We start from the raw sequence: 57,502 nt of genomic DNA on the forward strand, positions 1-57,502 counted from the left end.
TGACGATATAGAAGCCAAGAAAACCAAAGGCGTCGTCGTATTTGATCACCGAGATGGTGGCGATAGGCTCGTCGTCAAGCAAGCCGACGAGGAAACCCTTAGGGTCGGTGGAAAAATAGCAGTCGGCATCGTGGAACCCCGGATTCCAGCCTTCCTTTGCGGCCCACTCCATCGCGAGGTCCAACTCTTCGCGATTCATCGCCCTAATCCTATAGCTGTTATTGTTCATTGGTTACTCTACGGAACATGAAAACGTCTTTATAGCTTAGGCCTTATCAGAAAAGCGCACATGGCTAACTAACAGGATCGATGAAGATGCACTAACAGATGTACGCTTAGGCTCGAAACCGATTGTTGTCGCCATCTCACCTGCCCCTCCTCCATTCATCCCCTTTAGGGCACAGCCACTGTTGGCAAACTACCCAAACGTCACGTTTCGGCAACCCCGTTAACGGCCAACTAGGGGAAAGCTTAAAATAGCGGAGTTGAGCAACAGCCCTAAGACTGCTTTTAACTGAGCGATATACATACTAGCTCCCCTCCAAACCATTGCTGTTTTAACCCGCGCTGTTTTTCCAGCAGGGCTAAGTATGGGCGTAGGGGGTGGTGGCTAGGCAACGCAACGTTAAGTTGACGTAGGCGACGTTGGAATGGCAGTTGCTCAGCGGGTTGATGTAGGGGCGTGACATGCTGGATAAGCCACTCGATGTCGGGTAGCAGCAGATGTGTGGCGCCGCTGTCTAGGGCTAGGGTCACGCCCTTGGCATCGAAGTCGCCGGCGTAGAGATGGGGCCGATTGGTTTTGCGCCATGCTTCTTTCAGTGCGACAAAGCCACCACCGTAATGGCTGTCACCACGGTAAACGACCAGCGGGTTAGCGTAGCCGCTCAGCGCTGCTATCTCTGGCGAAAACGCGTAGAAGCTATCCAGGTTTTCCACTTGGACGAGCGCTCCAAACACCGACAGTTTCAAGCCGCTTACATCAACATCGCGTATGCTGCGCGGCTCTGGCGCAAGCCATGCAGAGGGCTGCGGCGGCAAGTTAATCAGCACGCGTTTTGCACGAGGGCCTTCGCGGCGGCTTTTATCCTCTTCAACGCCTTCAGCTGCTTGGGCGGCACTGCTTAAACCACTTAACGAGCGCCCTAGCGGTGCCAAACGGTCACTCTCCAACATGCTGTTGATTTGCGCCATGAGCTTAGCATCAAAACGCAGCGCTTGGCTGGAAAGCCGCATACCTAGGTCAATATCTTGCTGATGGCACCATGCCACTACATCTTCGACCCACTTGCCGCGAGACTTTTCTACCACGGGCTGGCGGTTAAGCTCTCGAACAACACTGTTAAGCCCGGCACGGGCGCGGCCTGATAACGTCATACCGCCACCGCCAATGCAACGTCATGAATCAGGCGCAGATCATTAAATGAGCTAGCCGGTGACTCGTCTTGGTGTAAGCGAAACGCCTGCTGCTCGCTACGTGGTAAGCCCTGGTATTCGGAGATCACCTGAAACAGCCAAATTTCATCCGGCCAGTCGAGGTGACTGTCATACAGATAAGCGAGGGCGCTGATTGGCTCGGCGGGAGGTTGATCTAACACTGCAAGATAAAAGCGTTCGACATCTTGTTTAAGTTTCTGTTGGCGCGCAGCGGCAAGGGTATCTTCCGGCGTGAGCGAAGGCACTGCCGACTCAAGAGTTTGCGTGGCATGGCGTGGGGTTGGCAATTCATGCAGCAGTTCGGCCAGCACGCGACTTTCTAGCGCGCGATCTAGCGCTGGTGCAGCGGCGGCATGTAACGGCGCAGCGTGGTTGAACAACGCTGGTACATCACTGCGTTTGGCGTAATTACTCGGCACAAAGCCTGGATGTTCGTGCATAAACGCCACCATACCGCTGATCAGACGGCTGCGTGCCTGCTGTTTGCGAAAGCGTGCCATTAGCTCAATTAGCCGCCGCTGCACTTCCCGCAGGCTGGTGTAATGGTGGCTTAAGCGCTGCTGTAGCTGGCTGATCAGTAGCTTACGCAGACTGCCATCGCTGCCTACTAACGCAATCAGCTCGTCGAAGTCGATCAGTGCCAAGCCATCCAACAACCTAACAATCTGCTTCTGGGCGCGATCGTTTTCGCGGATCTTATCGCTCAACTGGCTAACAAAGCCGAAATCGCTGTTGAGTCGCTGCCAGAGACTATCAATGGCATCGGCAAAGCGGCCGTTCAGATCGTCGACTTCCTGGCGCAGGCGCAGCAACTGCTGCTCCTGTCGCCAATGTTCGCCGCGGCTGCGGGCTTCGCGGTAGCTGTGCACCAACGAACGTACTAGCTCAAGGGTTTCGGCAACATCGGCATTTACATGGCGGCGGGTTTCGTCGGCAAGCATTTCAGCGATCAGTTCGCGCACCTTGGGAGCAAGCTTTACGCCGCTCTGCTCGTCGGGCCGCCATAACAGCCTAGCGGCCAACAGCTTGCGCAGCGCACTGTCGTTGAGTCCGTCTAACGGCACGTCATCACGAGTGTAGCCCTGCATCAGTCGTTCGGCATGTTTGCCCAATAGCGCCAGCCGTTCAGCGCCAGTTTTTAGCAGGCGGCTTTCCAGTTCGCTCACAGCAGCGCCTCCTGGGCACCCTCTTCCCGCTCCGCATCGATGGGCAAGTTTTCCTCATCGCGGATAAAGCGCACCACCTCGATCAGGTAATCAATTTTACCGGTGACTATAAACACCTGACGCTCAGCATGGGGCTGAAGTAAGTAGCCATGCTCTTTCAAGCGCTTAAATAGCTGCTTTACCTGGGCATCCAACTGGTCACTCTGGGAACCAAAGAAGCTGTCCGTGGCCAGCCTTTCCAGGCGCTCACGCAGGCTTTGGTTGTCTTCGCACTTAGCGCTGAACTCGGCGGGCTTAAGCACATCGCCAGGGGCTGCCAAGGTGTCGCGGCCTAGCGCCTCTTGAACCAGCTGCAGCCATTCCAGCAGCGGCAACAGGCTGTTGACCGTGTCACTCAGTTGGCGCGATAGCTGCTCCCGAGCGGCTTCATTAAGCTGTCGCCAGGCTAAAAAGTAGACACTGCCTTCATCATTGCTCGCCAGCCTGCGGTTGAGCGGGCGCAGGTAGTCATCAATCGCGTCGCGGGTCTCTTCATTTGCCAGGTGGCGAAAGGCGTTGTCGTCACTGATCGCGCAGACAAACTCACCAGCCAGCAAGCGTTCCAATAGCGGGCCATGTTCGATCATGCGGTCACCTCTTGCTGACGCTCCTTGATCCGCTGTGCAAGCGGGCTAAGGCGCGGCTCAATACGTTTTAGCAGGCGCTGGCTGGGCTGGTTAGAGTCCCGCTCAATCAGATAGCGATTAGCAAATAGCAGCAGCACATCCGATTCGGGGTTGGGGAAAGCACCGACAATATGGATACGGTTGCTGTCACAAGCGTCGAACAACTTTTCGACATTGTGATAGGCCAGCGTGCCAATTTCATCAATCGGCCAGTGGATAGCGATCTGTGCATCCCCTCGCAGCAGCCGCGTAAACGCCAGCAGAAACTTACATAAAATCAGGTAGGCCATGCCATGGCTGGAAGACTCCAACAGCTGGCGGTCGTTTTTGATTACCAGATCAGTGCCACCTTCGTTTAGGTGCAGCTCAAGGCGCAGCAGGCTTTCAAAGCTGTACTGCTGGTCGCTGCGCAGCAAATCGACCACATCGGCCAGTGCGTTAAGATATTCGTCGCTAGGCAGCATCTGGCCGGATTCCCGCCACGCTTTGTAGCGCTGGGCAAACAGCTTTAAAGGCTCCCAGAAGCCCAGTTCATCAATCGTCGATTGAATGCGCACTTCCGCTTTGCTGATGCCTTCTAAACGCAGGTCATCCGCCACTTCGTCGGAAAGCCGACGACTTTGCGCACTAATACGGCGGTTTAAGTCACGGAAGACAATAAAGAATTTATCCAGGTCATCGCTTAAATTGCGCCCTTCCTGAATCAACTGCTGCTGTTGATCTTCCAATAGTTTGAGCATGTCACGCAGCAGCGGCAACACCAGTCGTGGACTGTCGTTTGGCAGCTTCTCGCGTTCACTTTGCAGTGCATCGGCAAAGCCGCTGCTGGCATCTTTAATCAGTTGGCTTTCTACCTCCAGGCAGCCCCGGCGCAGCTGCTCAAGCTGCTGATGGCGGCTGGTTAACGCTTGGCGCGCACGCTCAATGCGCTCCTCCATATCACCCACGGCCTCCGCTAAGGGTGCACCCTCTGAAACGATGTCCAAACTTTCCAACTGGGTCAGTAAAGGCTTTAGGGCTTCTACACTGCCGTGGGCATTTGCGCGCTGAATTTTTAGTTCATTAACCGCTGCCTGATGCGCTTCACGTGCGCTATGGAAGTCATTTTTGAGGCGCGCTTTTTCGCGCTTCAACTGTTGATCAAGCTGAACAAGTTCGGCTTCCTGGGCCACCAGCTGAGGCTTGTGCTGGCCCCACTCCACACGCATAAAACGTTGGTACTCGGTGAGCTCTTCCTGGCGAGCAGCAATTTTACGAATACGTTCACTCTGCTGTTCTAAGCGTTTCTTCGTTTCCTGCAGCTGCGCGGGGTTCACACCCTGCTCGGCAAGCTCCTGGCTGAAGGCGGCTTCCAGCTCACTGCACTGGCGCTTGTGTTCGGCGTTGGCGTCGTTGAGCTGCTGTTTGTACTGGCGTAGCTGCGCATCCAGGCTATCCAGCTGGCTTTGCGCGTCGGCTTTTAACTCCAGCAACTGGCCTTGATGCGTCTCAGCAAGCTCGGCAAGCGCCTGGCGTTTCTCTTCGCGCAGTTCGGTCTGAGCCTGCTCTTGGCGAGTCAACGCTGCTTGGTGCTCGGCTCGGCGAGCCTGCTGACGCTTGGTATGGCGCTCTTGCTGCTGGCGGCGAGCCTCAAGGGCATACTCCACTTCCTGTTCAGCCCGCTGATACCCCATGCGCGCCTGATCTTGGGCCTCGTCGGCCTGCTGAACCCGTTCGTTGTGCTGCTTCAGGGCTTTTTCGGCAGCGGCACACTCGGCCTGGGCGCGCTGTTTAGCGCCATCCGCTTCTTCAATCGCCGCCAGCAAACTGACTTCGTCTTGAGCATAATCCGGCAATGCAATGGCGCTTAGATCCAGCGCTAACCCGAATAGGTCATCGCTGGCGCCTTCAGCAAGCTGCGGGGCGAGGTCGCGGCGTTCAAGCAGCTCTGGCGCAATGACCTTACCAAGCTGCTGCTCCCAACCGGGGCGGTGGTAACGCAAGAAGTGGCGCAGGCTACCCTGCTCGGGGTCGCGCTGTTGATAGAGTGCATAGCAGTGCTGTTCGGCCCGCTCACGCTGCTGACGACACTGCACTAACTGCTGCTCGGCGGCATCGCGTTCACGTTTGTGGCTTTCAAGCTCACGGCGCAGCGCTTCCAAGGTTGCAGAAGCGGCGCTGCGTTCCTGCTGTGTTTGGTCTAAACGCGCTTGGGCAAGCTCAGCTTCTTGGGCTTCTTCAGTAGTTTGGGTGGGCATTGCCAGCTGCGCTTTTAATTCGGCTAGCTGCTCAACACCCAGCTCTAACTGCGCTTGATACTCACCCTCTAGCCGTTGACGCTCTTGCTGATAGCGCTCGTTATGCTGCTGTTCGGCTTGCCACTGCTGCTCGCGACGCTGCGCTTTTTCCTCGACCAGGGCATCTATCAATTCCTGGTTTTCTTGAGTTTGACGGGCAAGTGCTTCGGAAAGCTCGCGCAACCGGCCATCTAAGCGCGCCTGGCTCTCTTTTACCGCATCTTGCATGACCTGCAGGTGCTGCTGAAGCTGATCACGCTGCTCACGCCACTGGGGCAAGGCGTTGATGTCTCGCTCCAGGCCGGTCATATCGGCATCGGCGTAGTGCTCAAACTGGGTTTGCAGATCATTCAGGCGGCGCTGAGTGTGCTGCAAATCGCTCGCGACTTCACTGTGGCGGTCGTTCAGCTCATCGCGCTGCTGGGTGTAGGCATTTTCACGCTGTTGGAATTCGCGCTGGTGGCGGTTTAACTCACCATCCAGGTCCGCAATACGCTTCTCTGCCTGCTGATAGTCGGCGCTTAGCTGGGGTTTCAACTGCCACAGCGTGGTCTCTAACTGAGCCAATTCGCGGTCGATGCCGCCAAGCTTAGTCAGCGCAGCCTGCAGCGGCTCCAGGCGCATGGACTGGCGCATCTGGGCAATCCACTCCCGCGCCTTGGCACTGCGAATACGGGTAACTGGCAGCTCGACGCCATCCTCTTCGAAAATTGCCGCCAGCATGGTTTTGAGGGTGTCCATCTTGCCCTCTTTTGCATGCACAGCAGAGACCAGTTTTTCGATATGACGGATACGTCGTTCAGGGTTAACCAGGCTAAACTGCGCCGCGATTTGGCGCAGCTTTAATCCATCGCGGCTATTACCGTGCAGCTGGGTAAAATCGTTTTGAATCACCGAGCGAAACTCGGAGGTGGCTCCCAACTTGGAAGAGACAGCAATCCCGCTGCGGCGCAGTCCGCTAGACCACTGAGGGTACTCCAGCGCCAAGGGGCCTTTTTCAGTTTCGATCAGATAGTCTTCTGGCCGGTAAGGGGCACCGACAAATCGGTACTCCACGCCACCTTCTTGCTTGCGCGTCAGCACGACTTGGCAAACATTGCCTGCTTCGCGGCGGTATTCGTAGACAAGATAGCTTTGACGAGTGGGCAAGTAGAAGGCATCAAACTTCATGCGGGTTTTCGGCACCACCTTATTGGGCAGCTCGCCATAAAACACCGGCACTAACCGCTGAAGCGTGGTTTTGCCTGACGCGTTGGTGCCGCAGATATTAGTGTGGCCATCCACATTGAGTTCAACCACCCCCGACAAGTGGCCGTGAATCATAATGATGCGTAGCAAATGCGCCATGCCGTGTCCTTGGTCGTCAAACGTCCGAAAACGCTATCTTGCCAGACCTGGAGCAAGGCGACATCTGTTCAGGTGTGAACTATTGATTTATCTATTGGCAATGCACATTTAGATCGGCTGCTGGCCCATCTGCATTTCGTCCTAGCTCTCTTTCATTCGCCCTTTTAGTCACTGTCTTAGTTACTATCTCAGCTACTCTCCCACGCCGCTCACTACAAAATCCCTAGCAACGCCTATGTGGTAATCAATGGCCTCACGGCAAGCCTCGGAACTGCCGCTTCCCAATGCATCTAGCAGCTTAAAATGACTGGTGGCAATGGTATCGGGGGCTTCGTGGGTTTTGGTAATCAGCGTAATACACAGGCGAAGTTCGTGGGTTAAGCCATCAAATGCCCGCAGCAGCCGCTCATTGCCCGCAAGATGAATCATTAAGCGATGAAACTGCAGATCCTCCTCAATGCGGCGTGTTCCATCATTGCTGGCTGCCGCGGCGCACAAGATCTCTACCTGCTGTTTTAGCGCGCGCTCTGCATCGCTGCTATAGCGCTCAGATAAGCGTTGGATAGCATGGCGTTCCAGGCATAGCCTCAGATCAAAAACATCCTCTAATTCAACGGCATTCAACGCCCTAACAAAAAAGCCGCGTCTTGGCTTTGAGATTAAAAGCCCACGACTTTCCAATAAGCGGGCGGCCTCGCGAACTGGCGCGCGGCTGACGCCTAAATCCCGGGAAAGCTGCACTTCTGAAAGCCGCTCACCGGGTAAAAAGTGTTGCTGGATAATCGCTTGCGTCAAATAGTCTGCCACTTGCTCAACAAGGTTTTGCTGTTGAATAAAGCCGCCGGGAGCCACTGGTGAAGAGGCCATAGAGTTTACTCTTATTAGATATTACGTACTTTTAGTATGACGTAAAAATACATTCTGTCGACGGCCGATTGACGACTGTCGACAGTTATACAAACCAATGCTATGTTCAAAAAGGCCTCATATAACGATCTATAACCAAAATCCATAACAACAACTGGGCTGTTTTGTATCACGCCTCGCTCGCCTAACAATAACGTAAATCCATTACGTGACAGGCTTTAGCCTAGTAACCGAGGAGCAGAAACAAAATGAGAACACCTTTGGCTTTGGCAATTTCCGCTGCAGCACTCGCTTTTTCGTCGGCCGCCCTAGCAGACGACCCGAAACAAGGGGGTACGGTTAACACTATTATTCAACCAGAACCGCCAGGCTTAGTGCTGGGAATGGTGCAAAACGCGCCTACGCGCACCGTGGCAGGCAATATCTATGAAGGGCTGCTGCGCTACACCACGGATCTGGAACCCATGCCACAGTTGGCTGAATCATGGGACATCAGCGACGATGGCCGCACCTATACTTTCCACCTAAGGGAAGATGTTACCTGGCACGACGGCGAACCCTTCACCGCTGACGACGTGGTATTTTCTGCCGATGTTTTCCACCGCGAACTGAACCCCAGTGCGCGGGCCGTTTTACAACATGTGGAAAGCATCGAAGCAACGGATGACCACACGGTGGTATTTACCTTAACCGATCCCTTCGGCCCATTCCTGATCTCCTTTGAGGCAGGCACCTTCACCATGGTGCCTGAACACCTGTATGCGGGCACCGACTTCCGCAACAACGAACATAACGACCATCCGATTGGCACAGGCCCTTTCAAGTTTGCTAATTGGGAACGCGGCACCGTGATCGAGCTGGTTAAAAACGATGACTACTACGAAGATGGGCTTCCCTATCTGGATGGCGTCAACTGGCACATCATTCCCGATGGCGGTTCCCGTGCCGTTGCCTTCGAGAACGGTACTATTGATGTACTACCCAGCGGTACCGTTGAGAACTTTGATATCCCGCGTTTATCCGCGATGGATAACGTCTGTATGACGGAAGAAGGCCACGAATATTTCAGCCCCTTCGCCATGCTATGGATGAACAACCGAGAAGGCCCCACCGCCGACAAACGCTTTCGCCAAGCGGTGATGTATGCCATGGATCGTGAGTTTGCCAAAGACGTGCTGTGGAATGGCTTAGGCAAAGTGCCGCTCTCGGCTTTTGGTTCCAACGCGCGCTTCCAACATGACGATTTAGAGCCCTACGATCACAATCCAGAGCGTGCCCGTGAACTGTTGGCCGAAATGGGTTACGACGGCGAAGAGATAACTATTCTGCCGCTTCCTTACGGTGAAACGTGGACCCGCTGGGCTGAGGCCGTACAACAGAACCTGCGTGAAGTGGGCATTAACGTAAGCACCCAAGCCACCGACGTGGGCGGCTGGAACCAGCGCCTCGGCGACTGGGATTACGATCTCGCCTTTACCTACCTATACCAGTACGGCGACCCGGCACTGGGCATTTCACGTACCTACCTTTCCGACAATATTGCCAAAGGCTCACCCTGGAATAACGTGGAAGGCTACGAAAACGAGCGTGTCGACGAGCTGTTCAACGAGGCCGCCACAGCTTTCCCCGACGAAGAGCGCGAAGCGCTTTACAGTGAAGTTCAGGAAATCCTGCACGAAGACGTGCCCGTTGGCTGGCTGATGGAACTGGGCTTCCCAACCCTGTACCGCTGTGATGTGCAGAACCTCGTCACCTCCGGCGTGGGTGTCAACGACGGCTTTAAAGATGCTTGGCTAGATCGCTAAATCCAAGCCACCCAGGTAGCGAGAGCTACCTGGGTTTTTTAGCTATGTCTTGAAGGTATTAGCCAGGAAACAACTTATGGTTTACGCGCGTCTCATTCTGATGCGGCTGTTTAAAGCCGTGATTGTGCTGTTTTTAATCGTTATTTTTAACTTCCTGCTGATTCAGATGGCCCCTGGTGACCCTGCGGCGATTTTAGCCGGCGAGGCGGGCGCGGCTGACCAGGAGTTCCTCAATCAGTTGCGCGAACGGTTTGGTCTTGATCAGCCAATGTATGTGCAACTGTGGCGCTACGTATCAGGCATTGCCATGCTCGACTTTGGCTACTCCTATCGGCTTGGTGTGCCCGTCTTTGATCTGATTATGGATCGTTTGCCCGCCACGCTGCTACTAACCGGCACGGCGTTTGTGCTCTCGCTGGCACTCGGCATTGTGGCAGGCTCCATGGCGGCGGCGCGGGTTAAAAAGCCCTCGGGCTCCCTGATAATGGCGCTGGCCTTGGTGTTTTATGCCACACCACTGTTTTGGGTAGCGCTGATGTCGGTAGTGGTGTTTTCCGTCTACCTCGGATGGCTACCTGCTTACGGTCTTTACACCGTTGGCGCAGACCTCACAGGCTTTGCACTTGTGCTGGATGTCGCCACCCATTTAATACTGCCTGCTACCACGCTGGCGCTATTTTTTATGGCAATTTATACCCGCATGACGCGCACCTCGATGCTCGATGCAGCCCAGCAGGACTTCGTTAAAACCGCCCGCGCGAAAGGGCTAAAACCTAGCGTTATTCAGCGCCGCCACATTCTTCGCAATGCCTTACTACCAATCATCACCCTAGCAGGCTTGCAGGCTGGGCAGATGGTTGGTGGCGCTATTTTGACGGAAACCGTGTTTGCCTGGCCGGGTATTGGGCGGCTGATGTTTGAAGCGCTACAGCAGCGTGACTACAACCTGCTGCTGGGGATTTTCTTCTTCTCGGCGGCATTAGTGATTGTCTTCAATATTATTACCGACTTGGTTTACCGCTTGGCTGATCCGCGCATCAAGGGGGCCTCATGAGCTTTTTCGCACGCTTTGCGCAAAACCGTGGCGCCCTGGTAGGGCTGATTATTCTGCTGCTCATTATCGTCATGGCGATTCTGGCGCCGCTGCTATTTCCCGAGTCTCCCTGGCGCATGGTTCAGCGGCCCTTTTTGCCGCCGCTTTCCCAGGATGGCTTTCTGCTCGGCACCGATACCATGGGGCGCAACGTCGCCGCAGGCTTAATGCATGGCGCCTGGGTGTCGCTGCTGATTGGTTTGGTATCCACTAGCGTTGCCCTGTTGATTGGCGTGCCACTGGGGGCGATTGCGGGATACTACGGAGGCCTGATTGACGACGTACTTATGCGCTTTACCGAGTTCTTTCAAACCATCCCCAACTTTGCCCTGGCAATTGTGCTGGTGGCGATTATGCAGCCCAGCATCACCTCCATTGTGCTGGCGATTGCGCTGGTCAGTTGGCCCCCTGTCGCCCGTTTGGTAAGGGCAGAGTTTATGTCGTTACGGCATCGTGAATACGTTGAAGCGGCTCGCTTAGTCGGCCAAACCAACAGCACCATTATCCTGCGTCAGATTCTGCCTAACACGCTGTCACCGATTATTGTGCTGGCCTCATTAATGGTCGCCACCGCTATTTTGCTGGAATCGGCGCTGTCGTTTTTAGGCTTGGGTGACCCCAATGTGATGTCCTGGGGCTACATGATTGGCGCGGCACGTACGGTTATTCGCCAAGCGTGGTGGCTGAGTTTCTTCCCTGGTGTGGCGATTCTACTCACCGTTCTGGCGTTGAACTTAGTCGGTGAAGGGCTAGACGATGCGCTTAACCCCAAACTTTCCCGCGAGCGCTAGGAGCCCTTCATGACGGTCACTATCGATTCTAAAAAACAGCACCCATCAGCTGAAACAGTGCTCAGCATTCGTGACTTAAGCGTGGCGCTCCCCAAAGGGGCCGACCGTGCCTTGGCGGTGGAAAACGTTAGCTACGACGTTAATCGCGGCGAAATCATGTGCGTAGTTGGGGAATCCGGCTCGGGGAAATCAATGGCCGCCAACACCGTGATGGGCTTGCTCCCTAAAGGCGTGCGCCCCGTTCAAGGTGAGGTCAACTTTCTCGGCCAGGACGTCATCACCCTAACCGAGAAACAGCATCGTGCCCTGCGCGGCCTTAAAATCGGCATGATTTTTCAGGAACCCATGACCGCACTTAATCCGTTAATGCGGGTGGGCGCCCAAATTGCCGAGGTGTTTGAGGCGCACGGCCAACTGACCCCGAAGCAGCGTCAGGAACGTGCCTTAGAGCTGTTGATTGAAGTGGGTATCCCACAGCCGGAAAAAGCCATCAGTGCCTACCCTTTTGAGCTATCCGGTGGCCAGCGACAGCGCGTCATGATCGCCATGGCATTAGCCCTTGAGCCAGTGCTGTTGATCGCCGACGAGCCCACCACCGCGCTGGATGTGACTACCCAGGCACAGATTCTTGAGCTGATTCGTGATTTACAGCGCCGTCGTGGTATGGCGGTGATGTTTATCACTCATGACTTCGGCGTCGTGGCTGAAATCGCCAACCGCGTCTGTGTCATGCGCCACGGTCAAATTGTCGAAATCGGCGCAGCCAAAGAGGTGCTGGAAAATCCGCAGAACGCTTATACAAAAGCACTGATTGCCGCCATTCCCAGCAATGCAGTGCCGCCCCACCGGGAGAATAGCCAGGTGGCTCCGCTGCTAGAGATCAAACAGCTTAATAAAGTTTTTCGATCGCGTGGAGGCTGGCTTAAGCCTGCCCGAGAAGTCCGTGCACTGGATAATATCTCGCTAACTCTGGCACGCGGCGAAACCATGGGGATAGTGGGTGAATCGGGATCGGGAAAATCCACTCTTGGCCGCTGTGTGGTGCGCCTTGAACATCCGGACAGCGGTGAACTGTTACTGGATGGCGTTAATCTTTCACAGCTCAAAGGCGACGCATTGCGTCGTGAACGCCACCGCGTGCAGATGATTTTTCAGGACCCCTACGCCTCACTTAATCCACGCACTCGGGTCGGCATGGCAATTGCACAAGGGCCGATGGCTAATGGCACACCCAAGGATGTGGCGCTCAAGCAGGCAGGTGAGCTACTTGAGCTAGTGGGCCTTGGCGCAAGCGCCGTAGAGCGCTACCCACATGAGTTTTCCGGCGGACAGCGTCAGCGCATTGGCATTGCCCGTGCGTTAGCGCTAAACCCTGAACTGATTGTGGCAGATGAAGCGGTCTCGGCACTGGATGTGTCTATTCAAGCCCAGGTGCTTGAACTGCTTGAAGAACTGAAGCAACGGCTGGCGCTTTCACTGCTGTTTATTACCCACGACTTACGCGTCGCCGCGCAAATTTGCGATCGCATCGTGGTGATGCAGCATGGCCGCATTGTTGAGCAAGGCAGCGCAGAGCAAATATTCCTTCAGCCAAAAGAGGCCTATACCCAGTCACTGCTTGACGCAATTCCTGGTCGCCAAGCGCCAGTGGCTGCTACCGCCTAATCGCTGAATTGTTAACCTCTTTATCAAGGAACACCCATGCAGATAACCCTGGAGGCGCTGCGCGCGCTTGTTGGTTCTGCCCATGTGCTCACCGGCGATGATGTCACTAGTCGCCGTGTTGACTGGATGACCGGCGCGCCCTGCCAAGCAGGTGCCATCGTGCGTCCGGCAGACACCGAACAGTTAGCGGCTGTCATGCAGGCATGCCATGCGCTTAAACAGCCCGTCGTGACCCACGGCGGCTTAACCGGTTTAGTCCATGGCGCCGAGGCGAGCCCAGCAGAGTTGGTCATTTCCCTGGAGCGCATGACCGCTATCGAAGAGATTGATCAGGTCGGCGGCACGATCACGGTGCAAGCTGGAGCCCCCCTTCAGCGGGTACAAGAAGCCGCTAACGAGGTTGGTTTGCAGTTCCCGCTGGATTTAGGCGCTCGTGGAAGCTGTACGATTGGCGGCAATATCGCGACCAATGCTGGCGGTGTCAGGGTGATTCGCTACGGCATGATGCGCCAGCAAGTACTGGGGCTTGAAGCAGTAATGGCCGACGGGCGTGTCGTCAGTTCCATGAATCGCATGCTAAAAAATAATGCAGGGTTTGATTTAAAGCAGCTGTTTATTGGCAGTGAAGGCACCCTGGGGATTGTTACCCGCGCCGTGTTGCGGCTTCAGCCGCCTACGCCTAGCGAGCAAACGGCACTGGTGGCTTGCCACTCATTTGACGCGTTAACCGGGCTATTAAGCCATATGGGCAAAGCGCTTGGAGGTGGCCTGGGGGCGTTTGAGGTAATGTGGCAAAACCACTATCGCCTGCTCACTGAAACGCTGGCGAGGCACACACCTCCGATTCCACCAGAGCACCCCTTTTATGTGATTATCGAGGCGCTCGGCAACGCTGAAAATCACCATGCAGAACAGTTCCGCGAAGCGCTTGAACAGGCATTTGAACACGACTTAATTGTCGATGCGGTGATTGCCCAATCAAGCACGCAACGCGATGGCCTCTGGGCGATACGAGAAGATATTGAAGGGCTAGTCAAGGGGCTGGCCCCCGTCCTGACCTTTGATGTCAGCCTCCCCATTGCCGATATGCAGCGCTATACCGATGCATTAGAGCAGCAGCTGGTACAACGCTGGCCAGATGGACGCCTAGTGGTATTTGGCCATCTTGGCGACGGCAACCTGCATATTTCTGTTAGCGTTGGCAGCGATGCGCCAGAAGAGCGCCACGCGGTAGAAACGCTGGTTTACGAGCCACTTAAAGCACTGGGAGGCTCTGTTTCAGCAGAGCATGGCATTGGGTTAGAAAAGCGCCCCTGGCTTAGCACCTGCCGCTCTCAGGCGGAAATTGAATTAATGCACACACTGAAGCAGGCGTTTGACCCACATCAGTTGCTTAATCGCGGTAAAATTTTGAGCTAAAAATTTTCACTATTAGGATATCGATATGCCCTCCTACCCCCATCATCTTACGGGTGAAGGTCCCCTTAATCCGTTTCCTGGGATTAAAGTTCTGGAGCGCCGCATTGGTCGCGAGATCCCTCATCGCTTGGGATCTAATGAAGGCTTAGATATGCCCCATCGTGCGCTACGTGAACATTTTGGCGATGCTGTCGCCGAGCATGTGTATTGTTACGGCGATGCGGAAGCTCTCGGCGTTCGCCAGCGGCTTAGCACCCAGCAGGGCATACCGCTCGATCATCTGCTGGTAGATGCCGGCGCCGATAGCCTAATCGCGTTAGCGCTACGCACCACCTGCACACCGGGCGACACCGTGGTTAGCACGGCAGGTACTTACCCAACCTTTGGTTACTTTGCCAAAGGCCAGGGTTGCCACTTAGTAGAGCCTAGTTATGTTGAAGCCCCAGGGCTACTTGCTCCTGACTTAGAAGCGCTAGCGGCGGCAGCACACCAGGAAAACGCTCAGCTAGTTTATTTAGCTAACCCCGACAACCCTAGTGGCCATCTGCATAGCGACAGTGCCATTCTCAAGCTGCGCGACGCGCTGCCGGACACCTGCTGGCTGCTGCTGGATGAGGCGTATGGCGATTTTCGTGATGATGCCAACAGTGACTTCGCCGCCAAGGCACTGCCGGGTGTCATTCGCTTACGCACGCTGTCAAAAGCCCACGGCTTAGCGGGCTTACGCATTGGCTATGCGATTGCTGACCCTGACGTGCTCGCTTTAATGATGAAGGTGCGCATTCACTACGCGGTATCCACCTTTACCCAGGCCGCTGCAGAAGTCGTGCTCGATCACCCAGCCGAAGTCCAGCACCATATTGCGGAAGTAAAAGCACGGCGAGAACAGCTAACGGCCCATTTCCAAGCACTGGGTGCCGACGTACTGCCGAGCGCGACCAACTTTATCGGCATTCGCTTACCAACTGCCGAACTGGCCGAGCGGGTAAACCGCGAGCTACTGGAAGCAGGCAGATTAATCGCCCGCCCCACTCACCCGGCACTTGGTCATGTCTTACGCATTACCGCCGTCGCGGATGCTTTGGAACCAGGGCAACTGGCGATTCTTGAGCAGGCCATTAAAGAAAATGCCTGACGGTTGTCAGGCACTCTTCAAACGTTAGCGAATAGCGAGTAACGAACCTAAGCGGGCGTTAACCAGTGCTTGAAGGCGGCCAGCTCGCCGCGCACTGCTTGGCGATACAGGCGCTGCAAACGCGCGGTCACGCTGTCGTCAGCAATCGGCGCGTCGACAGCTGGCGCGCCCGCCCTTGCCCCGATGCGGCGGCCATCCAGTTCACGCAGAGGAAGAATTTCCGCAGCTGTACCGGTTAAAAACGCTTCATCGGCGGTATATAGCTCATCGCGAGTGATGCGACGCTCGCGCACTTCAATGCCTAGCGCCTCGCGGGCCAACTGAATCACGCTATCGCGGGTGATACCCTGCAAGCAGGAGGTCACTTCAGGCGTATGCAGTACACCATCGCGCAATAAGAAAACATTAGCGGCGGACGCTTCGGCTACATAGCCTTCCGGATCGAGCATGATGGTTTCATCAAATCCTGCTTTCACGGCGGTATTCAGCGCCAGCATTGAATTCACATAATGACCGCTGGTCTTGGCACGGCACAGACTGATATTGACGTGGTGGCGCGCCCAAGAAGACGTCAGCGCACGTAACCCGCAGCGAGTTGCCTGCGGCGACAGATACGGCCCAAGGTCCCAAGCAGCAATCATCACATGGGTGCTTAACCCTTTGGCCCGTAGGCCAAGGCCTTCCCCGCCAAGAAACACCGTTGGCTTCAGATAAGCGTTAGTCAGCTGATTTTTGCGCAAGCACGCCTGCTGAGCCTCGATCAGCGTTTCTTCGCTAAAAGCGATCGGAATATCTAAGGAGTGGGCGCTCTCTGCTAAGCGGCGGGTATGCTCAGCGACCCGAAACAGTGCTGCTCCCTGCTCTCCTTCATAGGCGCGCACACCTTCAAAGCAGCCCATTCCATAGTGCAGCGTATGGGTAAACACATGAACCTTGGCCTCTCGCCAAGCCAGCCATTCACCATCCTGCCAAATCCAGCCATCACGATCATAAAGCGGTGTCATTGCGTAACTTGCTCCCACTGTTGGCGCCAGTCGTCGATTAGCGCTTGCTGGTGCGGTTGTAAGGCTTGATACCCCCAGGCAGCAATTTCATCGTTTTGCGGGTCGGGGACACTAATGGTGCTACCTGCCAGCGTTTGAATAACGCTATGTCCACATAACGGTACATAGCCTTCTGAGTAACCACCTTCATGGACGAAGACCAGCTTCCCCTGACAGCAGCGGGCGGCAAGTGCTTTTAGCTGTGCGGTCATTTCGGCAAACGCGGCACTGTTGAGCAGCATCTTGCCTAGCGGATCTTTGGCACAGGCATCATAGCCACAGGCCACCACGATTAAGTCTGGGTTAAAAGCTTCCAGGGCTGGCAACACCAGCGACTCCATCGCATAGCGATAAGCGCCCAAACCACAGCCCGGCGGCAGCGGCAGGTTAAGGTTTGTCCCTAGCCCTTCGCCTTCGCCTTGCTCGTCAAAACTACCGCTATCAAGCGGATAGTTCGCGGCTTGGTGAACGGAAACGGTAAACACCTCAGGCTCGGCATAAAACGCCGACTGCTGGCTATTACCGTGGTGCACGTCCCAATCAAGAATCGCTACCCGTTTCACTTGCCCCAAGGCTCGGGCACGCATCACCGCTACCGGGATATTGCCCAGCAAACAGAAACCACGCCCCTGGTCTGCCTCGGCGTGATGCCCCGGCGGGCGACAAAGCGCATAAGCGTTATCGACATGCCCAAGCGCCACGTCCTCTACCGCTGCGACGGCAAGCCCCGCGGAGTGCCTTGCTGCTGCCCAACTGCCAGGCATGAAAGGCGCGCAGTCGCCGCCATTGCCACCGCCACTTGCATCGGCTTCCGCCAGCATTTGCAGATAACCTGGGGTGTGAAAGCGCAGCAAATCTTGCTGCGCGACAGCAGGTGGTTTGACCACTCTCAGTTCATCTATCAGGCCGCTGACTTCAAGAATATTCTTCAGTCGTCGCTTGCTTTCGGGGCTTTCTGAAGCAGACTGCGGCTGCAGAAACTCACCGGGAGCAGAGAAAACGCCAATTGCCCCCTGGTCGTGCCAAAAGCAGCGTTCGTGCCAGTAAAACCCTGTCTTACTCATTGAGCTTCTCTCAACTTCTCTGATAACCACGCATAAAGGCGGCAAGGTTAGCGCTTAGCTGCTCAGTCGGATAGCCACCTTCCTGAATCACCACGGTGGGGTACGGCAAATCGCTCAACTGCTTACCTAGTGCGACAAAGGCTTCGGTTTCCACGCTTAACCCGGCAAGCGGATCATCCTTGTGGACATCCAGCCCCAAAGACACCACGACCGCCTCGGGCTGGTAACGGTTGAGCTGCTCAATCAGCATGGCCACCGCATTAAGATAGGTCTCGCCGTCACTGCCCAATGGCAGAGGCAAGTTGACGTTGGCGCCTTCACCCTCTTCGCACCCTATCTCGTCCACGCCCCCCCAGAAGAAGGGATAAAAAACACTTGGATCGACGTGTACAGAACCCGTCCAGACATCCCCGCGGGAGTAGAAAATATCCTGAGTACCGTTACCGTGATGCAAATCCACGTCAATGATCGCTACTTTGGCAAACTTCTCACGCAGCACGCTGGCAGCCAAGGCAGCGTTATTCAATAAACAGAAGCCACCCGCATTATCCGGCCCTGCATGATGACCCGGTGGCCGACACAAGGCGTAAGCGCGGGCGAGCGATGCGCCATTCATCACTTCCTCAGTGGCAGCCACGGCTGTCGCAGCCGAGGCTAATGCCCCTTGAAAGCTCGTTTCGCTTAATGGGCATGCCATATCGTGCAAATGCCAGCCTGCCTGGCCAACGGGGTGACTCGGGTAGTGGCTAGCACCACCACAAGGGTGAACGTTCGGGGCCACCAGCGCCGCTGCATTAGGCAGCGCTTGCCAACGCTCGTAAATCGTTTCCAAAAAGCGTAAATAGCGCGGTGTATGAATCTGCTCAAGACGTTTACGCAGCATCGGCGAGTCAGTTTCACTGGGTGCCGTCAGGCTCAAACCAGCTGCTGCCAGCCCATTGCTTAGCAGCTCAGCACGCACCGGCCCTTCTGGTGATGGCGCAGGCTGTCCACGCAGCAGAAAGGTCGACGGTGCATGGTAATCCTGGTCAGGGTGATAAAAGCACTTCATGTGTTGCACATCCGCCTTTTAAAGTAGTGAGGGAATCCAGGTTGAAAGCGCTGGAAATACCGCTAACAAAACAATAACGCCAATGAACGCTACATAAAACGGTAGTGATGCCACAATGGCCCGCTCATAAGGCACTTCGGCTATTCGGGCCGCCGTCATCAACGTCATCCCCACTGGGGGCGTCACATTGGAAACGTTAAGCACCACAATCATCAATATGGCGAAATGCAGCGGGTCAAAACCCAGCTGAATCATGGCTGGCACAAGCACTGGCGCAACCACTACAAGTGCCGGTAACACATCCATTACCGTGCCAATCACCAACAGTAGTAAGCACACCAGCATTAACTGCAGGAATGCAGCGTCACTGAAGGTGGTAATAAGTCCGGCAGCATCCCTGGCAATCCCTGAGCGCGTTACAAACCAGCCCAGTACCGCCGAGGTAGCCAGCAAGAAAAACACCACCCCAGAGAAACGTACCGTCACGACCAGCGCATCCCAAATTTTTCGCCAAGTGAGATTCCGATAAAACACGACGCCAATCACGATGGCATACACCGCCGCAAACCCAGAGGCTTCAGTGATGGTGGTTAAGCCCGACAGAATGCCACCCAAAATAATCAGCGGCACCACCATGGCGGGTAGCGCAACCACAAACGACATCAGCGCGACTTTAAACGGCGTGGGCGCCTGTTTGGGATAACCCCGTTTCCAAGCTAGGAAAAAACTCACTCCTAGCAGCGCCAAAGCCATCAGCAGCCCAGGTACAATGCCGCCCGCGAAAAGATCAATCACCGAAATATCACGCAACAGCGTGGCGTACACCACCATCACCACACTGGGCGGAATAATCGGCCCAATAATCGATGAACATGCCGTAACGGCGGCCGCGTACTCAGCGTCGTAGCCCTGCTTTTTCATTTCAGGAATCATGATTTTGCCGATTGCCACAGTGTCAGTGACAGCGGCACCGGTTAACCCGGCAAAAAACACCGATACCGAAATATTGACGTGGGAAAGTGCACCACGAACACGGCCAAACAACGAGTTATTAAACGCAATTAGTTTGTGGGTTAGCCCGCCCTGATTCATTAGCTCAGCGGTAAAAATAAAATAAGGCACCGCAATCAACAGAAACCCTGAAACCCCTGAAAACATGCGGTCAGCAATGATGCCGAGCATGCGCTCTCCACCCAGGGAGAAACCACCAGCCAGCCCGGACATAGCCATGACGACCGCCACGGGGGCCCCAATAAACAGCAACAGCACAAATACAATAATCGTAGGCGTCATGGTCGAGCCTCCTCTTCAGAGCTCTCAAGAAGGTCATCGATCACCTCATGCTCGCTTGTAAAGTGCTCAAGCAGTGCAAAGCCGTGAACGAGATGCAGCAACATAATCAGGCCGCTGATAGGAACAACAATGGCCGTCACTTTGCTAGGAATACGGATTTGATCCGACACCATGTAGACTTGCGTCGCGTTGGAGAAGTAGCCCCAGCCATACCAAGTAAGCATGAGTGCAAATAAGCCGAGGATAGCCAGACACATCACCGCCGCTATTTTCACCATGATTTTAGGCAGGCTACGCACTAGCAGCGTCATCGCCACATGCTCGCCATAGCGCAGTGAAATGGTCATTGAGAGAAAGCCTATCCATGGCAAAAAAAGCCGGGCCAGCGAATAGGTCCAGCTCAGCGTGCTGCCGGTAAACAGCTTGTAGAGAAAGGCGGTAAAAGAAATGCCCAGCATCGATAAAATACAGCCAACGCATAATACAATCGCCGCCTGATTGATGTGATCGCTTAGACGGCGTAACGGGGGTAAAACGCTCATCGTGATTCCTCACGCTGGGGCAACCTTGCTACCCCAGCGTTTGTCCGTCGCTAAACCTTACTGGCCGTAAATGCGCAGATCATCATCTGCCAATTGCTGACCAACCCGCTCAACTTCGTCTAGCAGCCCCTGCACGCGGGCTTCATCCATACCGAAGTCATCGACAATCCACTCTTTCCAAGCGGGTCGGGCAACCTCTGCCATGCGTTCCCGCTCAGCATCAGGCATCAGGTAGCACGCTTCGAAACGTTCGCAGGACTCTACCCAGCTGGCAGTGGCAAGCGCACCCGACATACCGTGGCTCAGTTGAATCGCTTCGCGGGCAGAGCTGATTAATGCCTGCTGATGCGTTTCCGGCAGCGACTGATACCAGGATTCACTGACGACCCAAGGGGCGCTGTTGTACACATGTCCTGTCAGGGTGGTGTAGTCCGTTACCGCATCAAAGTTGAACGTGGTATTCAGCACGGGAGCGTTAAACTGGCCATCCGCCAGCCCCGTTTCAAGGGCAGTAATCAGTTCGCCCCAAGGTAGCGGCGTGGCAGAAGCACCAAGTGAGCGCATAATAGCGACGTGAGCGGGGTTCTCTTCAGTACGGATATTGAGCCCTTCGAGATCTTCCATGGTCTCAATCAAACGTACGTTGTTAGTGAAGGCTACAAAACCACCGCCATCATCGAACGTTCCTAGGTAGCGCATATTGGCGTCTTCAACGGTGCCAGACATGAAGTCAGCAAACCATTCGCTGTCAAAGAAGCTCCACGCTTGGCGCCAGCTGGTAAACAAGAAAGGAGCCGTTACCGCTTGGTAGTCGCCATAAAACGACGACATTGCACCCGCTGACATAATGGTCGACTGCAGGGTACGACCACCCTGCACTTCTGAGCCATTTTCGACTTCTGAACCTAACTGACCGCCACCAAAAATAGAGACCTCAAGATCGCCATCGGTGCGCGCTTCCACAAGGTTTTTGAAATGCACCAGGGCAGGATAGATTTCGTTATTCTTCATATCCTCTGGAAGCTGGGTGGCGATGACCATTTCATAGGACTGTGCTTGGGCAGTGGCACAGGCAATAGCCAGTGGCAAAGCTGCCATAGCAGCGAATAAAAAAGATTGTGTAGGTTTCATAACTTACCTCGTTTTGGTTATTAGCTGGTTTGCGTTATGACTGACGTTTCCACTCGTAAGCGATTGTTTTATTATCGTTATTATCCATGCCGTAGACGGCAAATGTGACGATTCCCTGTAAGTTACTCGGCTCTCTGTTAGTTACTAGCTGTTAGTTACTGGTTAATGGCCTCCCACACTTCAATGGCCGCTGCTAAGTCTTCAAGCGATGCGCCAACTGACTTAAACAGCGTGATGGTCTCAGCAGAGCGCCGACCTGGCTTGGTTCCCGCAAGCACCTCAGCAAGCTCTGCCTTGATATCTTCAAAACGGAACGCGCCTTCATCGATTGCCTGAAGAATATCGCCGGCTTCGCCCTTAGCCCCGGCGTAGGTGTCCACAAACACGTCAGCTCGACGCAGGCACTCAGCATCGGTTTCGCGCATTTGGGGACGGAAAGCGCCGATAAGATCAACGTGCGTGCCCGGTGTTAACCACTCACCTTTAATTAAAGGCTCTGTGGAGAGCGTGACGCAGCTGACAATATCAGCCTGTACAACCGCGTCTTGCAGATCACTAACAACCTGGGTGTCAAACCGATCGGCATAGGCCTCGGCGATAGCAGAAGCCTTTTCTGGATTTCTGCCCCATACCAATACGCGTTTGATTGGTCGAATGCTGGCATGGGCTTCAATGACCATAGGGGCCAACTTACCAGTCCCCACCACCAGTAGCGTCTCCGCTGTCTCGTTGGCTAGTGCTTGTGCCGCCAAGGCAGAAGCAGCCGCTGTGCGCCGGCGCGTTAGTTCACTGCCATCAATGCACGCCAGTGGTTGACCGTGCTTACCTTCACTAAGCAAATACAGTCCTGAAATAGCAGGAATATTGTGCTGGGCGTTCTGAGGAAAGACGTTGACCATTTTGACGCCGATATAGCCTGCTGGCTCCCAGGCAGGCATCAACAGCATGGTGGCTTCACCGTCGGGACGATGCATCGCGTGATGATGGCGTGGCGGAGATTCAACGCCGTTCACAAAGGTGGTATGTAGCCGCTTAATCAAACCTTTCCAGGTAAGATAGCGTTCCACTTCCGCCGCAGACACAACCCGCATATCAGGCCTCCGGCAGCGCAGCAACAACCATGATTTCTACTTTCCATTCCGGCTTAGCAAGCTTGGCTTCAACCGCTGCACGTACGGGCGGGCGGCCAGGCACTACCCAGGCGTCCCAAGCAGCATTCATCTGGTCAAACTCGGCCATGCTGGTGACCCAAATTTGCGCCGAAACCAGTTGCTCTTTCGAGGTGCCTGCCTGGGCTAACAGTTGGTCAATACGCGCGAGCACTTGCTCGGTCTGGCCACGCATGTCAGCCGTTGCGTCACTGGGCACTTGGCCAGCGAGATAAACGGTGCCATTGTGAATCGCGACTTGGCTCATGCGGGCATTGCTGTCTTGATAGGTAACGCTCATGGTGTCTCTCCAAGGAAAATGAGGTTCCTTTTGAGACTACGATGATGATAAGCGGCGTGCTTGCCCGAAACTCTGGCAAATTTGCCCGTAAGTGTTGTAACTCATCGAGCAATGATCACTGTTTGCCAAGCTAACGGTCTGAGGAGGGGGCGATCTCAAAGTAACGCCGATAGGCGCGAGAAAAGCTTCCTTGATCACGAAAGCCGACGAGCATAGCGATATGACCCAGACTTAGTGCACTGTGCCGAACCAGCGTACGGGCGTGTTCAAGCCGTCTGCGCTGCACATATGCTAAGGGCGTCACACCGGTTAGATCACGAAAGCAGGCATGGAAATGCCCAGGGCTTAGTGCACATAATGCGGCTAATTGCTCAACCCGGATATCGTCCGCCAAGTGCTGATCCAGCCATGCATCCAGCCTTTCCAGGTCAAGCCGTTCACTGATACAGCGAACACCAATCTGATCAGCAACTTGCTTCGGCTCATCTTGAAGGTACATATACAGCGCTCGAAGCAGCAGCACGGCAATTTCATTTTGCAGCGCTGGGCACTGCTCTAGCTGGTTCGTTAAGGCATGGGTCAGCTGATTAAGCGCTGGAGGCACGGTAAAAAAACGGGGTTTGTCGAATAGCCGCTCGATTTCACTGCCTTTTTCTAACACTGCTAAGTGCTTAACAGGAATGTCCAATACCAGCGTGCGGTTACCGCCATCGCCTTGGTACTCATGGTGCCGAGACGATGGGATCAAGCAGCCGCGGCGGGCCGTGACGCGCTCGCTCTGCCCTTCCATCGCAAGCTCAGTCACGCCGCACGTTGCCAGAATTAACTGGTGAAAGTCGTGTGAGTGGGATACCTGTTCAGGGGCTAAATTACGGTTATGCAGCTCAAACTGGACCATGAACATACCGTTTGGTTCTACGTTGACGCTTGCACTATAAAACGTCTGACAGTTGAAAAGCGAGCAAGCTCCCATTAACTCCGCGAGATATCGTCAATCACTAACCTGATTTGGTCTCGCAACCAGCTCAGTCCGACATCCTTATCCGACCATATTGCCCAATTCATAGTTACCGGTGGGAAATTAAGCGGAATAGGCATTTCACAAAATGCCAGCCCGAATAACGGTGCATACTGCACGGCAATCCTTTTAGGCACTGTTGCTACAACGGGTGCATTGCGTGCTGCAGCAAGCAGCGGCATAAAGTCAGGCGCCGCTAAAATGACATTGAGCTCTATTCCCAATGCTTCCAAGGCATCACCAACACAGCCCGCGACATTTGCCGTCTGGGAAAGAACAGCGTGCCGTGCGCCAAGGTAATCATCACGCGATAATGGCGGAACTAGTCGACACAGATCGGCATTAAAGCAGCATGCCACATTGGATTCGAACAGAACTTCTCCTAGATGACGAGACTGTTTACAGCCAATGGCCAGATCAATTTCGCCCGAATCCATCATCATATCTACTGTTTCGACCGTAATCGCGCGACTCAGCAGTCGAACCCCTGGTGCCGTTGATTGCAGTCGATCCACCAAGGCAGGTAGCAGAACCATCTCCATTTCACCGGCAATACCCACCCGAAAAATCCGGTCTGCCGTTTGCGGCTCAAAACTATCCGATGACTGAAGCGCATTTTGCGCCTGCGTCAACGCTACTCGCACCGGTCCAGCCAGCGCTCGAGCTTTGGCCGTTGGCTGCATTTTCTGCCCAACACGAACGAAAAGATCGTCCTGCAATAACATCCGTAGTGTTGATAAATTATGGCTCATTGCCGACTGACCAATTCGGAGCTTCTCGGCAGACTTGGTGACACTCAGCTCTTGCATCATTGCGTCAAACGCGACCATAAGATTGAGGTCGAAGGAGCGTAAATTGAAATGATCAATATTATCCATGATTGGCATCGATTTGATTACTGACCAATGGGAATATACCTTTTCCTCATCGCGTTACAAACCGCCGGTTGAATTCTGGCCTGTTGATTGATTGAAAGAGGGTGTTTTTATGCTGTCACGCAGAGATATGCTTAAAGGTTCGCTGGCTGCTATGGCCGTTGGTGCAGCCGCCAGCAGCGTTTTCATCCCATTACACGCGGCAGCCAGTGCACCGCTAGTTGGCACACAAGCGCCGGGCTATTACCGTTTGATGGTGGGTGATGTCGAAGTCACTGCGCTTTCGGATGGTACGGGCCTATTTCCGATCGCCGACCTTTACCTGAATATCACTCCCGAACAGGCTCGCACCGCACTTGCCAATGCGTTTCAAGGCACGCCAACCCACCTGTCAGTTAATGCCTATTTGCTGAATTTCGGTGATCGGCTGATTCTTCTGGATGCAGGGACCGGTGATCTGATGGGCTCAGCCTTGGGTAAACTGACAAACAATATCATCGCATCGGGCTATCACCCCGACCAGATCGATGATGTGGTAATTACCCACATTCATTCCGATCATGTCGGCGGGCTCGTTCTAAACGGTGAAAAGGTGTTTGCCAACGCGATAGTCCATGTGCCGAAACTGGATGCGGAGTATTGGCTTAGTGCCGAAAATCGTGACAAGGCCCCAGAAGACGCTAAGCCGTTCTTTGATCAGGCGGTCTCGTCAACCAAGCCCTATATCGACAGCGACACGCTTAAAACCTACGACACGGATATGCCAGCCATTCCAGGCGTAATTAATTCAACCCACCGTCCAGGCCATACCCCTGGTCACAGTGCCTTATGGTTTGAAAGCAAAGGCGAAAAATTCGTCTACTGGGGTGATATCACCCATGGCGATGTCATTCAATTCGACGAGCCAGGCGTGGCGATTGCCTTTGATGTTGACCCGAACCAGGCGGTCATCACTCGTGAAGCGGCCTTTGCCGAAGCGGTAGCAGAGAAATACATGGTGGCTGGTTGCCATATCGCATTCCCAGGCATCGGGTACGTGGTCGAAGACAGCACGATGTTTGATTGGGTGCCCGTCAATTATCGCGCTGACGTCTGACCTGTCGCCATTATTTGTCCATGCACGACAAACGATTGATCACTATTCGAGATATTCCTGCTTTCGACGACACGATGATACCCCTCGCCAACAAATTCGGTTTTTTGCATTAGGCACCAGCCTTTGAGCCTAAGCCGTGGGCAGGTATCATCAGTCAGCCAATGGACATCTCGGAGAGTGAGAGGATGAGCAAGAAGGAAGTCACCCGCAAGCGTATTCGTGAGGCTGCCTGGGCGCTGTTCTCCGAACGCTCCTTTTCCTCTACTACCACTCGTGAGATCGCTCGTCGTGCTAGTGTCGCCGACGGCACTGTGTTCAGCCACTATCCCAACAAGATTGATATCTTGCGGGAGGGTATGGAAGAGCAGATCAGCCACATCGCTAAGACCTTCCTGGCGAGTTGGGCGGGCGGCAGCGAGCATGAAGCATTAGTTGAGCTGGCCTCCCACTTCTATCGCTATTACTTCGATCATATCGCCTTGAGCCGTAGCCTGCTGAAAGAGGCACTCTGGGACCTTGATTATTTACGCAACGTCGACGATTCACTGCTGCCTTGTATCTTAAGCGCAACGACTTTGCATGACGCCACTCGTATGCGCCTGATCGAAAACAGCTACCTCATGACACTTGTCCGCCATCTTAGCCACGATAAGCCTTGCCGAGAGGCTGCCATCAACGATTTCCGAGCCGAGCTCACGGTTATCTTACCCACCAATTAAGACCTTCCCCACCGTATTCCAGGTCTCATCTCGAAGGCCGGCCAGAGCAAAGCTGCTTGACTTTTTGAGCGCGCTCAATTAAAAATTGAGCACGCTCAAAAACAGAGAAACCTCATGCGACATATAATTGTGAAATCCATCGACTACCTGGTTGGCATGCCATTTCTTGTACTGTTCTGTTACATCATTGGCCCCATAATCGGCTTAGCACTGGGATTCAGCGGGTTACTTGCACTGACCTTGCTCTCAGGACGGAAGGGAATAAAAGCCTTTTATCGCGGTATGATATTGGGAGTAGGTTCTGACGGCCTTCCAGCGTCAGATAGGCAAGTACAGGAACAAAAGTTGACCGCAAGCCAGGATCGTCCTGTCACCTGATTGATCGGCTGAACTCCTTCAAGACAATCAGGAGAAGGTCACTGTCGTTTTAAGAAGTGGGTTTTAAGAAGAGGGTTTTAAAAAGAGAGGTCTATGCACAACACCTTATTTGTTCACGCTAGCCCGCATGGCAAGCATGCGCTGGGCTATCGCCTGGCTCAAAAGATCCTAGCCGAGGAGACAGCCAGAAACTCAAACGTGGGGTTGATAGAACGCGATTTAGTTGCCGCTCCGCTGTCGCCACTAACCCACCATTACTCCTCGGCGCTACTCAGCCACAGCATCGGCGATCGTGTTAACGCTGCCCTGTCAGAGTCCGAGCAACTGATTCGTGAGTTGGAGCAGAGCGACCGCTTATTAATCGCGCTGCCTATGCACAACTTCAGCGTACCGGCAGCGCTGAAACTCTGGATAGACCACGTGGTGCGTATTAATCGCACATTTATCGTCTCAGAGGGCAAACAAGGGTTACTGCACGATCGCCCCACCACCGTTTTGGTGAGCGCGGGCGGCATGTTACAAGGCGATAACCCACAACCCGATTTTCTCACTCCCTACCTCACCCTTATTCTCAACACCATCGGCATTCGGGATGTCCACTTCGTATATCTGCAGGGCTTAGTGTTCGGCGAAGCCGCGATCGCCAAAGCGTGGCAACAGGCGCAGACCACGCTAATCGAAGCTGGCGTACTGACTAATGACGTGTCATCGATTTAAAGTCCAGCCACTATCGGTGATGGCGATCAATAAGCGCTGCCAACTGCTGATAGCCTTCTTCACAGGCAGGGCTGGATAGATTGGTTACGCCTAGCAGTAACCCTTTTCGCGCCCCAGCTTGGGTGGCATACCAGGGAGACAGCGGCATCGGGGCCAGGTTAAAAGCCTGGGCAGCCTCGGCAATAGCAACGTCGTCCATGTCATCCTCCAAGGCGAGCATCAGTGACAGACCTGCCATATTGCTCAGTGAGACCGATCCATTCATGAGTGCCAGCAACCCATCTCGTCGCTGTCGATACAAGCGTTTCATACGCCGAATATGACGCAAGTAATGACCATCGCGCAGAAACTCCGCCACGGCTAGCTGGCTCGGCAGTCCAGACGCGGGTGATAAGGCGGCAGCCGTATCGCCAGCGCGCTCTGACAGCTTGGCCGGTACGACCATAAAACCGAGCCGCAAGCGTGGGCTGATGGTCTTACTGAAAGTGCCGATGTGAATCACCCTTCCTTCACGATCCAGCGAGGCCAGCGCCGGCGTTGCTTGTCCGCTTAGCTGCAGTTCGCTTAGATAATCATCTTCGATGATCCAACCCGCATTTTCTCGAGCCCATATCAGTAGTGCTTGGCGCCGATTCAGCGACAACTGCATCCCCAAGGGGGCTTGCTGGCCTGGCGTTACAATCGCTAAGCGGGCATCCGCGGCCAGCGCTATGCCTTGCTCCACACATATTCCCTGATCATCCACCGGAACGGGAACTGATGTATATCCTGCCAGCGACAAGGCATGCCGAGTTAGCGGATAGCCAGGGTTCTCAACCCACACCCGCCGTGAATCCAGGCGTAGCAAGTGCAATGCCAAACCCAGCGCGCCCGCATAGCCATTGGTGATAATGATCTGCTCGGCAGAGCAGAGTAGTCCCCGAGATACCGCTAGATAGGCAGCAATTTCCTTGCGCAGCTGAGACTCGCCCCGAGGATCTGGATAACGCAGCGACTCAGCCACTGCCTTTCGCGTACAGCGCAGCATGATGCGCGACCACTGCTTAAAGGGAAATGCGTCCTGAGCTGGCACGCCCACTTGAAAAAGCTTGGGAACACTATCCAGATCCTGATACAGGTCAGGCAGTGGCAGGCGAGAGGCCACCGCGGCCATCTCTGGCACTGCGGGTAGTACGGAGCTAACAAAGGTACCTGCAGCCCCTTTGGAAACAACCAGCTGGTCGTCGCTGAGCCGGTCATAAGCCGTTTTTATGGTGCCCCGCGAAACACCCAGCTGCGCGCCAAGATCACGCCATGAAGGCAGCCGCGCGCCCTCATACAAATGCCCTTGCCGAATAGCATCCGCAATGCTGAAGCGTATTTGTTCGGAAAGAGACTGCTTGCCCTGGCGATCAAGCGAAAAGCGAAGTTTGTTCATAACGTAATGGTACATAAAAACCAGTCATTCTTGGTTCTTTTTTTAGACCATGATGCCATTCACAATCCTGCTCACGCTCCACACTACTTTTATCGGTCTGAAACCTTGTTCTCGTTCTTTGAGCTAGCCCAAAGCGATTGCGCAAGGCCCGAACCATTTACCCAGAGGATCTCCCCTATGCGAATAAACAGCACCAGGCTTTCAACGGCGATACTGCTCGCCATGTTGCTCGGCTATGTTGGCCCTTCACTAGCGACCGAGACCACTGAACAACAGGAATCTGAACAACCGGAATCTGACCAGGCCTATGATGCCGACGCCGATGGCGAACAGCGCGCCAAAGCGGCTGGCGAGTCGCTCATTGGTCAACCCGGCCCCGAGCTAAGCATTACCACGCTGGAGGGTGACACCATCGATCTCAGCGCCCTGTATGGCGTCAAACCGGTATATATAAAGTTTTGGGCAACCTGGTGCGTACCCTGCCGCCAGCAGATGCCAGGCTTTCAGGCCATCCAGGAAACACATGGTGACGACATTCAGGTCATCGCCGTTAACACCGGCTACGCAGACAGCGCAGCATCTGCGCGTGCGTATCGAGAAGAAATGGGCCTGACGATGCCTATCACGGTAGATGACGGCACACTGGCTGAAGCCCTTAACCTGCGCGTTACCCCGCAGCATGTCGTGATTGATCGCAGTGGTCACATCACTCACATTGGTTATCGTGACGATCAAGCCCTAAAAGAGGCATTACAAGCAGCACTAACACCCACTGAGCCCGACTCATCAACAGCCACTCACGACGCCCCAGCCGAGGGTATCGACGCCAATGCGCTAGCGGTAGGCGAGACGGTTAGCCAGATGAATATCACCACGCGTGACGGCGACACCATCGACCTGTCCCGCACAGCGACAGATAAGCCCCTAGGCATGGTGTTCTTTGCTTCATGGTGTGAGTCCTACCTTGCCGAGAGCCAGCCGGCCACCGCCTCTGCTTGTCGCCGCGTTCGCGAAACCGTCAACCAATTGAGTAAAGACTCGGAGACTCAATGGGTAGGCATTATTTCTGGACTTTGGACCAAAGAGTCCGATGTCGAAAGCTATTTAGATACCACCGAGACAGCGTTTCCCGTGCTACTTGATGCCGATGGTGACATACATCGCCGCTTCGGCATTCAACAGATACCAACCGTTGTGCTTATTGATGCCGATGGCAAGGTAGCCGACAAGCTTGGGCCACAAGATACCAAGCTCGCCGAAGCCATCGAACGCATCAGCCAATAACCTACCGCCATTTCGCGCCAGCCACGGCGCGATATACTTTTCAATGGAGCAGCCCGTCTCAAGCGGGCTGATAACCAATGCCCCGATCCATTTACCGCTATTGTGTCCTCTTTTATCTGGCGTTAATGCTGTTCCCCCAGATCGGGGCTGCTCAAGAGTTTCCCGGCACTTCGGGCGAGACACTCATCAAGAGCAGCTTGGTAGCGGAAACAAACCAACCCGCAGCCGGCACCTCCAGCACGTTAGCCGTTTTCATGGAGCCACAATCAGGTTGGCATGGGTATTGGAAACAGCCGGGCAGCATTGGCCTAGCACCGCAGTTCGACTGGCAATTACCGGATGGTGTCAGCGTGGGCGATGCCAGCTTTCCAGTGCCACATACGCTGATGACCGGCGACTTGATGAATCATGTCTTTGAGCATCCTTACGCGCTACTACTCCCCGTTGAGATAGATGGTTCGGTCGCGCCGGGAACGCCTCTGCCAATCACCGTCGGTTTGAACTATCTCGCTTGCCGTGCGGATGCCTGCGTTCCCGAACAATCGACGCTAGCCATTACCCTCACCGCAGGCGATGGCCGTATTACGCAAGAGCGCAAAGCGCGCTTCAATGAGTGGCGGCGTGAGTTACCCAGGCCACTGGGCTCGCAAGCCAGCTTTGTGACGATCAACGATGCGCGGCTGCGAGTCAGCATCCCCTTGCCCGCTAGCGTGACGTTGAATGATCCACACTTATTTGTCGACACCGATAACATCGTGGATCCCGCGGCTGAACAAATCTTCAGCCGTGAAGGCGATGTCTTGATTGTTGAAACTCAGCGGGCTAACTCCTGGTCGTCAAACAGCCCGCCCGCTGCGTTCGAGGCGCTGCTGTCACTGGGAACCGGGACCGGCTTAACACTGGTTAGCCATAGCGCTGAGGCGCCAGCGGCGGGCACCAACGGATATCAGAGTGCCTCCTCCTCCAGTAGTACCACCATCGCCAGCACCACCGGTGAACAAGGCAGCCCTACTCTACTGCTGACAGCATTCTTCGGCGCCCTATTGGGCGGTGTTCTGCTCAATATCATGCCCTGCGTTTTCCCGATTCTCAGCCTTAAGGTGCTTAGCCTTGCGCGTTTAACCGGAGGTCAACGCGAAGCCCGGCGCGAGGCGTTAGCCTATACCGCTGGCGTGGTTATCGTTTGCTTAATACTTGGCGCGACGATTATCGCCTTACGTGCAGTGGGTACTCAGGTTGGCTGGGCCTTCCAACTGCAAGACCCGCGAGTCATCCTGGTGCTGACCCTGTTGACCGCGGCCATCGGTTTTAATCTGGCCGGCCTTTTTGAGCTGGGATCCATCAATGCCGGTGGCAAGCTAGCAAGCCAGGACGGTGTAGCCGGTGCCTTCTGGACAGGCGTACTGGCCGCCTTCGTCGCAACGCCTTGCTCCGGTCCCTTTATGGCCACGGCTCTTGGCGCAGCCTTGGTGCTCCCCACGTTTGCCGCACTGACAGTATTCGCTGGTTTGGGCCTGGGCATTGCCCTGCCATTTTTGCTGCTTGGTTTCGTGCCGGTACTGCGCCGCCTACTTCCCCGCCCTGGTCCTTGGCTTGCCAACTTCCGGCATATCATGGCCATCCCCATGTTTCTAACCGCTTTAGCCTTGGCTTGGGTGCTTGGCCGCCAGCTCAGCAACAACGGCATGATTGCGAGCCTCGCTCTGATCATGTTGCTGGCGATAGGGCTTTGGTTCACCGGACTACGTCAACGAAGCGCCAAGCGGTTGAGCTGGCTACCGGCAGGACTCGCTGCCGGGCTGGCGCTGACTGGAAGCGTGCTCGTTCCTGGCGCCTTTATCCCGCAAGCGGTAGACCCCAATCCGCTCCCAAGTTCAGCCGACACACGCTCACTCGACTTCAATGCGAACCGATTGACCGAACTTCGCCAACAAGGTCACGCCATTTTGGTCTACTTCTCGGCAGACTGGTGCGTCACTTGCAAGATCAACGAACAGCGGGCCATCAACACACCCCGCACGCAGCAAGCATTCGAACAGGCGGAAGTGATCACAATGAAGGGCGATTGGACTAATGGAGACCCCGCCATTACCACTTTCTTGGAGCAGCACGGCCGTTCAGGGGTACCTCTCTACTTATGGTACGCACCAGGCGCAACCGAGCCTGAAGTTCTTTCACAACTTCTTGCGCCTAATACCTTATCGGTGTTGGCGAGCCAATTGGATTAACTCTCTCTTATCCAGCATCGCCATATCGAAGATATTTTTAATGCTGCAAAGAAAAATACCCAGACTAACCAAGTGGGGTATCTTTTGATGGTGTAGCAAGCTTGGCGCACCACAAAAAAAGGGCTTAGCGATAAATCGCTAAGCCCTTGAATTTGGTGCCGGTGGCCAGACTCGAACTGGCACACCCGTAAAGGCGGCGGATTTTGAATCCGCTGCGTCTACCAATTCCGCCACACCGGCAATGGCTGCGCATTATACGTAGATAACCTCACAGGTCAATCACATTGACTGACTTTATCTATCTAAAGCGCTATCCTATGCCGCCTGTTTGACCACTGATAAGAGCCATTTCCATGCAGCGCGCGGATTTTCATTTCGAGCTACCCGACGAGCTAATTGCTCGCTACCCTTCTGAGCAGCGCAGCGACTGCCGTTTGCTATGCGTGGATGGCCAAAGCGGCGCGCTTGAGCATCGCCGGTTTGCTGATTTACTTGAACTACTCGAACCCGGCGACTTGCTGGTATTCAATGATACGCGCGTCATTCCAGCACGCTTGCACGGTCACAAGGCTAGCGGCGGTAAAGTAGAAATGCTGCTGGAGCGCCCGCTGGATAGCCACCGCGGTTTGGCACATATCCGTTCGAGTAAATCACCTAAGCCTGGCACCGAGCTGATCTTTGAAGGCGACATTCATGCGGTGGTTGAAGGCCGCCGCGATGCACTGTTTGAGCTGCGCTTTTTAGGCGACACGCCAATGATTGCGCTGCTTGAAAAGCATGGCCATATGCCACTGCCGCCCTATATCACCCGTGACGATGAGCTGAGTGATCGGGAACGCTATCAAACGGTGTATGCCCGCCGCGACGGTGCAGTAGCAGCGCCTACCGCGGGGCTTCACTTTGATCAACCGTTGTTGGATGCCCTGGCCGAGAAAGGCGTTAACAGTGCCTTTGTGACCTTGCACGTCGGCGCTGGCACCTTTCAGCCAGTGCGCGTCGACAACATCCTTGAGCACCATATGCATAGCGAGTGGATTGAGGTGTCTGAGACCGCCTGTCAACAAGTGCGTGACACTCAGGCTGCGGGGAAACGGGTCATTGCCGTCGGCACTACCAGCGTGCGCTGCTTAGAAAGCGCTTGCCTGAAAAGTAGCGACGGCCAGATTGCCCCCTACAGCGGCGACACCGATATCTTTATCTACCCTGGCTACGAATGGCGCTGTGTAGATGCTCTGATAACTAATTTCCACCTGCCCGAGTCGACCCTGCTGATGCTGGTCTCTGCATTTGCTGGCTATGACCACATGATGCGGGCATACCGCACGGCAGTTGACGAGCGCTACGCGTTCTTTAGTTATGGCGATGCCATGCTGCTGACCCGCTAAACACGATGCGTCCGGCGCCTTAACCGATTATTGACGAGTTATTTAGATGCGAAACGAATGTTTTATGCGCTTTGAGCGCCTAGCCGACGATGGCCGTGCACGCCGGGGGCGCTTGCACTTCCCCCGCGGTACCGTCGAAACCCCGGCCTTTATGCCGGTGGGCACCTACGGCACGGTGAAGGGCATGACACCTGACTCCGTGAAAGAGATTGGCGCAGAAATCATTCTCGGCAACACCTTTCACCTATGGCTGCGTCCAGGCACCGACGTGATTGAAGCCCATGGCGACTTGCATGATTTTGCCCAATGGGACAAACCTATCCTGACCGATTCCGGCGGTTTTCAGGTTTTTTCCTTAGGCGAAATGCGCAAAATTACCGAGCAAGGCGTTCACTTCCGCTCACCGGTCGATGGCAGCAAGGTATTTATGGGGCCGGAAGAGTCCATGGCCGTGCAGCGCTCGTTGGGCTCTGACGTAGTGATGATTTTCGACGAGTGCACGCCGTACCCAGCCACTTTTGAAGAAGCCGAAAAATCCATGGAGCTTTCGCTGCGCTGGGCGAAACGCTCACGCGAGGCTCATGGTGATTCACCTTCGGCGCTGTTCGGCATTATTCAAGGCGGCATGCATCCTGAACTTCGCGAACGCTCATTAAAAGGGCTACTCGAAATTGGCTTTGATGGCTTAGCCATTGGTGGCTTGTCGGTAGGCGAACCCAAAGAAGAGATGATCAAGGTACTCGATTATCTACCGACGTGGATGCCAGACGACACCCCGCGCTACCTGATGGGCGTTGGCAAACCAGAAGACTTGGTAGAGGGCGTGCGTCGCGGCGTCGACATGTTCGATTGCGTAATGCCTACTCGTAATGCACGCAACGGCCACCTGTTCACCTCCGAGGGTACGGTCAAGATCCGTAACGCTAAGCACCGCTTTGATACCCAACCGCTTGATGCTGAGTGTGACTGCTATACCTGCAAAAATTTCTCACGGGGCTACTTGCACCACCTGGATCGTTGTAACGAAATGCTCGGCTCCATGCTCAATACCATCCATAACTTACGCTACTATCAGCGGGTAATGGCTGATTTGCGCGCGGCAATCGAAGCGGGTACATTGACGACCTTTGTGGAAGGCTTTTATGCCCAGCGCGGCCTGCCAGTGCCTCCCCTAGCGAATTAATCGCCATCCGCCATTGGCGGGTGGTTTAATCGGTTCACCCATTGAGTTTTCTAACCCAGGAGTTCTCTGCAATGCTGGATTTCTTCATCTCACCAGCCCATGCCCAAGAAGCCGCTGCCGGCGGTGGCATCGCGCAAATTGTCATGCTGGTTGGTTTTGTGCTGATTTTTTACTTCCTGCTGTGGCGCCCCCAGGCAAAGCGCGCTAAGCAGCACAAACAGCTGGTAACTGGCTTGGCCAAAGGCGATGAGGTCGTCATCGGTGGCGGTCTTGTTGGTCGTGTTACCAAAGTTAGTGATGAGTTCCTAACGCTGGAAGTTTCTGAAGGCACCGAAGTTAACGTGCAGAAAAATGCCGTTGCTGCCGTACTGCCTAAAGGCACTATTAAGTCCATCTAACGCCTGCATCTCCCCCCTGCCGATCCAGTGCCAGCCACCCCGGCAGGGGTGACATGGTAGCCACGATGGTGAACTTTGCTGTGCGCGGTCTGTCCGTGCACAGCAATTCCGTTTGTAATTGAAGGCAGGGCTTGCATGCTCAACCGTTACCCCCTGTGGAAGTATCTGCTGATACTGGTCGTCCTGGTGGTTGGCCTTATCTATTCGCTTCCCAATTTATTCCCCGCAGATCCCGCCATCCAGGTTAGCGATGCCCAGGGCGATTCGCTGGATGAACGGCAAATATCCCGCGTTGAAGAAGCGCTCATTGATAGCGATATCAGCATTAAGGCCATTGAAGAAACGAATGGCCAATGGTTGATTCGCCTTCAGAGTGATGATGATCAGCTAGACGCCCGCGATATTGCCGCAGATGTATTGGGTAGTGACGCGACTGTCGCACTCAACCTCGCTGACGCCACCCCTGGTTGGCTGCAAGCCTTTTCCGCATCTCCCATGACACTGGGCCTCGATTTACGTGGAGGCGTGCACTTCTTACTCGAAGTAGACATGGATGCCGCCCTTACCCAGCGCTTGGAAGTGAATGCCAGCGCCATGCGTGAACTGCTACGCGGAGAGCGCATTCGCTATCGCAACACCACCATCGACGAGCGTTCGCTGTCAATCAGCTTTGGTAGCGCTGAAGACCGCGATACTGCTCGGCGCTTGATTAGCCGCGACTTCCCTAATTTTGAGTACAGCAATGAAGGCGATGGTCGTGCTTCCAACCTAGTCATGACGCTCAGCGACCAAACGGTTAACGAGATTCAGGACTATGCGATCAATCAAAACTTAACCACGCTGCGTAACCGCGTTAACGAGCTGGGCGTCGCTGAGCCGATGGTTCAACGCCAAGGTCCAAGTCAAATCGTGGTTGAATTGCCCGGCGTTCAAGACACCGTGGCTGCAAAGCGTATTGTGGGTGCAACGGCAAACCTAGAGTTTCGCCTGGAAGCTCGCAACGATACGCCTGACACGGAAACCGAACGTCTAGAATTCCGTAACGACCCAACACGCTCGGCAGAGCTGATGCGCGATGTCATCATTACCGGTGATAGCGTATCCAGTGCCAGCAATAGCTTTGATGAAAATGGTCGCCCACAGGTCAACATTAACTTGGACGGCACCGGCGGCACGTTAATGAACCGCGCCACGCGAACCAACATCGGTCGCAATATGGCGGTATTGTTCATTGAACATAAAAGCGAAGATCGCGTAGAAATCGACCCTGAAACAGGCGAAGAAACGATTATTCGCGAGCCCTACGTCGAACGCGGCTTAATCAGCCTTGCCACCATCCAAAGTGCTCTGGGCAATAGCTTCCGCATTACCGGTTTAGACTCACCAACGGAAGCTGCTGAGCTTGCCCTTCTGCTCCGCTCTGGTTCACTGGCCGCTCCTATCTACTTTGTCCAAGAACGCACTATTGGGCCAAGCTTGGGTGCCGAAAACATTGAGCGTGGCCTGCTGTCGGTACAAATCGGCCTATTACTGGTCGTGCTGTTTATGCTAGTGCGCTACAAAGTGTTCGGGGTATTTGCCAACATTGCCCTAGCGCTAAACCTAACGCTGCTCGTCGCGGTTATGTCGATGCTAGGCGCTACGTTAACACTACCAGGCATTGCCGGGATTGTGCTGACGCTAGGCATGGCAGTTGATGCCAACGTGCTGATATTCGAGCGCATACGCGAAGAATTGCGCAACGGCATGTCAATTCAGCAAGCAATCTATGCGGGCTACGAGCGCGCTTTCACCTCTATCGTGGATGCCAACATCACCACGCTGCTGGTAGCGGTGATTCTGTTCTCGATCGGCACCGGCCCAGTGAAAGGGTTTGCCGTTACGCTCTCCATTGGCATTTTGACATCCATGTTCACGGCACTACTGGTAACGCGCGCCATGGTCAACCTGACCTACGGCGGCAAACCCGTCAAAAAGCTGTGGATTTAAACACATGGATCTCAATGGCATAGATTTGAAAAGCATGGATCTGAACCACGTGCTTAGCCCAGAATTTAAGAGGTGGTAATGAAACCCCTATCACAACTGCGAATCGACTTTATGGGGCGGCGCAACCTTGCGTTTATCGTCTCTGCCTTGATGCTAATCATCTCGATTGGCGCGATTATTTTTCAGCAGCTAAATCTCGGACTGGACTTCACCGGCGGCACCCTGGTGGAAGTGCGCTACGGCGCAGTCCCTTCCTTAGACGCGATTCGCCAATTGCTCGAAGACAGTGGTTTCCAAGACGTGTCGGTGCAAACGTTTGGCGCATCAACAGAAATACTTATCCGCATTCAGCAAGCGTTCGATGCGGATGTCGGTAACGATGTTGTCAGTCTGCTACGTTCCAATGGCGATAGCGTTAATCTTGTGCGGGCCGAGTTTGTCGGTGCGCAGGTAGGCGACCAACTTCGCGACCAAAGCGGCTTAGGCCTTCTAGTGGCATTAGGCGTGGTGATGCTTTACGTTGCCTTTCGCTTTCAATACAAGTTCGCTATTGGTGCCCTGCTAGCCTTGCTGCACGATGTCATCATTGTTGTAGGCGTCTTCGCGCTGTTCAAGCTTGAGTTCGATCTAACGGTTCTGGCAGCGATTTTGGCCGTTATCGGCTACTCGCTAAACGATACGATCGTTGTTTATGACCGTATTCGCGAGACTATTCGAACATCGCGTATTGATGATATGCCGCAAATCTTCAACGAAGCGATCAATGCCACCCTGTCCCGCACGCTCGCCACTTCTGGTACTACGGTACTGGTGTTGCTGGCGCTGCTGCTATTAGGCGGCGACATGATCGAGAACTTCGCTATTGCGCTGTTAATTGGCATCGTGGTGGGTACGTTCTCATCAATTTATATCTCAGGTGCGTTACTGATTCCGCTCAAGCTTTCACGGGAAGACCTTATTCCCACCAAGAAAGAGACGGATGAAGAGGAAGAAGAGCTGCCCTAATCGCGGGGTTGCCGCCAACGAAAAGGCCCTGCCGGTCACCCGGCAGGGCCTTTTCTTTCATCATTTTACGCGCCTAGCTAATAGGTACGATTTTGCCCGCCAAGCCACTGGGTTGCATGGTCTCCTTGGGCTGGAAGTGAATCACCGAACGGATCGACTCACCCGCATGGAGTAGGTCGAAGGCCGTGTTGATCTGATCGTGGGTCATGTTGTGCGTGATGTAAGGATCGACATCGAAATCTCCCCGCAACCACTCATCGACCATGCCCGGCAACTGGCTACGTCCCAGCACGCCACCGAACGCTGACCCCCGCCACACGCGCCCGGTGACCAGCTGGAAGGGACGCGTTGCAATCTCCTCCCCAGCACCGGCCACACCGATAACCGTACACTCCCCCCACCCTTTGTGGCAGCACTCGAGCGCAGCACGCATAACGTTGACGTTGCCGATGCACTCGAAGGAGAAATCCACTCCGCCGTTGGTCATCTCGACGATCACTTCCTGGATGGGCTGATTGAAATCCGCGGGGTTAACACACTCCGTCACCCCCATGTCCCGCGCCAGGGCAAACTTGTTGGGATTGGTGTCGATGCCGATGATACGTCCGGCGCCCACCATCTTGGCACCCTGGATCACCGCCATGCCCACCGCACCCAAGCCGAACACCGCCACCGTCGCCCCCGGCGTCACCTTGGCGGTATTGCGCACGGCGCCCATACCGGTCGGCACAGCGCACCCCATGACGCTCGCCTTGGCCAGAGGCGCCTCTTTGGCGATTTTGGCCACGGCGATCTCGGGCAGTACCGTATACTCGCTAAAGGTGCTGGTGCCCATGTAGTGATGGATCATCTTCCCTTTATAGGAGAAGCGCGAGGTGCCGTCCGGCATGACGCCACGGCCTTGGGTTTCGCGAATGGTCTGGCACAGGTTGGTCTTGCCCGACTGGATATAGGGGCAGTTGGGGTCCTCCGGGGTGTACAGCGGAATCACATGATCCCCGGGCTTCACCGAGGTGACACCGCGGCCGACTTCTTCCACGATGCCTACCCCTTCGTGGCCCAGTACGGCAGGAAACAGTCCTTCCGGATCGCGTCCCGACAGCGTGAACATATCGGTGTGGCAGAGGCTAGTGGTGACAATGCGCACCAGCACTTCGCCCTGCTTGGGCCCCTCCAAATCGATCTCTTCGATCTCCAGTGGGCGGTTGGGCTCCCAGGCAATCGCTGCACGTGTTTTCATCTCGTCTCTCCTCGGGTGAACGTTATAGCTATGATATAACATCACCACAAAAGTCGTTGACTGAGTATCGGCCGAATCAGGACAACGTACCCCTGGATCGAGCCATCGAGCGTCCAGCCGGGAAGGCATGAGGTGGTATTGGGAGGAGATATTGGGAGGCCGTATGAAAAACAGCGAGACAAACGAGTGTTTAGACGTGGCGAGCGACAACGTCCACCGCGTACACCTGATCGTTTATCCGGGGTTCAAATTCATGGAGGCGGCCGGCGCGCTGAGCGTCTTCAGCTACGCCAACGAGCGCCTCGCTGCCCGCGGTGAGACGTTTCATTACCACGTATCGCTGGTCGCGCCACGGCCAGGCCCAGTGGCCTCGGACATCCATGTATGCCTGGAGGCCGAAGGCACGCTGCCCGAAACGGAGGCGCTAGAAACGGTGGTGGTGGTCGGTGCAGTCAATATCGAACAAGCGCTGGAGCATGAGCGCTCCCTGGTCGCCTGGTGTCGGCAGCGCAGCGGCGATGCCCAGCGTTTTGCCGCGCTGTGCACAGGCTCGTTCTTCCTCGCCGAGGCGGGGTTGCTCGACCAGCGTCAGACGGCCACCCACTGGCGCTTTGCACCGCTGCTTCAAGCGCGCTACCCCACCCTAAAGGTGGATGCCGATGCCATTTTCGTGCAGGACGGCCACTTCTGGACCTCGGCGGGAGTCACCGCCGCCATCGATCTAGCGCTTGCCTTTGTCGAGCAGGATCTCGGCCGTGATCTCGCGCTGGACGTGGCCAGGGACCTCGTGGTGTATCTCAAGCGTCCCGGCGGTCAATCGCAGTTCAGCGCGGCCCTGACCAGCCAAATGACCGGCTCTCCCAGCATGCGCGCGCTGCAGCACTGGATCGGTGAGCGGCTCGACCAACCACTCACGCTGGCCGACATGGCCAACAAGGCGGGGATGAGCCCACGCCATTTCAGTCGCACCTTCATGGCGGAACTCGGCATGACCCCTACCACCTGGCTGGAGAACGCTCGCTGCGAAAGGGCCAAGGCGCTGTTGCTCGACACCGAGCTGCCGATGAAAAGCATCGCCTGGCGCACGGGGTTCAGCTCCAGCGAGCGCATGCGCAAGGTGTTTTCCCGGCGCTACACGCTCACTCCCACCGCCTACCGAGCCCGCTTCAAAACCACCCGTGACGAACCGCAGGCTGACGCCTAACCAGTTTTCTACGACAACGCCCTACCGGGTCTCGGCAGAGCGTTGTTCGTATCAAACGCAGCAAGGCTCGATCAGAAGTGTGGCGCCAACTGCTTGATGAGCGCCTTGTACAGACGCGGCCCAGCAGCCATCAGTTGACCTTCAGCGGCCACTGTCGGCTTGCCGTCAGGCGTACCCATCAGTGCACCGGCTTCTTTCAGCAATAGCGTTCCCACCTGCATATCTTGCTCTTCAAGTCCCAGAACAAAGACGCTGTCCACACGCCCACAGGCAAGCTCACAAATATCCAGCAGGCCGCTACCAGATGCCAACATGGCGTCTACTTGGGGGGCTAACTGCTGAGTAATAGTCAGGTAAGCTGGCAAATGGCTGGGGCGCAGCCAGGTTTCAGGCAGGCTCATCGCTATCCGCGTACCGCTAATGGCAGTAGGCTTACTAACACGCATGCGTTTATCGTTGTGCTGGGCACCGCGACCACGGCTGGCGATATACTCATCGTCAGAAAACGGACAGATAATTACCGCGTGTTCGGGGCGATCTTTAACGAGACACACCACTGAGAGAGCAAAGCCCTTACCTGCCACTGCTAAATTGGAATAGCCGTGCATTGGTTCAATTTTCCAGACGATATCAGCGCCTTCGCCTTCACCCGCTTTATGGGGCGTATAGCGACCACTGAAGCCGTGCAGGGGATACCCACGCTGCAGCTGCTGAACAATGGTGGCCTCTGCTTTGCGAGCGGTGTCTTCTAGCAAGCGGTCGAGGTTAAATTCATCGTGAGCATTTTCAATGCGTTCACGAACACGTAAAAAGTGTTCAACAGCGCCACGCGCAGCGCGCAGCGTAAATTGGACCATAGGATTCATGATCGGGCCTTGTCACAGTGATGTTAAAGAACGGAGGCAGTGGCAGGACTGCTTTGGCGGGCAATTCTAACAGAGCCCTCTCGGGCATGCTATCGACTCATGCTAAACTGCGCGTTTTCCGCACTTGATTACCGAGCCCATTATGCTTGAGCGCATCCGTATTGTTCTTATTGGCACTAGCCATCCTGGTAATATTGGCGGCGTCGCCCGCGCCATGCACAACATGGGCTTAGCCGATTTAGCCCTAGTGGCGCCGCGCTGTGAGGTGATTACCCAAGACAGCATTTCACGCGCGTCGGGAGCCGACCATCTGCTTCATCAGGCAAACGTTCATACCTCTCTTGAAGACGCCGTTGCTGACTGCACGCTCGCCGTGGGCGCTAGCGCCCGTTCGCGCACGCTACCCTGGCCAATGATTTCCCCACGCGCGCTGGCCGAGCGCCTGCCCAGCGAGTGCCAGCCCGACAATGCACGTGTCGCTCTGGTATTTGGCCGCGAGGACAGTGGCTTAACCAATGCCGAGCTGCAGCGTTGCCATGCCCATGTGCATATTCCCACCAATGCGGATTTCAGTTCACTAAACCTGGCCGCCGCCGTTCAGGTGATTGCCTATGAGTGCCGCATGGCATGGCTAAGCCAACAGGATAGCGTTAGCGCCGCTGAAGAACCGGATGATGCGCTAGCCACCCATGCCGAACTAGAGCGCTACTTTGAGCATTTGGAGCGCACGCTGATAGCCATTGAATTTCATGACCCTGCACAGCCGCGCCAACTGATGGCAAGATTGCGTCGTCTATACCTACGCGCTCGCCCTGAAAAAATGGAGATGAATATTCTGCGTGGCATTCTTTCGGCAACCGAAAAAGCGACCGACAAACATCATCCATAGCGCTGACCACCGCTGCGGCTTGGGCAACCGAAGCTTGAAGTCGCATCGGCGCGCCCCAACATCATTTTTTTGGCGCCGCGCTGCATTGCACTAACTATATTTTAAGCACCATATTCCCAGCACCATATTCCAAGAGCTTATAACTGCCGCCCTTTAACGCCCAAGGATCACCCATGTTTCAACGCCTGCGTGAAGACATTAACAGCGTATTCGACCGCGACCCAGCGGCACGTAACTTTCTTGAGGTGCTGACCAACTATCCCGGCCTGCACGCCCTTCTGCTTCACCGCTGTGGCCACTGGTTGTGGAAGAAAAATTTCAAATGGTTGGCACGGACGCTATCGACGTTTTCCCGCTGGCTGACCGGCATTGAGATCCACCCTGGCGCCACTATTGGCCGCCGCTTCTTTATTGATCACGGCATGGGCGTAGTGATTGGCGAAACAGCGTTAGTCGGCGATAACGTGACCCTTTATCAAGGCGTTACCTTAGGCGGTACCAGTTGGAATAAGGGTAAACGTCATCCTACGCTCGAAGATGGTGTGATTGTTGGTGCTGGCGCTAAGATCCTTGGCCCGTTCACCGTAGGCGCGGGAGCTAAAATTGGCTCTAATGCGGTGGTCACCAAAGAAGTACCTTCCGGCGCAACGGTGGTGGGTATTCCCGGTAAGATCGTTAAGCGCGCCGACCCCGATGTGGAGGAAGCGTTAGATGTTGACCCGGCTCGCCGCGAAGCGATTTGCCAAAAATTTGGCTTCGATGCTTACGGTGTTAGTCAGGACATGCCCGACCCTGTGGCACGCTCGATGCAGGCGATGCTTGATCACATGCACGCCGTGGATGAGCGCATTGAACGTATGTGCTCGACACTGCGTAAATTAGATGCCAGCTATCGCGACGGCCAACTCCCGGCCCTGCGTGATGAAGATTTCGCCGACATTCTTGATGAAAACGACACAGGCTGCCCAGGGGTTGGCAAACACAGTTCCGAGCCAAAAGCCAACGCCGAGGCGACCGAGACAGCCGCCGCCAGTACGCAGCAAACCGCTCCTGATTCAACGGCTAAATCACCATCTGACGCAGCAGCTGACTCAACCTCTGATTCAACGACATCGCGCAATAGTTGACCAAAGCACTCAGGATTTCCATAATGGCGCTACATTTGCCGTAAGTGCGCTGAGGTTCAGCGTCGAGGTGCCTGTCATGCGCTTGACCACTAAAGGCCGTTACGCCGTTACCGCCATGCTTGATTTGGCGATAAATACCCCTCAAGGCCCGACCAGCTTGGGGGATATTTCTCAGCGTCAGGAAATTTCGCTCTCATATCTTGAGCAACTATTTGCGCGCCTGCGCCGAGCGGGCCTCGTTAGCAGCGTACGCGGTCCTGGTGGTGGCTATCTACTGGCTAAACCAGCCGAAGACATCAGCGTTTCTCAAGTGATTGATGCCGTTAATGAGACCGTGGATGCAACACGTTGCCAGGGGCTTTCAGACTGCCAACAAGGCGACACCTGCCTAACCCATCACCTGTGGTGTGACCTATCAGGGCAGATTCGTAACTTCCTTGATGACACCAGCCTTGCACAACTGATGCAGCGCCCCGATGTTATACGCATTGCCTCCCGGCAAAAGCAACGCGTTGAAGCAGGCATTCTCGCCTCATCCCCTTAACGGCTTTCACCGCACGTTGGACTCTATGACGATGACTTCCTCCCCTTCGCTGCCGATTTATTTGGACTATGCCGCCACCACACCGGTAGACCCCCGTGTGGCCGACGTCATGCAGCGCTATTTAACCGCTGATCAGCTGTTTGCCAACCCTGCCTCGCGCAGCCACATGTTAGGCTGGCAGGCGGAACAAGTGGTAGAGCAAGCTCGCCGTCAAGTCGCCGACACCATTGGCGCGGACCCACGTGAAGTGGTTTGGACCAGCGGTGCCACTGAGGCCAACAATCTAGCGCTAATTGGCTATATGCGCGCCAACCGTGAGCGCGGCATGCATCTGGTGACGTCTACCATTGAGCATAAAGCAATCGTGGATACCGCCAACGCCCTGGAAAGCGAAGGTTTTGAAGTGACTTGGCTGACGCCTGGGCAGGACGGGCGTACCACGCCAGAACAGTTGCGTGCCGCTATGCGAGACGACACGGCACTCGTGTCATTAATGGCGGTCAATAACGAACTGGGTAGCATTAATGATATAGCGGCGCTGGCAGAGGTTGCCCATGAATTCGGGGCTGTTTTTCATACTGATGCAGCCCAAGCAGTGGGACGCATTCCATTAGATGTGGTGGCGCAACAAATTGATTTAATGTCGCTATCTGGACATAAAGCTTATGGCCCCAAGGGCATTGGCGCGCTTTACGTTAAACGCCATCCAGATATACGCATAGAAGCACTAATCCATGGCGGCGGCCACGAACGAGGCATGCGCTCTGGCACGCTTCCGACTCATCAAATTGCCGGTATGGGTGAAGCGTTTGCGCTAATGCAAAGCCATCACCAGGAAGATCGAGCTCACATTGCCCAGCTACACGCGCGCTTCCTAAAAGGGCTAGAAGATATTGAGGGTGTGGTTGCCAACTCGCCGCTGGAAAATGCCGTTCCCAATATTATCAACCTGGCATTTAAAGGGGTAGACGGTGAATCTCTATTGATGGCGCTGCGCGACGTTGCTGTGTCAACCGGGTCTGCCTGCAACTCTGCTAGCGTCGACCCTTCTTACGTTTTACTGGCAATCGGCACATCGCGCGCCCTGGCACTCTCATCGCTACGCTTTAGCTTTGGGCGTTTCACCACTGACGACGACATTGATCATGCGCTGACACTACTGCGCCACGCGTTAAGCGGACTCCGCTCAACGCGTTAAACGGCTGATGCCACACTTGGCAATCAACCTACCGACTTTTTGAAGGAGGACGCCCGATGGCAACTCTCAACATCACCCCCGCGGCTGCTCAGCAAATCCGTCACGTTCTCGATGAGCGTGGCCAAGGGCTTGGGCTGCGCGTTTCTGTAAAGCCCAGTGGCTGCTCAGGCTATAGCTACGTACTCGACTTTGCCGATGAGGTAAGCGATGACGAAATTCACGTTGAAGAGCACGGCGCCAGCGTGTATATCGCTCCAGACGCGCTAGAAATACTCAACGGTAGTGAAGTTGACTACGTAAGCGAAGGGCTGAATCGCTTTTTCCGTTTCAACAATCCCAACGTTAAAGATGAGTGCGGCTGTGGCGAAAGCTTCACGGTCTAAGCGTTTAGCGCTGCATCACCGGTATTCATCACCCCTTTGAGGCGCTATAATCGCGGCCACTCGGCAATCGGTAATGCACCACAGCCCTGCCGACTCTTTTTTCCTGCGCCGCCTCGGCTTTCCGGGGCGGCACTTCTGCTTTATGCCTCTTAAGGAGATTCCACCATGGCAATTGAACGTACTCTTTCTATCATCAAGCCTGATGCCGTTGCTAAAAATGCGATTGGCGACATCATTTCTCGCTTTGAAAAAGCAGGCTTGAAAGTTGTTGCTGCGAAGATGGTTCATCTTTCTGAAGAAAAAGCAGGCGGTTTCTACGCCGAGCATAAAGAGCGTCCTTTCTTTAAAGACCTGGTTGGCTTCATGACCTCTGGCCCGGTTGTTGTTCAGGTACTGGAAGGCGAAGGCGCTATTGCTAAAAACCGCGATCTGATGGGAGCTACTAACCCGAAAGAAGCGGCACCTGGCACTATCCGCGCTGACTTTGCGGAAACAATCGACGCCAACGCTGTCCATGGTTCTGATTCTCCGGAAAGCGCTGAGCGCGAAATTAGCTACTTCTTCGGTAACGACGAAATTTGCCCGCGCTAAACCAAGCGTGCCGCCGATTCAACATCCGTTGCCGGCCATTTTCGCGGGGGCTATGCCCCCGCCTTTTCTCTGAACGCTGACCGCCATGACCACTACCGTAGCTCAACATACGCCTGCCTCTTTTTCCTCGACCGAAAGCGAACCTGCCGCCACTAATGCGCCAGAGCGCCAGAACCTGCTGGGCATGTCTCGCGAGCAGATGGAAGACTTCTTTTTGTCGATTGGCGAAAAGAAGTTTCGCGCTGCTCAGCTAATGAAGTGGATTCACCAGGAAGGTAGCGATGATTTTGCTGCCATGACGAATCTATCCAAACCGCTGCGTGAAAAACTGGCTCGGCTAGCGGAGATTCGTGGTCCTAGCGTTGTCTATGAAGGCACGTCCAACGACGGCACACGCAAGTGGGTTCTGGAAGTAGAAGATGGCAGCTACGTGGAAACGGTGCTGATTCCGGCGGAAAACGGTAAACGCCGGACGCTATGCGTCTCTTCCCAGGTAGGCTGTTCATTAGACTGCAGCTTTTGCTCAACGGGCAAACAAGGCTTTCAGCGCAACCTAACCGCTGCCGAAATTATCGGCCAAGTTTGGGTCGCCCAGCGTAGCGTAGGCCCGCGTCGCGATACTGCTAATCGCCCGGTGACTAACGTAGTCATGATGGGGATGGGTGAGCCACTGCTTAACTTTGATAACGTCGTGCCAGCGATGAAGCTGATGCTCGACGACAACGGCTACGGACTTTCCAAACGCCGCGTCACGCTTTCCACATCTGGCGTTGTGCCGATGATAGATAAGCTTGGCGATGAGATCGACGTAAGCTTAGCCATTTCGTTGCACGCTTCTACTGATGAACTACGCAACGAGCTGGTACCGATCAACCGTAAATATAATATTCGCGCGCTGCTGGATGCCTGTCACCGTTACCTATCCAAATGCCCGGATAACCGTCAGGTTACCATCGAATATACGCTCATTAGAGATGTCAATGATCAGCAGGAGCATGCCGAGCAACTGGCGGCGCTGTTAAAAGAACTGCCCTGCAAAATCAACCTAATACCGTTCAACCCGTTTCCTAACTCAGGCTACGAAAAGCCCTCACGCAACCAAGTGATGCGCTTTCAGCAGTGGTTATACGACCTGGGCTATAACGCCACTGTACGCATTACCCGGGGCGATGATATCGACGCTGCTTGCGGCCAGCTGGTAGGAAAGGTGAAAGACCGCACTAAGCGAAGTGCGCGCTATATTCAGTCTGTACAGCTTGATGCGGACTAAACCACCGCTATCTTGACTTCCGTCGAGTGCGGCGCTTTGATGGACACGTTTTCAAACGGCCACAAGCGCCCAAGTTTGTCGGCTAACGACGCGTCTAATGGTCACTGCAAGATGGCTCTTGGAAGATAGTACTTTGAAGACGGTTCGTGGAAGATGGCTCTTTGAAGACGGTTCGTGGAAGATAGTACTTTGAAGACGGTTCTTTGAAGACGGTTACTACAAGAGGGTGTACATGATCGGTCACCGCTGGCGGCTTTACCCATCCCGGGGTCACATGCTGTGTGTGCTAGTAAGCAGCATGTTGTTAGCTGGCTGTGCCACTTCAGATAGCACGTCTTCGCAGGCAGGCGATGGCGCTGCAGACGCTTACACCCAGCTAGGCGTTGCTTACTTAGAACGCGACAACTTAACCCGCGCGCTCAGCGCGCTTGATCGTGCGCTTGAAATTAATCCACGCAACGCCGAGGCACTTCAGGCGCTTGCGCTGGTCTATCAACAGCAGAGTGAAAATGAGCTTGCAAATCGCTATTTTCAGCAAGCGATTAACATAGCTCCCTCTTTAACACGTGCGCGTAATAATTACGCAGCGTTTTTATATCAGCAGGGGCAGTTCAACGCCGCTTGCGAACAGTTAGAAATAGCATCTCATGATGCCCAATATGCCAATCGTGCCCAGCTATTTACTAATTTAGGGCAGTGTTATTTGGCAGCCGACAATATTGATGAAGCACGCAAACGCCTACTGCGTGCCGTGAGCATTGATCCACGTAGCCCGCGTGGATATTTATTATTAGCCGAACTTGAAGTTTCACAGGGCAATGATGGTCAAGCCTGGGAGCCGCTGCAGCGTTACTTGCAGCTGGCCGGGCAAGATCCAGTCGCGTTGGAAATGGCGATCGACATCGCCCACGCCCGTGGTGATCACGCTGCGGCTGCGAACTACCAACGCTTATTGAATATTGACTAACGGTGCCCTGGCCACCTAATTATTGAAGGATGCTCAGCTATGAGCGATACACAATCATACGATAATGTTACGACCTCTAGCCCAACTGCCTCACCCGGCGAGCTTCTCTCACGTCAACGCGAAGCACTCGGCGTACCGCTTACCGATGCCGCACGGGCGCTTAATTTACGCCCGGCGGTTGTCGACGGTTTAGAACAAGATAACTACGAAGAAATCCCTGTTGCCGCTTATCGCCGGGGCTATTTACGTGCTTACGCCAAGTACCTAGGCATGGATGATCGTTTAGTGCTTGAGGCCTACCAAGCTAGCCATGGGAATACAGAGACAGATCGCCGAGTGACCCCTGTTTCAGTCACTCGGCCACCATCGCGTATTGGCGCATGGTTATTTAAGCTAGTCACCCTGCTCGTCATTGTTGCCTTAATTGCCGTCACGGTAATGTGGTGGCAAAGCCGTGGCGGCAGTGAGCCCCCCAGCATGGGGAGCAACCCTTCTCTAGAAGAAGGTGGTTCCAGCGATATGCCAGCCGACAATGCAACACCAGCGACGGAACAAACGCTGGTTGCCACACCTCAGCTATCTAACAGTGCCCCCGCACAACAAACCGGCACAGCCGAGGGAGTCGATGAGGGAGCGGCTAACGCCGCAACGGCTGCCATTGAGTCAGCCTCTGAGTCGCCTACGTCTGCCGAAGAGACACAAGCTGCTGAGCTAACCTCTACCGATACCGCTGAACAAACAGATACCGCCGCTGATAGTGAAGACACCACGACCGAAACAGTGCCAGCCAAAAACCCGAACCTGCTTGAACTTACGTTTAACGAGCAGTCGTGGACTGAAATCTTTGATGCCAATAACCAACGGGTGTTCGTTGGTCTGCAAACGCCTGGTACCACAGCAAGTGTTGAGGGCGAACCGCCTTTTCGTTTAACTATCGGCAATGCCACCGGCGTAGAGCTGCGCTATGAAGGCGAGGACGTTAACCTTGTCCAGCGCGCCGGTGCCAATAACGTTGCCCGCTTTACATTGGGAGAGTGACCCGTCTTATGCACGCCCCTTCTCCGATTAAACGCCGCTTCTCGCGTCAAATTCACGTTGGCAATGTGGCCGTAGGTGGTAATGCACCTATTGCTGTTCAGAGTATGACCAACACCAATACGCTGGATGTTGATGCCACCGTGGCACAAATTCAGCAGTTAGAAACCGCGGGAGCCGATATCGTCCGCGTTTCAGTACCCGATATGGACGCCGCTGAAAGCTTTGGCAAAATTAAGCAGCGGGTCGATGTCCCACTGGTGGCAGACATTCATTTTGACTACAAAATTGCCCTGCGTGTCGCCGAATTAGGTGTCGACTGCTTGCGTATTAACCCAGGTAACATTGGCCGCGAAGATCGCGTTCGTGCGGTGGTTAATGCTGCCCGCGATAACGGCATACCGATTCGTATTGGTGTCAATGCCGGGTCGCTAGAGAAAGATCTTCAGAAAAAGTATGGCGAGCCCACTCCCGCAGCGTTAGTGGAGTCGGCCATGCGCCATATTGATTACCTGGACCGGCTTGATTTTCAAGAATTTAAAGTCAGCGTTAAAGCCTCAGATGTGTTTATGGCGGTAGCAGCGTACCGCGATCTGGCTACCCGTATCGAGCAGCCACTCCATCTAGGCATTACCGAAGCTGGCGGCCTGCGTTCGGGTACGGTGAAGTCGTCGATTGGCCTTGGCATGCTGCTAATGGATGGCATTGGCGACACGATTCGCGTATCGCTCGCCGCCGATCCGGTAGAAGAAATCAAAGTCGGCTTTGACATGCTTAAAAGCCTAAGACTGCGAGCCAAAGGCATTAATTTTATTGCCTGCCCCAGTTGCTCACGGCAAAATTTTGATGTTATCAGCACCATGAACCAGCTAGAAGAGCGGCTTGAAGACGTCATGACCCCACTGGACGTGTCGGTAATTGGATGCGTCGTTAATGGCCCGGGTGAAGCGAAAGAAACCGATATTGGCCTAACCGGTGGCTCTCCTGCCAATTTGGTTTACATCGATGGCAAGCCCGCTAGCAAGCTGCGTAACGATCACCTGGTGGATGACCTGGAAAAGCTAATCCGCGAGAAAGTTCGCCAAAAACAGCAGCAAGAAGACGACATGATTGCTCGTAGCATTTAAAAAGCCGAGCAAGTGATACCCAACCTGGGCGGGCATAAGCTTTCTTCTCCCGCCTCAGCGTTGTCTCCCATACAAGGAGTTTTCATTGAGCAAGTCCGCCGCAAAAAAAATTCAAGCTATCCGTGGTATGAATGACTTATTGCCCAGCGAAAGCCCCCGCTGGCAATTTTTTGAAGCCAAAGTGCGTCAGCTGATGCATCGCTATGGCTTTGATGAAATGCGTACGCCCATTGTTGAACAGACGGCGCTATTTGCTCGCTCTATTGGTGAAGTCACCGACATTGTCGAAAAAGAGATGTACACCTTCGATGACCGCAACGGTGACAGCCTCACGCTGAGGCCCGAAGGTACGGCTAGCTGTGTACGGGCAGCGATGGAACATGGCCTGCTGCATAACCAAACGCAACGGTTATGGTATCAAGGCCCGATGTTCCGCCACGAGCGTCCGCAAAAAGGCCGCTATCGCCAATTTCATCAGGTAGGCGTAGAAACGTACGGCTTTGATGGACCGGATATCGACGCGGAAGTCATTCTGCTTTCAGCGCGCCTATGGCAAGAGCTAGGCTTACTGGAACATGTAACGCTAGAGCTTAACTCCCTAGGCTCCACAGAGGCGCGCGCGGCCTATCGCGATAAACTCGTCGCTTATTTTGACCAGCATCACGACGTCCTTGATGATGACTCCAAGCGTCGCCTCACCAGCAACCCACTGCGCATATTGGATTCCAAGAATCCAGCGATGGCGGAAATGCTCAACGGTGCGCCGCAGTTGATGGATCATTTGGACGATGAGTCGCGGACACATTTTGAACAACTCAAAGCAATGCTGGATGCAGCAGGCATTAATTACGTTGTTAACCCACGTTTGGTACGCGGTCTTGATTACTACTGCCGTACGGTATTTGAGTGGACAACCACGGCCCTAGGCAGCCAAGGCACGGTATGTGCAGGCGGTCGCTACGATGGCCTAGTCGAACAGCTAGGCGGAAAGCCCACGCCAGCGGTCGGTTTTGCCATGGGTATCGAGCGCTTAATATTACTGCTGGAAACATTAGAGCTGATTCCAGAAGAAGCGCTAGGTGGCTGCGATGTTTATCTGCTACCCATGGATGACAACGCTACTATTGTCGCCCTCACCCTGGCTGAAAAACTACGTAGTGAGCTGCCAACCCTTAGGTTGCAGTTACACTGTGGTGGCGGCAGTTTTAAAAGCCGTATGAAAAAAGCGGACAAAAGCAACGCACCGATTGCCGTCTTATTGGGCGAAGATGAGCTAGCAGAGCAAGCCGTAACGCTTAAGTTCCTGCGTGATGATCGCGAACAGTTGCGCGTGTCTCAGGCTGAGCTCAGCGCGACACTGCAAAACCTAGTGCCCCACTAACTTAACTGCCTACTCTCTGGCAGACGAACACTCGCCAGCCGCCCCTGCGGCTGGGCTAAAGAACAGGAGGCCGCCCGTGGCGGAGCTGAGAAGCGAAGAAGAACAGCTAGAGGTAATTAAACGCTGGTGGAAAGAGAACGGAACCTCTCTCATAGCAGGGGCTGTTCTTGCTGCGGCGGGTGTGTTTGGCTGGAATGCATGGCAAAACTATCAAGAAGGCCAGGCAGAAGCCGCCTCCGTGCGTTATCAGCAACTCGTCAACATGACCGCGGGTAACACTTTGGCGGATGATCAGTTAGCCAATGCCCGTGAGCTCATTGATGACATCACCAGTGACCATGGCGATACCCTCTACGCTGAGCTAGCACAGCTGCTAGGAGCACGTTTAGCCGTTCAACAAGGTGATCTTGAGGCCGCGAAAAGTGCCCTTGAGAACGTGGCTGGCGACTCCTCTCGGCGCTATGTGAAAAGTCTCGCATGGTTGAGATTAGCGCGTATTGAAATTGCCAACGGCGATCCACAAGCCGCCTTGAGCTTGTTAGATGAGTCGATTAGCGATGCCCTGGCAGCTCAGCGGGCCAATGTTCGCGGCGACGCTTACGCGGCGCTAGACCAAACAGAACAAGCGCGAGATGCTTGGCAAACTGCGCTTGAACTGGCCCAAACCCAGAATCAGGCGCTTTACGGCGTACAGCTCAAGCTTGACGATCTCGGCGTCGAAGAGGTGACACAATGATCATGACCAGTCTTCCCAAATCGCTACTTTCAAAGCCGTCTGTGCGCATTACCGTTGGCGCTGTTGCACTCGCCTTGCTAGCAGGCTGTGCCAGTAAAGGCGAACCGGCTGACTCGCCTAAAGAGCTGCGTAGTTTTACAGCAACCTCAACGCTTGATGAGGTATGGGACAGAGACGTAGGCGATGGTCTTGGTCGTGCCCGCTACCCCATTGCTCCGGCTCGCGAAGGCGACAGCGTATTTGCTGCGGATGCCAATGGATTGGTCGCCGCCTTTAACGCCAATAACGGCAACCGTGAGTGGGAAATCGAGCTGGATACGCCTATCTCAAGCGCGCTTAACGCTATTGCAGGTCAGGTTTATTTAGGCACTCGTAACGGAGAAGTTATTTCCCTGGATCAGCGCGACGGCAGTGTCAATTGGCGCTCACGGGTTTCCAGTGAAGTGCTGGCAGCACCTCAAGCGAATCAGCAGCTACTACTGGTGCAGAGCGTTGACGGCCAAATTACCGCGCTCGATCGCGTCACTGGCGAAGAGCGTTGGGTATACGCTAGCCCCCAACCGGCGCTCACCCTTCGGGGTACCGGCACGCCAATGGTCATTGATCCTGTAAGCTTTGTTGGCTTTGCTAACGGACGACTAGCAACATTAGATAACCGCAATGGTCAGCCACTGTGGGAATTACAAATTGCGACTCCCCGCGGACGTAGCGACGTCGACAGGTTGGTTGATCTTGCCGGCCAGCCGGTAGTAACTCCCGACGGTCGACTCTTCGTTACTAGCTATAACGGTAGCGTTGTCGCTTTGGAAGCAACCCGCGGTGGCGTTCTATGGGAAAGCAACATATCTAGCCGCCATACGCCTATTTTGGTAGGTAATATTCTGCTAGTCGTCACTGATGATAGCCACGTCGTAGGCCTGAATGCCGACAATGGACAGGAAGTGTGGCGTAACGATGATCTGGAAGACCGTCGTTTAACCGCCCCTGCGTTTGCAAATGGCCGCGTGGTGGTCGGTGACTTCGAAGGCTACGTTCATCTACTTGATGCCCGCGAAGGCACCATAGTAGGCCGTACGCGCGTGCATAAATCTGGCATTAGCGTGCGTCCTGCCACTGAAGGCAGCACCATTCATGTCCAGGCCAATAATGGTCGCCTGGAAACCCTGGAAGTAACTCCATGACACCCGTCATTGCTTTAGTCGGTCGGCCCAATGTGGGCAAATCGACGTTGTTTAACCGCCTAACCCGCTCACGCGATGCGCTCGTAGCGGACTTTCCTGGCCTTACCCGCGACCGTAAATACGGAAACGGAATGCTCGGCGGCAAAGCGTATACGGTGATTGATACCGGCGGTATCAGCGGTGATGAAGAAGGGATTGATGCGGCAATGGCCGAGCAGTCCCTGGCCGCAATTGATGAAGCCGATATTGTACTGTTCTTAGTAGATGCTCGCGCGGGGCTTAACGTGGCAGATGAAGCCATTGCGAATCACCTGCGCGTTAATCAGAAAAAAACCTGGCTGGTGGTCAACAAGACCGATGGGCTGGAAGAGCATTCGGCCATGGCCGACTTCTGGACCTTAGGGCTTGGCGACCCATGGCCTATTGCTGCCGCCCATGGCCGCAATGTCTCACTGCTTATTGACACAGTGCTGGAGCCGTTTCCAGAACGCGATCCTAGCATTCCTGGGGATACGGGCACCAAAGGCATTCGCATTGGCGTTATTGGCCGTCCCAATGTGGGCAAATCCACACTGGTTAATCGGCTGCTGGGCGAAGAGCGCGTTGTGGTATTTGATGAGGCAGGCACGACCCGCGATGCGATTGAAATCCCGTTCGAGCGTCGTGGCAAGCCTTACGTATTGGTTGATACTGCAGGCATTCGGCGACGTAAAAACGTGCGCGAGATTGCTGAAAAGTTTTCCATTATCAAAACCCTTGATGCAATCAAAGAGTGTCATGTCGCGGTCATGGTACTGGATGCGCGCAGCGGTTTAGTTGAGCAAGATCTTCACCTGCTAGATTACGTGCTAACCACTGGCCGCGCGTTAGTACTGGCCGTCAATAAGTGGGACGGACTGGAAAGCGAAGCGAAAGAGAAAATGCGCGCAGAAATTAAGCGCCGCTTGGGCTTTGCCGAGTATGCCGAGATGCATTTTATCTCCGCCCTACACGGCACCGCTGTGGGTGATCTTTATCCTTCGATCGAACGAGCCTTCAATGCTGCGAACGCTCACTGGTCGACTAACCGATTGACCACGCTGCTCCAAGATGCGGTCAGCCAGCACCCGCCGCCCATGGTTAACGGCCGGCGCATCAAACTGCGCATGGCACACCAAGGTGGTAGCAATCCGCCTATTATCGTCGTGCATGGCAACCAGACTGACTCATTGCCGGAAGCCTATCGCCGCTATCTAACCAACACCTTCCGTAAAGTGTTGAAGGTTCGCGGCACACCAATGCGCTTTGAGTTCCGCTCGGGTAGCAACCCGTTTGACCACATGGCCGGGGCAAGCGATAAAGAGAAAGCCAAAAAACGCGAGCTTAACCGCACTAAAGAAGCACGTAAAAGCCGCCGTTGAGGTTAACTCATTGATCTATCAAACGCCTGCTGACTCTGATCAGCAGGCGTTTTTTTAATCAGCTTTTTGATGAAGCCGTTTGCGGCCCACCCACTGGGCTGCAAACTGCCAAGCCGTTCGGCCACTACGCCCTCCTCTTAGCGTGGCAAAACGAACCGCTTCTGCGCGTGCAGCATCACTCCAATCCTGCTTATCACCAATACGAGTTACCCAGTGCTCACAAACCTCTAAGTAAGTCGCCTGGCTGAAAGGATGAAAACCTAACCATAAGCCGAAGCGATCCGACAGCGAGATTTTTTCCTCAACAGCGTCACCGTGATGCAGCTCTTCACCGACAAGACGCGTACCGCTATTGTCATCCATGGATTCCGGCAATAAATGGCGGCGGTTAGAAGTGGCATACAACAAAACGTTTTCCGGCGGCCCCGTTAAAGCGCCGTCTAAGACGCTTTTTAGCGCCTTGTAAGCATCATCATTACCTTCAAACGAAAGATCGTCGCAATACACCACGAAACGATGTGGCGTATCGCGCAGCTGCTCTACCAATATCGGCAGACTACCCAAATCGTGGCGATCCACTTGAATCAAGCGCAGCCCGTCATCCGCCAGTGAGTTAAGCAGCGCGCGGACTACCGATGACTTCCCGCTGCCACGTGATCCCCACAGTAAGCCATGGTTAGCAGGTAGCCCCTGCAAAAACGCACGAGTGTTATCGACTAAGGCTAATTTTTGACGCTCGATGCCGAGCAGGTCATCCAGTGTCATCGTGTCGCGCGGTGGCACGGGAACCAAGCGACCACCTAACGGATGGCGCTGCCAAATAGCCGCTACATGCTTATCCCAATCCACTTGGGTCGGCGCAGGCGGCAACCAATGTTCTACGTGGTCCAGCAACCGCGTTAAGCGGTGGCTCAATTCAGCATCCATGATTGTCCTCAGAGTGCGTTATGATATGAGTTGATTTACCACTGACAGTGGTTATCTTGTGTGCAAAGATCCCTACTCGTCTATAAGGAAACTGCCTATGCGCTGGCTTCGTCCCTTGGCTGTTACTGCGCTGTGTGCTGCTGTCGCAGCATGCTCCACCTCACCTACCGGTCGTTCTCAGTTACTGCTGCTTTCAGATGATCAGCTCAATCAAATGGGTCGGCAAGCCTTTGCACAATATCAACGAGATATTCCCACCGCAGGTCAGGCAAGCCATCGCTATGTTCAGTGCATTACCGATGCCATTGTAGAAGTATTGCCAGCCGAACAGCGTAATCTTGATTGGCAAATTCGTGTCTTTGAATCTGAACAGCCCAACGCCTTTGCGCTGCCCGGTGGCTACATGGGCGTGAATACGGGCATGCTCAATATCGCTACCAATCAAAACCAGCTAGCCTCGGTCGTCGGCCACGAAATTGGCCACGTCATTGCGAATCATGCCAAC

Annotated in this window: 53 protein-coding genes and 1 tRNA gene (2 of these 54 only partly in view); 33 read left to right on the forward strand and 21 right to left on the reverse strand. The window is 54.7% G+C overall.

Going from position 1 to position 57,502, the window contains the following annotated elements:
* The 6 genes from HVE01_RS13450 to HVE01_RS13475 form a co-directional block, all read right to left on the reverse strand.
* Positions 1 to 199 carry the start of a GNAT family N-acetyltransferase gene (locus HVE01_RS13450; RefSeq protein ID WP_240645138.1) on the reverse strand. It extends 623 nt beyond the left edge of the window, so the window shows 199 of its 822 coding nt (coding positions 1-199); it begins with the start codon at positions 197 to 199; its stop codon lies off the left edge, out of view.
* A 311-nt stretch (positions 200 to 510) separates the two neighbouring features.
* On the reverse strand, positions 511 to 1,377 hold the full coding sequence (locus HVE01_RS13455; protein WP_125745702.1) for a DUF7281 domain-containing protein: 867 nt from the start codon (positions 1,375 to 1,377) through the stop codon (positions 511 to 513).
* Entirely contained in the window at positions 1,374 to 2,603 is a 1,230-nt protein-coding gene (locus HVE01_RS13460) for a hypothetical protein (protein WP_125745700.1), read from the reverse strand. The genes HVE01_RS13455 and HVE01_RS13460 overlap by 4 nt, the downstream gene beginning before the upstream one ends.
* Complete coding sequence (locus HVE01_RS13465) at positions 2,600 to 3,229, reverse strand: condensin complex protein MksE (RefSeq protein WP_146944708.1); 630 nt, start codon at positions 3,227 to 3,229, stop codon at positions 2,600 to 2,602. Before HVE01_RS13465 ends, HVE01_RS13460 begins: the two co-directional genes overlap by 4 nt.
* Positions 3,226 to 6,891, reverse strand: a complete 3,666-nt coding sequence (locus HVE01_RS13470; RefSeq protein WP_146944710.1) for an ATP-binding protein — start codon at positions 6,889 to 6,891, stop codon at positions 3,226 to 3,228. The genes HVE01_RS13465 and HVE01_RS13470 overlap by 4 nt, the downstream gene beginning before the upstream one ends.
* A gap of 192 nt (positions 6,892 to 7,083) precedes the next feature.
* Entirely contained in the window at positions 7,084 to 7,758 is a 675-nt protein-coding gene (locus HVE01_RS13475; protein WP_125745694.1) for a GntR family transcriptional regulator, read from the reverse strand.
* A gap of 248 nt (positions 7,759 to 8,006) precedes the next feature.
* On the opposite strand from HVE01_RS13475, the gene HVE01_RS13480 reads away from it, so the two are divergent.
* From HVE01_RS13480 to HVE01_RS13505, 6 genes are all read left to right on the forward strand, one after another.
* A complete protein-coding gene (locus HVE01_RS13480) occupies positions 8,007 to 9,563 on the forward strand; it encodes an ABC transporter substrate-binding protein (RefSeq protein ID WP_146944712.1) in 1,557 nt (518 codons plus the stop codon).
* A 76-nt stretch (positions 9,564 to 9,639) separates the two neighbouring features.
* A complete protein-coding gene (locus tag HVE01_RS13485) occupies positions 9,640 to 10,617 on the forward strand; it encodes an ABC transporter permease (RefSeq protein ID WP_125745691.1) in 978 nt (325 codons plus the stop codon).
* Entirely contained in the window at positions 10,614 to 11,447 is an 834-nt protein-coding gene (locus HVE01_RS13490) for an ABC transporter permease (protein ID WP_089039116.1), read from the forward strand. Before HVE01_RS13485 ends, HVE01_RS13490 begins: the two co-directional genes overlap by 4 nt.
* Before the next feature lie 9 nt (positions 11,448 to 11,456).
* Positions 11,457 to 13,112: an ABC transporter ATP-binding protein gene (locus tag HVE01_RS13495; RefSeq protein ID WP_146944714.1), complete on the forward strand. Its 1,656-nt coding sequence runs from the start codon at positions 11,457 to 11,459 to the stop codon at positions 13,110 to 13,112.
* A gap of 36 nt (positions 13,113 to 13,148) precedes the next feature.
* Positions 13,149 to 14,531 carry an FAD-binding oxidoreductase gene (locus tag HVE01_RS13500; RefSeq protein ID WP_125745687.1) on the forward strand — a complete coding sequence of 461 codons (1,383 nt, stop codon included), beginning with the start codon at positions 13,149 to 13,151 and terminating at the stop codon, positions 14,529 to 14,531.
* A 25-nt stretch (positions 14,532 to 14,556) separates the two neighbouring features.
* Entirely contained in the window at positions 14,557 to 15,666 is a 1,110-nt protein-coding gene (locus HVE01_RS13505; RefSeq protein ID WP_125745685.1) for a pyridoxal phosphate-dependent aminotransferase, read from the forward strand.
* Between the two features lie 47 nt (positions 15,667 to 15,713).
* On the opposite strand, the gene HVE01_RS13510 is transcribed toward HVE01_RS13505, so the two are convergent.
* From HVE01_RS13510 to HVE01_RS13555, 10 genes are all read right to left on the reverse strand, one after another.
* Complete coding sequence (locus tag HVE01_RS13510; RefSeq protein WP_146944716.1) at positions 15,714 to 16,670, reverse strand: branched-chain amino acid transaminase; 957 nt, start codon at positions 16,668 to 16,670, stop codon at positions 15,714 to 15,716.
* The gene (locus HVE01_RS13515) at positions 16,667 to 17,773 is read right to left on the reverse strand and encodes a class II histone deacetylase (protein ID WP_146944718.1); all 1,107 of its coding nucleotides are present in this window, start codon (positions 17,771 to 17,773) and stop codon (positions 16,667 to 16,669) included. Before HVE01_RS13515 ends, HVE01_RS13510 begins: the two co-directional genes overlap by 4 nt.
* Positions 17,774 to 17,783: 10 nt before the next feature.
* Complete coding sequence (locus tag HVE01_RS13520; protein ID WP_146944720.1) at positions 17,784 to 18,824, reverse strand: histone deacetylase family protein; 1,041 nt, start codon at positions 18,822 to 18,824, stop codon at positions 17,784 to 17,786.
* 18 nt (positions 18,825 to 18,842) lie between these two features.
* Positions 18,843 to 20,117, reverse strand: coding sequence for a TRAP transporter large permease (locus HVE01_RS13525; RefSeq protein ID WP_146944722.1), 1,275 nt, complete (start codon positions 20,115 to 20,117; stop codon positions 18,843 to 18,845).
* The gene (locus HVE01_RS13530; RefSeq protein WP_146944724.1) at positions 20,114 to 20,659 is read right to left on the reverse strand and encodes a TRAP transporter small permease; all 546 of its coding nucleotides are present in this window, start codon (positions 20,657 to 20,659) and stop codon (positions 20,114 to 20,116) included. The genes HVE01_RS13525 and HVE01_RS13530 overlap by 4 nt, the downstream gene beginning before the upstream one ends.
* Before the next feature lie 57 nt (positions 20,660 to 20,716).
* Positions 20,717 to 21,790 carry a TRAP transporter substrate-binding protein DctP gene (gene dctP, locus HVE01_RS13535; protein ID WP_146944726.1) on the reverse strand — a complete coding sequence of 358 codons (1,074 nt, stop codon included), beginning with the start codon at positions 21,788 to 21,790 and terminating at the stop codon, positions 20,717 to 20,719.
* Between the two features lie 155 nt (positions 21,791 to 21,945).
* Entirely contained in the window at positions 21,946 to 22,881 is a 936-nt protein-coding gene (gene lhpI, locus HVE01_RS13540; RefSeq protein WP_125745675.1) for a bifunctional Delta(1)-pyrroline-2-carboxylate/Delta(1)-piperideine-2-carboxylate reductase, read from the reverse strand.
* Position 22,882: 1 nt separating this feature from the next.
* Positions 22,883 to 23,239 (reverse strand): RidA family protein, encoded by a 357-nt coding sequence (locus tag HVE01_RS13545; RefSeq protein ID WP_089039125.1) that lies wholly within the window; start codon positions 23,237 to 23,239, stop codon positions 22,883 to 22,885.
* Positions 23,240 to 23,369: 130 nt separating this feature from the next.
* Entirely contained in the window at positions 23,370 to 24,137 is a 768-nt protein-coding gene (locus HVE01_RS13550) for a helix-turn-helix transcriptional regulator (RefSeq protein ID WP_089040905.1), read from the reverse strand.
* Between the two features lie 74 nt (positions 24,138 to 24,211).
* Positions 24,212 to 25,135: a LysR family transcriptional regulator gene (locus HVE01_RS13555; protein WP_164517058.1), complete on the reverse strand. Its 924-nt coding sequence runs from the start codon at positions 25,133 to 25,135 to the stop codon at positions 24,212 to 24,214.
* A 109-nt stretch (positions 25,136 to 25,244) separates the two neighbouring features.
* On the opposite strand from HVE01_RS13555, the gene HVE01_RS13560 reads away from it, so the two are divergent.
* From HVE01_RS13560 to HVE01_RS13575, 4 genes are all read left to right on the forward strand, one after another.
* Entirely contained in the window at positions 25,245 to 26,228 is a 984-nt protein-coding gene (locus HVE01_RS13560; RefSeq protein WP_125745671.1) for an MBL fold metallo-hydrolase, read from the forward strand.
* Between the two features lie 185 nt (positions 26,229 to 26,413).
* Entirely contained in the window at positions 26,414 to 26,947 is a 534-nt protein-coding gene (locus HVE01_RS13565) for a TetR/AcrR family transcriptional regulator (protein ID WP_164517057.1), read from the forward strand.
* Positions 26,948 to 27,061: 114 nt separating this feature from the next.
* Entirely contained in the window at positions 27,062 to 27,325 is a 264-nt protein-coding gene (locus HVE01_RS13570) for a hypothetical protein (protein WP_146944728.1), read from the forward strand.
* A 93-nt stretch (positions 27,326 to 27,418) separates the two neighbouring features.
* Positions 27,419 to 28,042: an FMN-dependent NADH-azoreductase gene (locus tag HVE01_RS13575; RefSeq protein WP_146944730.1), complete on the forward strand. Its 624-nt coding sequence runs from the start codon at positions 27,419 to 27,421 to the stop codon at positions 28,040 to 28,042.
* A gap of 10 nt (positions 28,043 to 28,052) precedes the next feature.
* Here HVE01_RS13575 and pdxR read toward each other — a convergent pair whose 3' ends face one another.
* On the reverse strand, positions 28,053 to 29,474 hold the full coding sequence (gene pdxR, locus HVE01_RS13580) for a MocR-like pyridoxine biosynthesis transcription factor PdxR (RefSeq protein ID WP_198350403.1): 1,422 nt from the start codon (positions 29,472 to 29,474) through the stop codon (positions 28,053 to 28,055).
* 162 nt (positions 29,475 to 29,636) lie between these two features.
* Here pdxR and HVE01_RS13585 point away from each other — a divergent pair, with 162 nt between their 5' ends.
* A complete protein-coding gene (locus tag HVE01_RS13585; protein ID WP_186808849.1) occupies positions 29,637 to 30,743 on the forward strand; it encodes a TlpA family protein disulfide reductase in 1,107 nt (368 codons plus the stop codon).
* A gap of 77 nt (positions 30,744 to 30,820) precedes the next feature.
* Complete coding sequence (locus HVE01_RS13590) at positions 30,821 to 32,971, forward strand: protein-disulfide reductase DsbD family protein (protein ID WP_198350402.1); 2,151 nt, start codon at positions 30,821 to 30,823, stop codon at positions 32,969 to 32,971.
* 153 nt (positions 32,972 to 33,124) lie between these two features.
* Here the strand turns inward: HVE01_RS13590 and HVE01_RS13595 are convergent.
* A tRNA-Leu gene (locus HVE01_RS13595) sits at positions 33,125 to 33,211 on the reverse strand.
* A 113-nt stretch (positions 33,212 to 33,324) separates the two neighbouring features.
* Between HVE01_RS13595 and queA the strand changes: the two genes are divergently transcribed.
* The 5 genes from queA to secF all read left to right on the forward strand — a co-directional run bounded on the left by queA (position 33,325) and on the right by secF (position 38,931).
* Positions 33,325 to 34,356 (forward strand): tRNA preQ1(34) S-adenosylmethionine ribosyltransferase-isomerase QueA, encoded by a 1,032-nt coding sequence (gene queA / locus HVE01_RS13600; RefSeq protein WP_146944736.1) that lies wholly within the window; start codon positions 33,325 to 33,327, stop codon positions 34,354 to 34,356.
* A gap of 64 nt (positions 34,357 to 34,420) precedes the next feature.
* The gene (gene tgt / locus HVE01_RS13605; RefSeq protein WP_125753431.1) at positions 34,421 to 35,539 is read left to right on the forward strand and encodes a tRNA guanosine(34) transglycosylase Tgt; all 1,119 of its coding nucleotides are present in this window, start codon (positions 34,421 to 34,423) and stop codon (positions 35,537 to 35,539) included.
* A 71-nt stretch (positions 35,540 to 35,610) separates the two neighbouring features.
* Positions 35,611 to 35,937, forward strand: coding sequence for a preprotein translocase subunit YajC (yajC, locus tag HVE01_RS13610; RefSeq protein WP_038481485.1), 327 nt, complete (start codon positions 35,611 to 35,613; stop codon positions 35,935 to 35,937).
* Positions 35,938 to 36,072: 135 nt separating this feature from the next.
* On the forward strand, positions 36,073 to 37,926 hold the full coding sequence (gene secD / locus HVE01_RS13615) for a protein translocase subunit SecD (RefSeq protein ID WP_146944738.1): 1,854 nt from the start codon (positions 36,073 to 36,075) through the stop codon (positions 37,924 to 37,926).
* Positions 37,927 to 38,004: 78 nt separating this feature from the next.
* Positions 38,005 to 38,931: a protein translocase subunit SecF gene (gene secF / locus HVE01_RS13620; protein WP_146944740.1), complete on the forward strand. Its 927-nt coding sequence runs from the start codon at positions 38,005 to 38,007 to the stop codon at positions 38,929 to 38,931.
* Positions 38,932 to 39,004: 73 nt separating this feature from the next.
* On the opposite strand, the gene HVE01_RS13625 is transcribed toward secF, so the two are convergent.
* The gene (locus HVE01_RS13625) at positions 39,005 to 40,171 is read right to left on the reverse strand and encodes an S-(hydroxymethyl)glutathione dehydrogenase/class III alcohol dehydrogenase (protein ID WP_125745635.1); all 1,167 of its coding nucleotides are present in this window, start codon (positions 40,169 to 40,171) and stop codon (positions 39,005 to 39,007) included.
* 163 nt (positions 40,172 to 40,334) lie between these two features.
* Between HVE01_RS13625 and HVE01_RS13630 the strand changes: the two genes are divergently transcribed.
* Entirely contained in the window at positions 40,335 to 41,375 is a 1,041-nt protein-coding gene (locus HVE01_RS13630; protein WP_125745633.1) for a GlxA family transcriptional regulator, read from the forward strand.
* A 71-nt stretch (positions 41,376 to 41,446) separates the two neighbouring features.
* On the opposite strand, the gene HVE01_RS13635 is transcribed toward HVE01_RS13630, so the two are convergent.
* Complete coding sequence (locus tag HVE01_RS13635; RefSeq protein ID WP_089039136.1) at positions 41,447 to 42,241, reverse strand: inositol monophosphatase family protein; 795 nt, start codon at positions 42,239 to 42,241, stop codon at positions 41,447 to 41,449.
* A 142-nt stretch (positions 42,242 to 42,383) separates the two neighbouring features.
* Here HVE01_RS13635 and trmJ point away from each other — a divergent pair, with 142 nt between their 5' ends.
* The 14 genes from trmJ to der all read left to right on the forward strand — a co-directional run bounded on the left by trmJ (position 42,384) and on the right by der (position 56,070).
* Positions 42,384 to 43,130, forward strand: a complete 747-nt coding sequence (gene trmJ, locus HVE01_RS13640; protein WP_146944742.1) for a tRNA (cytosine(32)/uridine(32)-2'-O)-methyltransferase TrmJ — start codon at positions 42,384 to 42,386, stop codon at positions 43,128 to 43,130.
* A gap of 173 nt (positions 43,131 to 43,303) precedes the next feature.
* Positions 43,304 to 44,257 (forward strand): serine O-acetyltransferase, encoded by a 954-nt coding sequence (gene cysE, locus HVE01_RS13645; protein WP_146944744.1) that lies wholly within the window; start codon positions 43,304 to 43,306, stop codon positions 44,255 to 44,257.
* Positions 44,258 to 44,333: 76 nt separating this feature from the next.
* The gene (gene iscR, locus HVE01_RS13650; RefSeq protein ID WP_038481467.1) at positions 44,334 to 44,801 is read left to right on the forward strand and encodes a Fe-S cluster assembly transcriptional regulator IscR; all 468 of its coding nucleotides are present in this window, start codon (positions 44,334 to 44,336) and stop codon (positions 44,799 to 44,801) included.
* A gap of 31 nt (positions 44,802 to 44,832) precedes the next feature.
* Positions 44,833 to 45,999 (forward strand): aminotransferase class V-fold PLP-dependent enzyme, encoded by a 1,167-nt coding sequence (locus tag HVE01_RS13655; protein WP_146944746.1) that lies wholly within the window; start codon positions 44,833 to 44,835, stop codon positions 45,997 to 45,999.
* Positions 46,000 to 46,055: 56 nt separating this feature from the next.
* Positions 46,056 to 46,382: a HesB/IscA family protein gene (locus HVE01_RS13660; protein ID WP_125745625.1), complete on the forward strand. Its 327-nt coding sequence runs from the start codon at positions 46,056 to 46,058 to the stop codon at positions 46,380 to 46,382.
* 165 nt (positions 46,383 to 46,547) lie between these two features.
* Positions 46,548 to 46,973 (forward strand): nucleoside-diphosphate kinase, encoded by a 426-nt coding sequence (gene ndk, locus HVE01_RS13665; protein WP_038481458.1) that lies wholly within the window; start codon positions 46,548 to 46,550, stop codon positions 46,971 to 46,973.
* An 85-nt stretch (positions 46,974 to 47,058) separates the two neighbouring features.
* The gene (gene rlmN, locus HVE01_RS13670; RefSeq protein WP_125745623.1) at positions 47,059 to 48,243 is read left to right on the forward strand and encodes a dual-specificity RNA methyltransferase RlmN; all 1,185 of its coding nucleotides are present in this window, start codon (positions 47,059 to 47,061) and stop codon (positions 48,241 to 48,243) included.
* Between the two features lie 232 nt (positions 48,244 to 48,475).
* Entirely contained in the window at positions 48,476 to 49,210 is a 735-nt protein-coding gene (gene pilW / locus HVE01_RS13675) for a type IV pilus biogenesis/stability protein PilW (RefSeq protein ID WP_125745621.1), read from the forward strand.
* Positions 49,211 to 49,249: 39 nt separating this feature from the next.
* A complete protein-coding gene (locus HVE01_RS13680; RefSeq protein ID WP_146944748.1) occupies positions 49,250 to 50,248 on the forward strand; it encodes a RodZ domain-containing protein in 999 nt (332 codons plus the stop codon).
* A gap of 8 nt (positions 50,249 to 50,256) precedes the next feature.
* Complete coding sequence (gene ispG, locus HVE01_RS13685; RefSeq protein WP_146944750.1) at positions 50,257 to 51,372, forward strand: flavodoxin-dependent (E)-4-hydroxy-3-methylbut-2-enyl-diphosphate synthase; 1,116 nt, start codon at positions 50,257 to 50,259, stop codon at positions 51,370 to 51,372.
* Between the two features lie 85 nt (positions 51,373 to 51,457).
* Positions 51,458 to 52,753: a histidine--tRNA ligase gene (gene hisS / locus HVE01_RS13690; RefSeq protein ID WP_146944752.1), complete on the forward strand. Its 1,296-nt coding sequence runs from the start codon at positions 51,458 to 51,460 to the stop codon at positions 52,751 to 52,753.
* A 76-nt stretch (positions 52,754 to 52,829) separates the two neighbouring features.
* Positions 52,830 to 53,489 carry a YfgM family protein gene (locus HVE01_RS13695; RefSeq protein ID WP_146944754.1) on the forward strand — a complete coding sequence of 220 codons (660 nt, stop codon included), beginning with the start codon at positions 52,830 to 52,832 and terminating at the stop codon, positions 53,487 to 53,489.
* On the forward strand, positions 53,486 to 54,670 hold the full coding sequence (bamB, locus tag HVE01_RS13700) for an outer membrane protein assembly factor BamB (RefSeq protein WP_146944756.1): 1,185 nt from the start codon (positions 53,486 to 53,488) through the stop codon (positions 54,668 to 54,670). Before HVE01_RS13695 ends, bamB begins: the two co-directional genes overlap by 4 nt.
* Positions 54,667 to 56,070: a ribosome biogenesis GTPase Der gene (gene der / locus HVE01_RS13705; protein ID WP_125745609.1), complete on the forward strand. Its 1,404-nt coding sequence runs from the start codon at positions 54,667 to 54,669 to the stop codon at positions 56,068 to 56,070. Before bamB ends, der begins: the two co-directional genes overlap by 4 nt.
* A 54-nt stretch (positions 56,071 to 56,124) precedes the next feature.
* Here der and HVE01_RS13710 read toward each other — a convergent pair whose 3' ends face one another.
* Complete coding sequence (locus HVE01_RS13710; RefSeq protein WP_146944758.1) at positions 56,125 to 56,997, reverse strand: ATP-binding protein; 873 nt, start codon at positions 56,995 to 56,997, stop codon at positions 56,125 to 56,127.
* Positions 56,998 to 57,094: 97 nt separating this feature from the next.
* Here HVE01_RS13710 and HVE01_RS13715 point away from each other — a divergent pair, with 97 nt between their 5' ends.
* A protein-coding gene (locus tag HVE01_RS13715; protein WP_125745605.1) for a M48 family metallopeptidase crosses the window boundary here: on the forward strand, positions 57,095 to 57,502 show its 5' portion. Its footprint extends 396 nt past the window's final position; the window shows 408 of its 804 coding nt (coding positions 1-408); its start codon is at positions 57,095 to 57,097; its stop codon lies off the right edge, out of view.

This window comes from Vreelandella venusta, from assembly GCF_007989605.1.
GTDB lineage: Bacteria > Pseudomonadota > Gammaproteobacteria > Pseudomonadales > Halomonadaceae > Vreelandella > Vreelandella venusta.

What these genes read in the sequence shown, in the direction of transcription:
- trmJ (WP_146944742.1), top strand. Translation starts at nt 42,384, where the DNA reads ATGCTTGAGCGCATCCGTATTGTTCTTATTGGCACTAGCCATCCTGGT.
- yajC (WP_038481485.1), top strand. Translation starts at nt 35,611, where the DNA reads ATGCTGGATTTCTTCATCTCACCAGCCCATGCCCAAGAAGCCGCTGCC.
- HVE01_RS13485 (WP_125745691.1), top strand. Translation starts at nt 9,640, where the DNA reads ATGGTTTACGCGCGTCTCATTCTGATGCGGCTGTTTAAAGCCGTGATT.
- secF (WP_146944740.1), top strand. Translation starts at nt 38,005, where the DNA reads ATGAAACCCCTATCACAACTGCGAATCGACTTTATGGGGCGGCGCAAC.
- der (WP_125745609.1), top strand. Translation starts at nt 54,667, where the DNA reads ATGACACCCGTCATTGCTTTAGTCGGTCGGCCCAATGTGGGCAAATCG.
- HVE01_RS13480 (WP_146944712.1), top strand. Translation starts at nt 8,007, where the DNA reads ATGAGAACACCTTTGGCTTTGGCAATTTCCGCTGCAGCACTCGCTTTT.
- HVE01_RS13560 (WP_125745671.1), top strand. Translation starts at nt 25,245, where the DNA reads ATGCTGTCACGCAGAGATATGCTTAAAGGTTCGCTGGCTGCTATGGCC.
- HVE01_RS13635 (WP_089039136.1), bottom strand. Translation starts at nt 42,241, where the DNA reads ATGAATCCTATGGTCCAATTTACGCTGCGCGCTGCGCGTGGCGCTGTT.
- dctP (WP_146944726.1), bottom strand. Translation starts at nt 21,790, where the DNA reads ATGAAACCTACACAATCTTTTTTATTCGCTGCTATGGCAGCTTTGCCA.
- HVE01_RS13655 (WP_146944746.1), top strand. Translation starts at nt 44,833, where the DNA reads ATGACTTCCTCCCCTTCGCTGCCGATTTATTTGGACTATGCCGCCACC.
- HVE01_RS13575 (WP_146944730.1), top strand. Translation starts at nt 27,419, where the DNA reads ATGCACAACACCTTATTTGTTCACGCTAGCCCGCATGGCAAGCATGCG.
- HVE01_RS13505 (WP_125745685.1), top strand. Translation starts at nt 14,557, where the DNA reads ATGCCCTCCTACCCCCATCATCTTACGGGTGAAGGTCCCCTTAATCCG.
- secD (WP_146944738.1), top strand. Translation starts at nt 36,073, where the DNA reads ATGCTCAACCGTTACCCCCTGTGGAAGTATCTGCTGATACTGGTCGTC.
- pdxR (WP_198350403.1), bottom strand. Translation starts at nt 29,474, where the DNA reads ATGTACCATTACGTTATGAACAAACTTCGCTTTTCGCTTGATCGCCAG.
- HVE01_RS13565 (WP_164517057.1), top strand. Translation starts at nt 26,414, where the DNA reads ATGAGCAAGAAGGAAGTCACCCGCAAGCGTATTCGTGAGGCTGCCTGG.
- HVE01_RS13625 (WP_125745635.1), bottom strand. Translation starts at nt 40,171, where the DNA reads ATGAAAACACGTGCAGCGATTGCCTGGGAGCCCAACCGCCCACTGGAG.
- HVE01_RS13630 (WP_125745633.1), top strand. Translation starts at nt 40,335, where the DNA reads ATGAAAAACAGCGAGACAAACGAGTGTTTAGACGTGGCGAGCGACAAC.
- HVE01_RS13530 (WP_146944724.1), bottom strand. Translation starts at nt 20,659, where the DNA reads ATGAGCGTTTTACCCCCGTTACGCCGTCTAAGCGATCACATCAATCAG.
- lhpI (WP_125745675.1), bottom strand. Translation starts at nt 22,881, where the DNA reads ATGCGGGTTGTGTCTGCGGCGGAAGTGGAACGCTATCTTACCTGGAAA.
- HVE01_RS13475 (WP_125745694.1), bottom strand. Translation starts at nt 7,758, where the DNA reads ATGGCCTCTTCACCAGTGGCTCCCGGCGGCTTTATTCAACAGCAAAAC.
- HVE01_RS13455 (WP_125745702.1), bottom strand. Translation starts at nt 1,377, where the DNA reads ATGACGTTATCAGGCCGCGCCCGTGCCGGGCTTAACAGTGTTGTTCGA.
- HVE01_RS13570 (WP_146944728.1), top strand. Translation starts at nt 27,062, where the DNA reads ATGCGACATATAATTGTGAAATCCATCGACTACCTGGTTGGCATGCCA.
- iscR (WP_038481467.1), top strand. Translation starts at nt 44,334, where the DNA reads ATGCGCTTGACCACTAAAGGCCGTTACGCCGTTACCGCCATGCTTGAT.
- HVE01_RS13490 (WP_089039116.1), top strand. Translation starts at nt 10,614, where the DNA reads ATGAGCTTTTTCGCACGCTTTGCGCAAAACCGTGGCGCCCTGGTAGGG.
- HVE01_RS13555 (WP_164517058.1), bottom strand. Translation starts at nt 25,135, where the DNA reads ATGGATAATATTGATCATTTCAATTTACGCTCCTTCGACCTCAATCTT.
- HVE01_RS13510 (WP_146944716.1), bottom strand. Translation starts at nt 16,670, where the DNA reads ATGACACCGCTTTATGATCGTGATGGCTGGATTTGGCAGGATGGTGAA.
- HVE01_RS13515 (WP_146944718.1), bottom strand. Translation starts at nt 17,773, where the DNA reads ATGAGTAAGACAGGGTTTTACTGGCACGAACGCTGCTTTTGGCACGAC.
- HVE01_RS13525 (WP_146944722.1), bottom strand. Translation starts at nt 20,117, where the DNA reads ATGACGCCTACGATTATTGTATTTGTGCTGTTGCTGTTTATTGGGGCC.
- rlmN (WP_125745623.1), top strand. Translation starts at nt 47,059, where the DNA reads ATGACCACTACCGTAGCTCAACATACGCCTGCCTCTTTTTCCTCGACC.
- pilW (WP_125745621.1), top strand. Translation starts at nt 48,476, where the DNA reads ATGATCGGTCACCGCTGGCGGCTTTACCCATCCCGGGGTCACATGCTG.
- HVE01_RS13550 (WP_089040905.1), bottom strand. Translation starts at nt 24,137, where the DNA reads ATGGTCCAGTTTGAGCTGCATAACCGTAATTTAGCCCCTGAACAGGTA.
- cysE (WP_146944744.1), top strand. Translation starts at nt 43,304, where the DNA reads ATGTTTCAACGCCTGCGTGAAGACATTAACAGCGTATTCGACCGCGAC.
- queA (WP_146944736.1), top strand. Translation starts at nt 33,325, where the DNA reads ATGCAGCGCGCGGATTTTCATTTCGAGCTACCCGACGAGCTAATTGCT.
- HVE01_RS13590 (WP_198350402.1), top strand. Translation starts at nt 30,821, where the DNA reads ATGCCCCGATCCATTTACCGCTATTGTGTCCTCTTTTATCTGGCGTTA.
- tgt (WP_125753431.1), top strand. Translation starts at nt 34,421, where the DNA reads ATGCGCTTTGAGCGCCTAGCCGACGATGGCCGTGCACGCCGGGGGCGC.
- ispG (WP_146944750.1), top strand. Translation starts at nt 50,257, where the DNA reads ATGCACGCCCCTTCTCCGATTAAACGCCGCTTCTCGCGTCAAATTCAC.
- HVE01_RS13465 (WP_146944708.1), bottom strand. Translation starts at nt 3,229, where the DNA reads ATGATCGAACATGGCCCGCTATTGGAACGCTTGCTGGCTGGTGAGTTT.
- HVE01_RS13470 (WP_146944710.1), bottom strand. Translation starts at nt 6,891, where the DNA reads ATGGCGCATTTGCTACGCATCATTATGATTCACGGCCACTTGTCGGGG.
- HVE01_RS13660 (WP_125745625.1), top strand. Translation starts at nt 46,056, where the DNA reads ATGGCAACTCTCAACATCACCCCCGCGGCTGCTCAGCAAATCCGTCAC.
- HVE01_RS13585 (WP_186808849.1), top strand. Translation starts at nt 29,637, where the DNA reads ATGCGAATAAACAGCACCAGGCTTTCAACGGCGATACTGCTCGCCATG.
- ndk (WP_038481458.1), top strand. Translation starts at nt 46,548, where the DNA reads ATGGCAATTGAACGTACTCTTTCTATCATCAAGCCTGATGCCGTTGCT.
- HVE01_RS13680 (WP_146944748.1), top strand. Translation starts at nt 49,250, where the DNA reads ATGAGCGATACACAATCATACGATAATGTTACGACCTCTAGCCCAACT.
- HVE01_RS13545 (WP_089039125.1), bottom strand. Translation starts at nt 23,239, where the DNA reads ATGAGCGTTACCTATCAAGACAGCAATGCCCGCATGAGCCAAGTCGCG.
- HVE01_RS13520 (WP_146944720.1), bottom strand. Translation starts at nt 18,824, where the DNA reads ATGAAGTGCTTTTATCACCCTGACCAGGATTACCATGCACCGTCGACC.
- bamB (WP_146944756.1), top strand. Translation starts at nt 53,486, where the DNA reads ATGATCATGACCAGTCTTCCCAAATCGCTACTTTCAAAGCCGTCTGTG.
- HVE01_RS13500 (WP_125745687.1), top strand. Translation starts at nt 13,149, where the DNA reads ATGCAGATAACCCTGGAGGCGCTGCGCGCGCTTGTTGGTTCTGCCCAT.
- HVE01_RS13710 (WP_146944758.1), bottom strand. Translation starts at nt 56,997, where the DNA reads ATGGATGCTGAATTGAGCCACCGCTTAACGCGGTTGCTGGACCACGTA.
- HVE01_RS13495 (WP_146944714.1), top strand. Translation starts at nt 11,457, where the DNA reads ATGACGGTCACTATCGATTCTAAAAAACAGCACCCATCAGCTGAAACA.